At 63.3% G+C, this 56,158-nt stretch carries 54 protein-coding genes and 1 tRNA gene (2 of these 55 running past the window's edge); 35 read left to right on the top strand and 20 right to left on the bottom strand.

The annotated features are described in order from the left end of the window. A protein-coding gene (gene choV, locus ACGYLO_RS14260; protein WP_271689815.1) for a choline ABC transporter ATP-binding protein crosses the window boundary here: on the top strand, positions 1-898 show its 3' portion. It extends 119 nt beyond the left edge of the window; 898 of the gene's 1,017 nt are visible here — the last part of the coding sequence; its start codon lies beyond the left edge, outside the window; its stop codon occupies positions 896-898. A 68-nt stretch (positions 899-966) separates the two neighbouring features. Here the strand turns inward: choV and cueR are convergent, their stop codons facing one another. Beyond that, positions 967-1,359 carry a Cu(I)-responsive transcriptional regulator gene (cueR, locus tag ACGYLO_RS14265; protein ID WP_067260948.1) on the bottom strand — a complete coding sequence of 131 codons (393 nt, stop codon included), beginning with the start codon at positions 1,357-1,359 and terminating at the stop codon, positions 967-969. 9 nt (positions 1,360-1,368) lie between these two features. Next, positions 1,369-3,888, bottom strand: coding sequence for a heavy metal translocating P-type ATPase (locus ACGYLO_RS14270; RefSeq protein ID WP_271689816.1), 2,520 nt, complete (start codon positions 3,886-3,888; stop codon positions 1,369-1,371). A gap of 271 nt (positions 3,889-4,159) precedes the next feature. Between ACGYLO_RS14270 and ACGYLO_RS14275 the strand changes: the two genes are divergently transcribed. After that, positions 4,160-9,379, top strand: a complete 5,220-nt coding sequence (locus ACGYLO_RS14275; RefSeq protein WP_271689818.1) for a DUF11 domain-containing protein — start codon at positions 4,160-4,162, stop codon at positions 9,377-9,379. 234 nt (positions 9,380-9,613) lie between these two features. Further along, complete coding sequence (gene purU, locus ACGYLO_RS14280; protein WP_271689820.1) at positions 9,614-10,498, top strand: formyltetrahydrofolate deformylase; 885 nt, start codon at positions 9,614-9,616, stop codon at positions 10,496-10,498. Between the two features lie 128 nt (positions 10,499-10,626). Here the strand turns inward: purU and ACGYLO_RS14285 are convergent. Next, positions 10,627-10,702, bottom strand: a tRNA-Thr gene (locus ACGYLO_RS14285). A gap of 127 nt (positions 10,703-10,829) precedes the next feature. On the opposite strand from ACGYLO_RS14285, the gene ACGYLO_RS14290 reads away from it, so the two are divergent. Next, a complete protein-coding gene (locus ACGYLO_RS14290) occupies positions 10,830-11,705 on the top strand; it encodes a hypothetical protein (protein ID WP_271689821.1) in 876 nt (291 codons plus the stop codon). Here the strand turns inward: ACGYLO_RS14290 and ACGYLO_RS14295 are convergent. After that, positions 11,702-13,102, bottom strand: a complete 1,401-nt coding sequence (locus ACGYLO_RS14295) for a pyridoxal-dependent decarboxylase (RefSeq protein WP_271689822.1) — start codon at positions 13,100-13,102, stop codon at positions 11,702-11,704. The genes ACGYLO_RS14290 and ACGYLO_RS14295 overlap by 4 nt on opposite strands. Positions 13,103-13,297: 195 nt before the next feature. On the opposite strand from ACGYLO_RS14295, the gene hpaR reads away from it, so the two are divergent. Continuing rightward, the gene (hpaR, locus tag ACGYLO_RS14300; protein WP_271689953.1) at positions 13,298-13,759 is read left to right on the top strand and encodes a homoprotocatechuate degradation operon regulator HpaR; all 462 of its coding nucleotides are present in this window, start codon (positions 13,298-13,300) and stop codon (positions 13,757-13,759) included. A 24-nt stretch (positions 13,760-13,783) separates the two neighbouring features. Here the strand turns inward: hpaR and ACGYLO_RS14305 are convergent, their stop codons facing one another. Next, entirely contained in the window at positions 13,784-14,752 is a 969-nt protein-coding gene (locus ACGYLO_RS14305; RefSeq protein ID WP_271689823.1) for a 2-dehydro-3-deoxygalactonokinase, read from the bottom strand. Between the two features lie 90 nt (positions 14,753-14,842). Here ACGYLO_RS14305 and ACGYLO_RS14310 point away from each other — a divergent pair, with 90 nt between their 5' ends. From ACGYLO_RS14310 to ACGYLO_RS14375, 14 genes are all read left to right on the top strand, one after another. After that, positions 14,843-17,134 carry a bifunctional salicylyl-CoA 5-hydroxylase/oxidoreductase gene (locus ACGYLO_RS14310; RefSeq protein WP_271689824.1) on the top strand — a complete coding sequence of 764 codons (2,292 nt, stop codon included), beginning with the start codon at positions 14,843-14,845 and terminating at the stop codon, positions 17,132-17,134. Further along, positions 17,131-17,862: an SDR family NAD(P)-dependent oxidoreductase gene (locus ACGYLO_RS14315; RefSeq protein ID WP_271689825.1), complete on the top strand. Its 732-nt coding sequence runs from the start codon at positions 17,131-17,133 to the stop codon at positions 17,860-17,862. The genes ACGYLO_RS14310 and ACGYLO_RS14315 overlap by 4 nt, the downstream gene beginning before the upstream one ends. Continuing rightward, positions 17,859-18,320 (top strand): MarR family winged helix-turn-helix transcriptional regulator, encoded by a 462-nt coding sequence (locus ACGYLO_RS14320; RefSeq protein WP_271689827.1) that lies wholly within the window; start codon positions 17,859-17,861, stop codon positions 18,318-18,320. Before ACGYLO_RS14315 ends, ACGYLO_RS14320 begins: the two co-directional genes overlap by 4 nt. After that, positions 18,310-19,110: an enoyl-CoA hydratase family protein gene (locus tag ACGYLO_RS14325; protein WP_271689828.1), complete on the top strand. Its 801-nt coding sequence runs from the start codon at positions 18,310-18,312 to the stop codon at positions 19,108-19,110. Before ACGYLO_RS14320 ends, ACGYLO_RS14325 begins: the two co-directional genes overlap by 11 nt. A gap of 44 nt (positions 19,111-19,154) precedes the next feature. Beyond that, positions 19,155-20,306 carry an acyl-CoA dehydrogenase family protein gene (locus ACGYLO_RS14330; protein WP_271689829.1) on the top strand — a complete coding sequence of 384 codons (1,152 nt, stop codon included), beginning with the start codon at positions 19,155-19,157 and terminating at the stop codon, positions 20,304-20,306. Beyond that, positions 20,303-21,925, top strand: a complete 1,623-nt coding sequence (locus ACGYLO_RS14335) for an AMP-binding protein (protein ID WP_271689831.1) — start codon at positions 20,303-20,305, stop codon at positions 21,923-21,925. Before ACGYLO_RS14330 ends, ACGYLO_RS14335 begins: the two co-directional genes overlap by 4 nt. Continuing rightward, entirely contained in the window at positions 21,922-22,749 is an 828-nt protein-coding gene (locus ACGYLO_RS14340; RefSeq protein ID WP_271689832.1) for a tryptophan 2,3-dioxygenase, read from the top strand. The genes ACGYLO_RS14335 and ACGYLO_RS14340 overlap by 4 nt, the downstream gene beginning before the upstream one ends. After that, on the top strand, positions 22,750-23,937 hold the full coding sequence (kynU, locus tag ACGYLO_RS14345; protein WP_271689833.1) for a kynureninase: 1,188 nt from the start codon (positions 22,750-22,752) through the stop codon (positions 23,935-23,937). An 87-nt stretch (positions 23,938-24,024) separates the two neighbouring features. Beyond that, positions 24,025-25,170 (top strand): ABC transporter substrate-binding protein, encoded by a 1,146-nt coding sequence (locus ACGYLO_RS14350; RefSeq protein WP_271689834.1) that lies wholly within the window; start codon positions 24,025-24,027, stop codon positions 25,168-25,170. Between the two features lie 97 nt (positions 25,171-25,267). Next, positions 25,268-26,185: a branched-chain amino acid ABC transporter permease gene (locus ACGYLO_RS14355; protein WP_136720382.1), complete on the top strand. Its 918-nt coding sequence runs from the start codon at positions 25,268-25,270 to the stop codon at positions 26,183-26,185. A gap of 3 nt (positions 26,186-26,188) precedes the next feature. Further along, positions 26,189-27,172, top strand: a complete 984-nt coding sequence (locus ACGYLO_RS14360) for a branched-chain amino acid ABC transporter permease (protein WP_271689835.1) — start codon at positions 26,189-26,191, stop codon at positions 27,170-27,172. A 4-nt stretch (positions 27,173-27,176) separates the two neighbouring features. Beyond that, positions 27,177-27,932, top strand: a complete 756-nt coding sequence (locus tag ACGYLO_RS14365) for an ABC transporter ATP-binding protein (RefSeq protein ID WP_271689954.1) — start codon at positions 27,177-27,179, stop codon at positions 27,930-27,932. After that, entirely contained in the window at positions 27,929-28,618 is a 690-nt protein-coding gene (locus tag ACGYLO_RS14370; RefSeq protein ID WP_271689836.1) for an ABC transporter ATP-binding protein, read from the top strand. Before ACGYLO_RS14365 ends, ACGYLO_RS14370 begins: the two co-directional genes overlap by 4 nt. A gap of 23 nt (positions 28,619-28,641) precedes the next feature. After that, positions 28,642-29,040: a RidA family protein gene (locus ACGYLO_RS14375; protein WP_271689837.1), complete on the top strand. Its 399-nt coding sequence runs from the start codon at positions 28,642-28,644 to the stop codon at positions 29,038-29,040. Between the two features lie 18 nt (positions 29,041-29,058). On the opposite strand, the gene ACGYLO_RS14380 is transcribed toward ACGYLO_RS14375, so the two are convergent. From ACGYLO_RS14380 to ACGYLO_RS14390, 3 genes are read right to left on the bottom strand one after another with little or no spacing between them, the layout of a single operon-like run. Continuing rightward, positions 29,059-29,865: a metal ABC transporter permease gene (locus ACGYLO_RS14380; protein WP_394376865.1), complete on the bottom strand. Its 807-nt coding sequence runs from the start codon at positions 29,863-29,865 to the stop codon at positions 29,059-29,061. Next, entirely contained in the window at positions 29,858-30,616 is a 759-nt protein-coding gene (locus ACGYLO_RS14385) for a metal ABC transporter ATP-binding protein (protein ID WP_271689838.1), read from the bottom strand. The genes ACGYLO_RS14380 and ACGYLO_RS14385 overlap by 8 nt, the downstream gene beginning before the upstream one ends. Continuing rightward, positions 30,613-31,092, bottom strand: a complete 480-nt coding sequence (locus ACGYLO_RS14390) for a Fur family transcriptional regulator (RefSeq protein WP_067267520.1) — start codon at positions 31,090-31,092, stop codon at positions 30,613-30,615. Before ACGYLO_RS14390 ends, ACGYLO_RS14385 begins: the two co-directional genes overlap by 4 nt. Before the next feature lie 83 nt (positions 31,093-31,175). On the opposite strand from ACGYLO_RS14390, the gene ACGYLO_RS14395 reads away from it, so the two are divergent. After that, a complete protein-coding gene (locus ACGYLO_RS14395) occupies positions 31,176-32,444 on the top strand; it encodes a zinc ABC transporter substrate-binding protein (RefSeq protein WP_271689839.1) in 1,269 nt (422 codons plus the stop codon). Positions 32,445-32,554: 110 nt separating this feature from the next. On the opposite strand, the gene ACGYLO_RS14400 is transcribed toward ACGYLO_RS14395, so the two are convergent. The 4 genes from ACGYLO_RS14400 to ACGYLO_RS14415 all read right to left on the bottom strand — a co-directional run bounded on the left by ACGYLO_RS14400 (position 32,555) and on the right by ACGYLO_RS14415 (position 36,399). After that, complete coding sequence (locus ACGYLO_RS14400) at positions 32,555-34,576, bottom strand: PhoX family phosphatase (protein ID WP_271689840.1); 2,022 nt, start codon at positions 34,574-34,576, stop codon at positions 32,555-32,557. Positions 34,577-34,641: 65 nt separating this feature from the next. Continuing rightward, positions 34,642-35,700, bottom strand: coding sequence for a YeeE/YedE family protein (locus ACGYLO_RS14405; protein WP_271689841.1), 1,059 nt, complete (start codon positions 35,698-35,700; stop codon positions 34,642-34,644). Beyond that, a complete protein-coding gene (locus ACGYLO_RS14410; protein ID WP_271689842.1) occupies positions 35,693-36,031 on the bottom strand; it encodes a helix-turn-helix transcriptional regulator in 339 nt (112 codons plus the stop codon). Before ACGYLO_RS14410 ends, ACGYLO_RS14405 begins: the two co-directional genes overlap by 8 nt. Continuing rightward, on the bottom strand, positions 36,028-36,399 hold the full coding sequence (locus ACGYLO_RS14415) for a hypothetical protein (RefSeq protein ID WP_271689844.1): 372 nt from the start codon (positions 36,397-36,399) through the stop codon (positions 36,028-36,030). The genes ACGYLO_RS14410 and ACGYLO_RS14415 overlap by 4 nt, the downstream gene beginning before the upstream one ends. Before the next feature lie 97 nt (positions 36,400-36,496). Here ACGYLO_RS14415 and ACGYLO_RS14420 point away from each other — a divergent pair, with 97 nt between their 5' ends. The 14 genes from ACGYLO_RS14420 (at position 36,497) to ACGYLO_RS14485 (ending at position 47,968) form a co-directional block, all read left to right on the top strand. Continuing rightward, positions 36,497-37,234: a cytochrome c biogenesis CcdA family protein gene (locus tag ACGYLO_RS14420; RefSeq protein WP_271689845.1), complete on the top strand. Its 738-nt coding sequence runs from the start codon at positions 36,497-36,499 to the stop codon at positions 37,232-37,234. A gap of 28 nt (positions 37,235-37,262) precedes the next feature. Continuing rightward, positions 37,263-37,847: a thioredoxin family protein gene (locus ACGYLO_RS14425; RefSeq protein ID WP_271689846.1), complete on the top strand. Its 585-nt coding sequence runs from the start codon at positions 37,263-37,265 to the stop codon at positions 37,845-37,847. Positions 37,848-37,982: 135 nt separating this feature from the next. Next, complete coding sequence (gene soxX / locus ACGYLO_RS14430; protein WP_394374194.1) at positions 37,983-38,459, top strand: sulfur oxidation c-type cytochrome SoxX; 477 nt, start codon at positions 37,983-37,985, stop codon at positions 38,457-38,459. A gap of 120 nt (positions 38,460-38,579) precedes the next feature. Next, positions 38,580-38,999, top strand: coding sequence for a thiosulfate oxidation carrier protein SoxY (gene soxY / locus ACGYLO_RS14435; RefSeq protein WP_168613463.1), 420 nt, complete (start codon positions 38,580-38,582; stop codon positions 38,997-38,999). 31 nt (positions 39,000-39,030) lie between these two features. Continuing rightward, the gene (gene soxZ / locus ACGYLO_RS14440) at positions 39,031-39,360 is read left to right on the top strand and encodes a thiosulfate oxidation carrier complex protein SoxZ (protein WP_168613464.1); all 330 of its coding nucleotides are present in this window, start codon (positions 39,031-39,033) and stop codon (positions 39,358-39,360) included. A gap of 44 nt (positions 39,361-39,404) precedes the next feature. Beyond that, positions 39,405-40,256, top strand: a complete 852-nt coding sequence (gene soxA, locus ACGYLO_RS14445) for a sulfur oxidation c-type cytochrome SoxA (RefSeq protein ID WP_271689847.1) — start codon at positions 39,405-39,407, stop codon at positions 40,254-40,256. A gap of 87 nt (positions 40,257-40,343) precedes the next feature. Beyond that, positions 40,344-42,044 (top strand): thiosulfohydrolase SoxB, encoded by a 1,701-nt coding sequence (soxB, locus tag ACGYLO_RS14450; RefSeq protein ID WP_271689848.1) that lies wholly within the window; start codon positions 40,344-40,346, stop codon positions 42,042-42,044. A 73-nt stretch (positions 42,045-42,117) separates the two neighbouring features. Beyond that, positions 42,118-43,380, top strand: coding sequence for a sulfite dehydrogenase (soxC, locus tag ACGYLO_RS14455; RefSeq protein WP_271689849.1), 1,263 nt, complete (start codon positions 42,118-42,120; stop codon positions 43,378-43,380). Next, positions 43,364-44,422: a c-type cytochrome gene (locus tag ACGYLO_RS14460; protein WP_271689850.1), complete on the top strand. Its 1,059-nt coding sequence runs from the start codon at positions 43,364-43,366 to the stop codon at positions 44,420-44,422. The genes soxC and ACGYLO_RS14460 overlap by 17 nt, the downstream gene beginning before the upstream one ends. Positions 44,423-44,543: 121 nt before the next feature. Further along, on the top strand, positions 44,544-45,200 hold the full coding sequence (locus ACGYLO_RS14465; RefSeq protein WP_067267539.1) for an ATP-dependent Clp protease proteolytic subunit: 657 nt from the start codon (positions 44,544-44,546) through the stop codon (positions 45,198-45,200). 124 nt (positions 45,201-45,324) lie between these two features. Next, positions 45,325-46,593 carry an ATP-dependent Clp protease ATP-binding subunit ClpX gene (clpX, locus tag ACGYLO_RS14470; protein ID WP_271689851.1) on the top strand — a complete coding sequence of 423 codons (1,269 nt, stop codon included), beginning with the start codon at positions 45,325-45,327 and terminating at the stop codon, positions 46,591-46,593. 65 nt (positions 46,594-46,658) lie between these two features. After that, positions 46,659-47,027 carry a Rid family hydrolase gene (locus tag ACGYLO_RS14475; protein WP_271689852.1) on the top strand — a complete coding sequence of 123 codons (369 nt, stop codon included), beginning with the start codon at positions 46,659-46,661 and terminating at the stop codon, positions 47,025-47,027. Between the two features lie 139 nt (positions 47,028-47,166). Further along, complete coding sequence (locus ACGYLO_RS14480) at positions 47,167-47,550, top strand: NADH:ubiquinone oxidoreductase subunit NDUFA12 (RefSeq protein ID WP_067267544.1); 384 nt, start codon at positions 47,167-47,169, stop codon at positions 47,548-47,550. 55 nt (positions 47,551-47,605) lie between these two features. Then, positions 47,606-47,968 (top strand): DUF2155 domain-containing protein, encoded by a 363-nt coding sequence (locus ACGYLO_RS14485; RefSeq protein ID WP_271689853.1) that lies wholly within the window; start codon positions 47,606-47,608, stop codon positions 47,966-47,968. On the opposite strand, the gene aat is transcribed toward ACGYLO_RS14485, so the two are convergent. The 8 genes from aat to ACGYLO_RS14525 form a co-directional block, all read right to left on the bottom strand. Continuing rightward, on the bottom strand, positions 47,932-48,567 hold the full coding sequence (gene aat, locus ACGYLO_RS14490; protein ID WP_271689854.1) for a leucyl/phenylalanyl-tRNA--protein transferase: 636 nt from the start codon (positions 48,565-48,567) through the stop codon (positions 47,932-47,934). The genes ACGYLO_RS14485 and aat overlap by 37 nt on opposite strands. Positions 48,568-48,573: 6 nt before the next feature. Continuing rightward, positions 48,574-49,926 (bottom strand): acetyl-CoA carboxylase biotin carboxylase subunit, encoded by a 1,353-nt coding sequence (gene accC / locus ACGYLO_RS14495; RefSeq protein ID WP_271689855.1) that lies wholly within the window; start codon positions 49,924-49,926, stop codon positions 48,574-48,576. Positions 49,927-49,935: 9 nt separating this feature from the next. Beyond that, the gene (gene accB, locus ACGYLO_RS14500) at positions 49,936-50,445 is read right to left on the bottom strand and encodes an acetyl-CoA carboxylase biotin carboxyl carrier protein (protein WP_271689856.1); all 510 of its coding nucleotides are present in this window, start codon (positions 50,443-50,445) and stop codon (positions 49,936-49,938) included. 197 nt (positions 50,446-50,642) lie between these two features. Next, positions 50,643-51,395, bottom strand: coding sequence for an ABC transporter ATP-binding protein (locus ACGYLO_RS14505; RefSeq protein WP_067261816.1), 753 nt, complete (start codon positions 51,393-51,395; stop codon positions 50,643-50,645). Positions 51,396-51,428: 33 nt separating this feature from the next. Beyond that, positions 51,429-52,193, bottom strand: coding sequence for an ABC transporter ATP-binding protein (locus ACGYLO_RS14510; protein ID WP_067261818.1), 765 nt, complete (start codon positions 52,191-52,193; stop codon positions 51,429-51,431). A 10-nt stretch (positions 52,194-52,203) separates the two neighbouring features. Further along, entirely contained in the window at positions 52,204-53,409 is a 1,206-nt protein-coding gene (locus ACGYLO_RS14515; RefSeq protein WP_209218747.1) for a branched-chain amino acid ABC transporter permease, read from the bottom strand. 3 nt (positions 53,410-53,412) lie between these two features. Then, on the bottom strand, positions 53,413-54,441 hold the full coding sequence (locus ACGYLO_RS14520; RefSeq protein ID WP_271689857.1) for a branched-chain amino acid ABC transporter permease: 1,029 nt from the start codon (positions 54,439-54,441) through the stop codon (positions 53,413-53,415). A gap of 101 nt (positions 54,442-54,542) precedes the next feature. After that, the gene (locus ACGYLO_RS14525) at positions 54,543-55,889 is read right to left on the bottom strand and encodes a substrate-binding protein (RefSeq protein WP_067261823.1); all 1,347 of its coding nucleotides are present in this window, start codon (positions 55,887-55,889) and stop codon (positions 54,543-54,545) included. A 234-nt stretch (positions 55,890-56,123) separates the two neighbouring features. Between ACGYLO_RS14525 and ACGYLO_RS14530 the strand changes: the two genes are divergently transcribed. Beyond that, positions 56,124-56,158, top strand: the 5' portion of a protein-coding gene (locus ACGYLO_RS14530; RefSeq protein WP_271689858.1) for a helix-turn-helix domain-containing protein. It continues 1,267 nt past the right edge of the window; only the first 35 of its 1,302 coding nucleotides appear in the window; it begins with the start codon at positions 56,124-56,126; its stop codon lies beyond the right edge, outside the window.

Below are 56,158 nucleotides of genomic sequence, written 5' to 3' on the forward strand. Positions count from 1 at the left end.
GGTGCTGGGCGTGCATGATTGCTCGCTCACCGTTGAGAATGGCGAAATCCTTGTGCTGATGGGCCTGTCGGGCTCGGGCAAATCAACGCTGTTGCGGGCGGTGAACGGGCTGAACCCGATGGTGCGCGGCACCGTGCGGGTTCATGCCGAGGGCTGGTCCTGCGATGTGCATGAGAGCAACGCGGCAGAGCTGCGCCGGGTGCGCCGTGAAGGCGTGTCGATGGTGTTCCAACAGTTCGGCCTGCTGCCCTGGCGCACGGTGCGCGACAATGTGGCGCTTGGTTTGGAACTGTCCAATGTGCCCAAGGGCGAGCGGTTGGAGCGGGCCGAGCGGCAGTTGAAGCTGGTGGGGCTCAGCGACTGGGCCGACCGCAAGGTGGGGGAGCTTTCGGGCGGGATGCAGCAGCGTGTGGGCCTTGCCCGTGCCTTTGCCACCGAAGCGCCGATCCTGCTGATGGATGAGCCTTTTTCGGCGCTCGATCCGCTGATCCGTACGCGTTTGCAGGATGAGCTGTTGGACTTGCAACGCGATCTCAACCGCACGATCATTTTCGTGAGCCATGACCTTGATGAGGCGTTCAAACTGGGCGGACGTATCGCCATCATGGAAGGGGGGCGTATCGTGCAGATCGGCACCCCGCGCGAGATTTTCTCGAACCCCGCGTCGGATTATGTGGCGGAATTCGTGGCCGATATGAACCCGCTGGAGGTGTTGACCGCCCGTGATGTGATGGAGCCAGCCGATGGGGCCGCCCATCCCGAGACCAGCGCCGAGACGCCGGTGCGGGAGCTGATGGACGGTCTGCGCGGCCCGGAGGCGGGTTTCGCGGTGATGGAAGAGGGCCGGCAGATTGGCACGGTGACGGCGCATAGCATCGTGGAACGGCTAAAACGCTAGGGCGGGGGCCACCCGCCCCGGCAGCGCTGTCTCACGGAGGGCAGCGCTGCCCTCCGCGGTTAATAGGGTCAGTTCGCCGCTGTCCCAAGTGTTTTCAAGATCGGACAATCCGGCCGGTCATCGCCAGCGCAGTCGCGGACCAGCGTGCTGAGCGTGTCGCGCATCTCTTGCAGGCCGCTGATCTTGGCCTCGATCTGGGCCAGATGGTCCTTGGCGATGGCGCGCACATCAGCGCTGGCGCGGTTCTTGTCCTCCCATAGCGCCAGCAGGTTGCGGCAATCTTCGATGCTGAACCCCAGCGTGCGGGCGCGGCCCAGAAAGGCGAGCTTGTGCATCTCGCTTTCGCGGAAGGCACGGTAGCCATTGGCGTCGCGCAGCGGTTTGACCAACCCGATATCCTCGTAATAGCGGATGGTTTTGGGCGGCAACCCGGTGCGTTGTGAGACTTCTCCGATGTTCATGGGACGATCCTATTCTGCGGCTACGTCTGCGGCCACGGGGGCGGCGGCCCGGGGGCCGTGGGATGGGGTGGCGCTCTCAGTCAGAGGGGCGGCGATCCAGCGCAGGCGCAGGGCATTGCTGAGAACGAAAACGCTCGACAAGGCCATTGCCCCGGCAGCCAGCGCGGGCGACAAGAGCCAACCGGTCAGCGGGTAGAAGGCGCCAGCGGCCACGGGGATCAGCAGGACGTTATAGCCGAAGGCCCAGAAGAGGTTTTGCCGGATATTCGCCATGCTGCGCTGGCTTACGTCGATGGCATTGACCACGGCGCGCAGATCGCCCGACATCAGCACCACATCCGCCGCTTCGATCGCCACATCAGTGCCGGTGCCGATGGCCAGCCCGACATCAGCCTGCGCAAGCGCGGGCGCGTCGTTGATCCCGTCGCCCACGTAGGCGATGCGGTTGTCGCCTTTTCTCAGGTCGTCGATGGCGGCCACTTTGCCATCGGGCAGCACCTCGGCGACGACGCGGTCGATGCCCAGTTGCGCCGCGATGGCCTCTGCCGTGCCGCGGTTGTCGCCGGTAATCATCGCCACTTCGAGGTTGAGGTCGTGCAGCCGCGCGATGGCCTCGGGCGTGCCGGGTTTGATCGGGTCCGCCACGGCGATGACCGCCGCTAGTTTGCCGTCGATCGCGGCGAAAAGCGGGGTTTTGCCGTCCTTGGCCAGATCCGCGCTGATCCGCTGGGCATTGCCCAGATCAATCCCCTCGCGGGTCATGAGCCGGTCCGCGCCAAGCGTGACACGGCGGCCTGCCACCAATGCGCTGACGCCGTAGCCGGTATGGGATTGGAAGTCGCTCACCTCGCGCGGCACGGGGCCAGCCGCTTCGGCCCGGCGCAGAATGGCTTGGGCGATGGGATGTTCCGAGCGCGCCTCGACCGCGCCGATCAGGGGCAGCACCTCATCTTCGGTCAGGTCGTCCATCAGCACCAGATCGGTAAGTTCGGGGGTGCCCTTGGTCAGTGTGCCGGTCTTGTCCAAGGCAACGGTCTTGACGCCCTGTAGGCTTTGCAGCGCATCGCCTTGCCGGAACAGCACGCCCAATTGCGCCGCCCGCCCGGTGCCGACCATGATCGACGTGGGCGTGGCTAGCCCCATGGCACAGGGGCAGGCGATGATCAGCACCGCCACCGCCGCCACCAATGCGTGGCTGAGCGAAGGGCCGAAGGCCAGCCACAGGCCAAAGGTCACCAGCGCCACGGCGATCACCGCGGGGACGAACCATAGGGTGATGCGGTTGACCAAGTCCTGAATGGGCAGTTTCGCGCCTTGGGCCTCTTCGACCATGCGGATGATCTGCGCCAGAACCGTGTCGCCGCCCACCTTGGTGGCGCGATAGGTCAGGCTGCCGGTGCCATTAATCGTGCCGCCGACGAGAGCCGCACCGCCGATCTTTTCCACCGGCACAGGCTCACCGGTGATCATGCTTTCATCGACATAGGATTGCCCTTCGACGACGATGCCGTCGGTGGCGATCTTCTCGCCCGGGCGGAGGTAGATGATGTCGCCCGTTTCGATCTTTTCCAAGGGCAGTTCGATGACGGCGCCGTCGCGCTCCACCCGTGCGCTGGTGGCGCGCAGGCCCATGAGCTTGGCAATCGCGGCCCCGGTGCGCCCCTTGGCGCGGGCCTCAAGATAGCGGCCCAGCAGGATCAGCGTGACGATCACGGCGGCGGCTTCGAAATAGACCACGCGGCTGCCTTCGGGCAGCAGCCCCGGCGCAAAGAGCGCGGTGACCGAGTAGAGCCACGCCGCCCCCGATCCGAGTGCCACGAGAGAGTTCATATCCGGCGCGCCCTTCGCCAGCGCAGGCAGGCCATTGCTATAGAAATGCCGCCCCGGCCATGCCAGCACGAGGGTGGTGAGGAGGAACTGGATGAGCCAGCTTGTCTCCGTCCCGATGGTCGCCGCGATCCAATGGTGAAAAGCGGGCACCAGATGGCCGCCCATCTCAAGCACGAAAACGGGTAAGGTGAGCGCGGCGGCCAGCAGGGTCATCCGTTTGAGGTGGATGGCCTCCGCTTCCTTACGCGTCGCGGCCTCGGGGGTGCCCGCCTCGGGCGTGTCGACGCTGGCGGGATAGCCCGCCTTTGCCGCCGCATCGCGCAGGGCGGGCAAAAGATCGGCGTCTTCCAATGTTTCGACTCGCGCCTCTTCGCTGGCGAGGTTGACCGTGGCCGAGAGCACCCCCGGCACCGCAAGCAGCGCGCGTTCCACACGGCCCAGGCAGGAGGCGCAGGTCATGTTTGACAGCCGCAACCGATGGGTGGTCTTGCGCGCCGGGTAGCCCGCCTGCGCCAAGGCGGTATCGAGCTCGCCCGCGTCAAGCGCGGGGTGTGCCGTCACGCGCACGGTTTCTGCCGCAAGATTCACCCGGGCCTCGTCGACCCCCTCCAGCGCGTTTAGCGCTTTTTCGACACGCCCCACACAGGACGCGCAGCTCATGTTCTGCACGCCAAACGTGAGTGTTTCCGCTTTGCCCATTTCACGCCCTCTATTCGTCTTGGGCTGAATATGGGGCTTCCAGTTGCTGGAGGGTCAATAGGTCATTTTCGGAAAATTGATTTGGTAGCACGGCGGCACAGGCGCGGCAGCTTTGGGCCCTGCTAAGGCACAGAGGCATATGCACAAGAGCGACCACCACCTATCCCTTCACCGCCCGTATAACCGGAAGCATATCTTAATACCTTTCTGCGTAAGTCCTCAGAACCCGCTTCGTCGCTAAGCTGTGTCTTAAAAGGTTGTGAGCAAAGATATGCATTTTTACACTTATTTTCTCGGCACGTTCACGGCGCAGCACTTGCGCCGCCTTTGGGCCTTGGCAGGGCAGGGGCCTTGGCTTCGGATGATCGCGGCATCGTTTTGGACATTGTTCTTGTTGGCTTTGCTGACCAGAGCCGCCTTGGCGCAGCAGCTCATTCTCAATCCCGTCGCCGCGCCCACCGTGGTCGGGGCGGGTGTGGGCGAGCGGGCCTTGTGGCGCAACGCGGGCACGGTTGGCGGGGTGTCGGTCGATATCGTCGGTGAAATGGCCTTTGCCGGGCGGGATCATATTTTCGCCTCGGGCAATGGGCAAATCCAGATTACCTCGACCGGGCAAGACCCGCATTTCATGGATTTCTACCTCTATGAAGCAGGCACCCATAACATCACGACCAATACCGGCGGGGTGCCGGTGGTGGCGGATGTTTTCTTTCAGATTAATGATATCGACGGTCCGTTGAACGAGCAGGTCTATGTGAACGTCTGCGACGGCACGGTTGAATATGTCCGCATTGACCGCAGCGCGACGACCTATCGGGGCTATATCGAAGGGCCGGATGCAAACCTCGGGACAGAGGTGTTCTATCTTGCCGGGGACCGCAACTATAGCAATCAGCCGGTATCGGGGCTTGAGATCTTCTACCCGCAGACTTCGACCTTCCGCTTTGGTCGGACCGCCAACAGTGGCTTCCTCGTCCGGCTCGCCAACCCGACCTATGACGACGCGCAGACCTATGACCTGCAATGCGGTGACTTCAAAGCGCCCGTTTTGCAGGACGATCTGAAAGAACAGGTGCTGAGCGAGCCTGTGGTGGTCAACATCCTGTTCAACGACAGTGTGGCGACTGAGAATAACAATGCACCGGCCAATAATTCGGGCCAGCCCAGCGAATATGCGAAACAGGCTGTCGATCTGATTCCCCCTGCCGGCGCGCAGAACATCGTGACCGATTCCGAAGGCCACCGGGTGGGTTTCGACATTCTGGGGGAGGGCACATGGAGCTATGACGACCTGACCGGGGAGCTGACCTTTACCCCCTTCGTCGCCTTCTTTGCCGCGCCGACGCCGATCAGCTACCGCTATCAATCGCCCATCATCCTGCCGAATGAGCCGCGGGCCTATTCCGCGCCCGCGCAGGTCTCGATCGATGTGGGCTCTGTCGGTCTGCTGAAACTGGCGCAATTGGTCGATACCAACCTTAACGGCTACGCCGATCCGGGTGAGACTATCGCCTATGTCTTTACCGCTGAGAACTTCGGCAATGTCGATCTGTCCAATGTGCAGCTTGCCGAGACGCAGTTCAGCGGCAAGGGCGTGCCCCCGGTGATCACCTTTCAGGCCGCCACGTCGCTGTCGCCCGAAGGCACGCTGCTGGTCGGGGAGAAGGCCGTCTATACGGCGACCTACACGCTGGTGCCTGAGGATTTGGACACCACGATCAGCAACCAAGCGCAGGTCACGGCCCAGACACCGGGGGGGACAGCAGTCTCGGACCTGTCGGATTCCGAGAACCCCGGTGACGGGGATGGCGTGGCGTCGAACGGGCCGGGCGAAGGGCGTGATGATCCCACGACGATCTACGCAGGCTCCGGCCCCGACCGGGGGGATGCGCCGGTCACCTATGGCGATCCGCAGCATGCGGACACCGCGCAATATTGGATCGGCGCGCTGAATGGTGACGGCGATGGCTCGGCGCAACATTCCGTCGATGGCACCGGCGATGACCTCGACGGTAAGGATGACGAAAGCGAAGAGAGCTTTCCCCAGCTCTATGGCGATCTGACCCGCACGGTGACCGTGGTGGTCAACGAACCCACCCCCGGCACCGGCTATCTGCAGGCTTTCGTCGATTTCGGCGGCGATGGCCTCTTCCTTGGCGATCAGGTTGCGACAGATATCCAAGACGGCGGGGCGCAAGACCTCGACGGGGTGGTGAATGGTGAGATTTCATTCCCCGTCAGCGTGCCGGTCACCGCCGTTCTGACCCCGACCTTCGTCCGACTGCGCTGGTCTTCGACCGCGGGGCTCGATGCGATCACCCCCGCCCCGGATGGGGAGGTCGAAGACTATGGCATCACCATCAAGACACCGCCCGACGCCGACCGGGGCGATGCCCCGGCGAGCTATGGCGATCCGCAGCATATCATCGAAGGCCCGGGCGCACCTGAGGTCTATCTGGGCAGCACACCGCCGGATATCGATCTGCTGACGCAGAACTCCATCGGGGCCACGGGGGATGATGCCGACGGGTCGGATGATGAAGACGGGGTGATCCTGCCGCAATTCTACCGTGGTGGTCTGGCCGAGATCACGGTGACAGTCAGCGATCTGATTGCCGCGCCGGGGTCGTCATATCTGCAGGCCTTTATCGACTTCGATGGCGATGGCACCTTTGACCAAGCCGGGGAGCAGGTGGCGGTGAACCTGCAAGACGGCGGCCCGCAGGATAAGGACGGCCTCAGCAATGGCACGATCCTTTTCGAAGTGGCTGTGCCCGCGGGGGCCACGACACTGCCTACCTATGCCCGCTTTCGCTGGTCGACCGACAGCACTGGCCTTGTCACAGCTTTTGAGGGGGAGGTGGAGGACTATACGCTCACCATTTCAAGCGATCCGCCGCCGCTGGTCTGCGATGCTTCGCTCTATGCCATCGTCGACAGCCCCTCAGCGCTGAGGCGTATGACCTTCCGCGATGGTGGGGGGAGCTATGCCACGACGGTTGAGACCTCGGGCAGCACCGGACAGAACCGCGACGGCGCCTGGGGCTATAACGCGCTGGACGGCTATATCTACGGCGTGGATCAAAGTAGCCGCAGGCTTTTCCGGATCGATGGCGCGGGCGACATTACGGACTTCGGTAATATCCCCGGGGCGGGGGATGCGTTGAACGCGGGGGATATTCTGCCGAATGGGCGGCTGATCTACGAAGTGGATCTGAATACATGGCAGATCGTCGATCTGAGCAATCCCGCCACGCCGATCGCCTTGGGCGAGATCAGCCTCTCCATCGGCGTCAATCCCGAAGACCTCGCCTTCAACCCCGTGGATGGCATCATGTATGGGATCGACAGAAACTCGGGCTTCCTGTTCCGCGCTGCGGTCAACAACGGCACCCCGGGGAGCGTGACACCCCAAGCGATCGGCCCTGCCGTCTATGCGGGCATGTTCGACGCGCTGTGGTTCGACCGTGACGGCAGGCTCTATGGCTATTCCAACACCACCAACAACCTCTTTGTCATCTCAACGGCGACAGGTGTGCCGCAACTGGTATCCGGCATTCCGGTCGATGAAGGCGGGCGCAGCGATGGCATCTCCTGCCGGGGGCCTGCACCGATCCCACTGGGGGGCATCTCGGGCAACATCTATGAAGACGCGGATGCCTCGGACGTGAAAGACAATGGGGAGACCAATTTCGGCGCGGGCGTGGGCATCTCGGTCTATGCCGACAATGGCACCCCGGCCAATACCGCCGATGACATCTTTCTAGCAACCACGGATACCTTGGCTGATGGCACCTATGCGGTGGGGGAGTTGATGGTGAACACGACCTACCGTGTCGCATTGGACGAGGCGGACCCCGATCTGCCTTCGGGGCTCACCATCGGCACGTCCAACCCGCTGCTTGGCGTTCCTGTCTCCGGCAATAGCGTGACAAGTGACCAAGACTTTGGATTCGATCCGGCTGGCAGTGACCTCGAACTCAGCAAAATCGCCGCCGCTACCGGGACCACGACACCGATCACCAATGTATCGGAGGGGGATACCATCGATTGGATCATCACCATCACCAATGTCAGCGGTGGCTCGCCCTCGGGGGTCAAAGTGATCGACCAGATCCCAAGCGGTTTCGCCTATGTCTCGGACGACGCGCCCGCGACGGGGGATACCTATGACCCCGACACGGGCTTGTGGTTCGTGGATGAACTGCTGAGCGGAGAGAGCGAGACCTTGACCATCACCACCACGGTACTCGGCAGCGGTGATTTCACCAATCAGGCCGAGATCATCTATAGCTCTCTGCCCGATCCCGACAGCGATCCCAGCACGGGGCCGCTGACCGATGACCTGTTCGACCAACTGCCCGACGATGACGAAGCCTCCTATTCCGTGACCCTCGTCACCGGAGAGCGGATTTTGACGGGCCGTGTCTTCATCGATAATGGGGCAGATGACGGTACCGCCCATGACGCCCTGCGCAACGGCAGCGAAGGGGGGGCATCTTCGGCGGTGTTGGAGATCCTCGACAGTGGCGGTGCGGTACTGGCCACCCCCGGTCTCGCGACCGATGGCACTTGGAGCTATGGGCTTTCTGGCAGCTACAGCGGGCCGATCACGATCCGCGCGATCCCGGCGAATGACTACCGGGCGATTTCGGAAGCGACGACCGGACTGCCCGATTTGGTCAACACCAACCCGCATGACGGTGAATTCACCTTCACGCCCGAGGCTTTCGGCAATCGCATGGGGCTGGACATCGGTCTGCTGCAACTGCCCAGTCTGACCAACGACCGGACCACGACCGTCGCACAGGGGCAGGTTGCGACCCTGCCGCATATCTATACCGCCACCTCAGACGGGCAGGTGACCTTCTCCTACGCCGGTGCCACTTCGACCCCCACCGGCGCGTTCAGCGCGGCGCTGTTCCAAGATATCGGCTGTGACGATAGCGTCGACGGGCCGATCACCGGCCCCATCGCCGTCACCACGGGGCAGACCATCTGTATCGTCTCACGGGTGTCAGCCGGTTCGGGCGCTGGGCAGGGGAGTACTTACGTCTATCAGGTGCTGGCGACCACGGCATTCGCCCGGACCACGGTGACCAGTTCGGCCAGCAATACCGATGAGGTCTCGGTCGGGGGGCGTTCGACCCAGATTGAACTGCGCAAAACGGTCGAGAATGAGACCCAAGGCACTGGGGAGGGCACCACCAACCTCGGCAGTGTGAATGATATCCTTCTTTACCGCATCTATCTGCAAAACAACGCGACCACGCAGGCGTCGAACGTCAAGATCTACGACAGAACCCCGCCTTATACGCAGCTGTCGGAGCCTATCGTCGATCCGCAACAGGTCTCGCCCAACCTCAGCTGTGATCTGGTGGTGCCGGCAAGCAATGTGGCCAGCTATGCCGGGACGATCGAGTGGAATTGCACGGGCCAGATGTTGCCGGGGGAGACGGGGGCCGTGCAATTCAGGGTCGGCATTCAATAGGTCGATAGTGCTTGTCGGAGTGGCGGTGCATTTTGATGCGCCGCCGCCCGTTTTTTGGCGGATGATCAACATTGATGCGCATAGGAAAACGGCACCTAGGCAGGGCTGTCGATCTTGGCATGGTGGACCCCCGTCATACGCGCGCTATCGCTTGCCTTCCCCCGCGGAGCCTGCAAACGGTAGAGTAAGCACCACGGGCCCCGTCGCCCCGACCAACCCCCCTAAGGACCGCCCATGACCAAGTTCTGCCTGACCGTGACCTGCCCCTCGCAACGCGGGATCGTTGCCGCCATCGCCAATTACATTGCCGAAACCGGCTGCAACATCACCGACAGCGCGCAGTTCGACGACACCGAAAACGGCCAGTTCTTCATGCGCATCAGCGCCGAGGCCGAAACCGGTGCCACGCTCGAAAGCCTGCGCGAAGGGTTCACAGCGGTCGCGGAACCCTTTGGCATGACCTATGAATTTCACGACCAAGACACCACGATGAAGGTCGTGGTCATGGTCTCGCGCTTTGGCCACTGCCTGAACGATCTGCTCTACCGTGTGCGCATCGGTGCGCTCCCGATTGAGATCGTCGCCGTGATCTCAAACCATATGGACTATCAAAAGGTCGTGGCGAACCATGACATTCCATTTCACTGCATTAAGGTGACGAAGGAGAACAAACCGCAGGCCGAAGCGCGGATCATGGAAGTGGTCGAGGAAACCGGCGCGGAGCTGATCGTGCTGGCGCGCTACATGCAGATTCTGTCGGACGCCATGTGCCAAAAGATGTCGGGGCGGATCATCAACATTCACCATTCCTTTCTGCCGTCCTTCAAGGGGGCGAACCCCTACAAACAGGCCTATGAACGGGGCGTGAAATTGATCGGTGCCACGTCGCATTACGTCACCGCCGATCTGGACGAGGGGCCGATCATCGAACAGGACATCGTGCGCATCACCCATGCGCAAAGCGCCTCGGATTATGTCTCGCTCGGTCGCGATGTGGAGGCGAGCGTCTTGGCGCGCGCGATTCACGCCCATGCCCACCACCGGGTCTTTCTGAATGGCAATAAAACCGTGGTCTTTCCCGCATCGCCCGGCAGTTACAGCTCCAAGCGAATGGGTTAGGGGCCACGGCCCCGCGTCTGCCGAATGCGGCGGGGGCGCGGGGCCATCGGGCGGCTTGGTCGCGCCTGTAGGCAGGCGTAAACTAGCGTCCAACAGCAGTGGATCAGCGCATGATTTAAAGAGAGAAGTGGTGCCCCCACACGGACTCGAACCGCGGACCTACTGATTACAAATCAGTTGCTCTACCAGCTGAGCTATAGGGGCACTGAGGGCTCATTTAGAGAAAGGAGCCGGGGGGTGCAAGAGGGGAAATGCGAGATTCTTTCGGATTTTACACGCGCGCCGGGACGGGCTATTCAACGCCGAGATTTTCAAGGGTAAGCAGAGTATCATGCAGCTCGTTTTGCACACAGGTGTTCATTTCACGGAAGACGAGCGGCTGCTGAAATGCCTGCTGCGCAATCAGGACGATTTCGCCAAGACGGGCGTCAAAGTGCCCGGGCCCAGCACCTATCGCAACCTGTTCCGTGACACGCTCAACGCGATGCATAAGGCGGAGCCGTCGGAGATGGCGCGGGACGTTTTGCTGGATGCGATCCTCGATGATGGGACAGCCAGCCGGGTGATCCTATCGGATGCGAATTTCTTCCGCTCGCCTGCCACGGCCCTGCAAGAAGGCGTGCTTTATCCCGCCGCCGCCGTGCGCATGCTGCGGATGGCGCAGCTTTTCCCCGAAGATGAGATTCGCATCTTTATGGCGATCCGCAATCCCGCCTCCCTCGTGCCGGTGCTTTATGAGAAAGCGGCGGATAAAACCTCGGCCGCGTTCTGGGGGGAGCGGGGGCCGGAGGACCTGCGTTGGTCCGAGACGATTGGCCAGCTGCGCGAGGCCGCGCCGGGGATTCCCATCACCCTGTGGTGCAATGAAGACGCGCCGCTTATCTGGGCGCAGATCATTCGGGAGATGGCGGGGCTGGCGCCCGAGACCAAGATCAAGGGCGGTTTCGATCTTTTGCAGACGATCATGTCGGAGGAGGGGATGAAACGCTTTCGCGGCTATCTCGACACTCATCCCGATATGTCCGAGGCGCAGAAGCGCCGCGTGATCACCGCGTTCCTCGACAAATACGCGCTGGAGGAAGAGATCGAAGAAGAGCTCGACATGCCCGGCTGGACCGAGGAATTGGTCGAGCGGATGACGGCGATCTATGACGCGGATGTCGAGGTCATCCGCGCCATGCCGGGCGTCACCCTGATCGCGCCCTAAGTCCCGGCCAATTCGGTGATCACGTCATAGGCCATGGCCACATCTTCGGCCGTGGCGGTGAAGGCACCTGCCTGAAAGCGGATCACGAATGCTCCGTCGATCCGGGTCTGGGTCAGGTAAATGCGCCCGTCGTCGTTGATCCGGTTCAGCAGGTCTTGGTTATGGGCATCGAGCTCTGCGGCACCGAGATGGCGGAAGGTGAAGAGCGAGAGCATCGGCTGGGTCACGATCTCGAACCCCTCCGTCGCGTCCAGCCGGGCGGCCAAATCCTGCGCCCATGTCACATGGTTGCGGATCATCTCGCGCAGCCCCTCCAGCCCATGGGCGCGGATCAGGAACCACAGTTTGAGCGCGCGGAAACGGCGGCCCAGCGGCACGGACCATTCGGAATAGTTCACCACGCCATCCGCGCCATGGGTCTTCAGGTACTCTGGCTGAATTGCCAAGGTGCGCACCAGATCGTCGGGATTGCGCAAAAAGTGGGTCGTGCAGTCAAACTGCGCCCCCAGCCATTTATGCGGGTTCATCACCACCGAGTCCGCCCGTTCGACCCCGGCCCAGAGACTGCGGAATTCAGGGCAGATCATCGCCGACCCGGCCCAAGCGGCGTCGACATGGGTGTAGAGACCTTCGGCCTCGGCCACATCCATCACGGCGGCAATGTCATCGCTGGCCCCCGCACTGGTGCCGCCAGTGCAGGCGATGATGCCTGCAGGCAGATGCCCCGCCGCGCGGTCGGCGGCGATGGCGGCGCGGAGCGCCTCGGCATCCATCGCGCGGCTCGCCCCTTGGGTCGGAATGCGGACAAGGTTCTCTTCGCCCAACCCCGCGATCCAGATGGCCCGGTCGACCGAGGTATGCACCTCTGCCGAGCAATAGACCCGCAGGCGCGGTTGGCCCGACAGCCCCGCCTTGTTGCCCTGCCAATCAAGCGCGCGTTCGCGCATTGTCAGCACGGCACAAAGCGTGGCGGAACTGGCGCTGCCTTGGATCACCCCGGTGAAGCCATCCGGCAGGCCGATCGCCTGACGCATCCAATCGCAAACGCGGGTCTCCAACTCCGTCGCTGCCGGAGAGGTCTGCCAAAGCATGCATTGCGCCGCGATGGCCGAGACGAAATATTCCGCCAGCACCGAGACCGGCGCGGCATTGGCGGGAAAATAGGCAAAGAAGCGGGGGTGCTGCCAATGGGTCATGCCGGGCATGAGAGTCTGTTCGAAATCGTCGAAGATCGCCTGCATCGCCTCGGCCCCTTCGGGCGGGGCATCGGGCAGGGCGGAAAGCACCGCGCCGGGGGCCACCTGCGCGCGCACCGGGCGGTTGCGCAGACCCGCGTGGTAATCGGCGGCCCAATCGGCGGCGCGGCGGCCCCAAGCTCGGAACTCCTCCCAATTCATGCGCCGCTCCCTTGCTGTGGAATTCTGGTTGTCATCCGCATTTCCTGCCCCATGTTGTTGTATTGTCTCACTGTTGTTCCGCTGGGCTTGACCTCTTCAAGAATGTTGTCGCAGCGGCTATGGTGGTCGTCACGCCCTTTTGGGCGGTCTTTGACTTGGTAAGTAGCGATCAGGAAACCGTCAAGAATGGCCCCAATGCCCCCCCTGCGCCGCACTGCCCGCTCCCTTCCGATTGCGCTTTTGCGCGCGCGGGAAAGGGTGATGGGGCCGATCCGCGAGATCTTGAACGAAAGCGGCATCTCGGAACAGAAGTTTCGCGTGCTGCGCGTGGTCGAGGAATCCGGCCCGATGGAGCAGACCGCACTGGCGCAGCAGGCCTGTCTGCTGCTGCCGAGCCTGACCCGCATGCTGCGCGCGATGGAGGAGGAAGGGCTGCTCAGCCGTGCCAGCGATCCCGATGACGGGCGCAAATCCATCGTCACCATCACCGATCAGGGCCGTCAGGTGATCCAAGACCACGCGGGTGATGCGGCGGCGTTGTTCTCTGACTTCGAGGCGCGTTTCGGCAAACAGCGAATGGAAGACCTGCTCGATATGCTCGAAGATCTCGTCAATCTGGACATGCAGAAAAAGACCGACGGGGAAAAGAAAGACTGACGGGAAAGGTGTTGGCGGGCAGGGCTATCCCCCGTTAACCGCCCGCCGTACCGCGCAGATCCCCGCCCGCGCCATGCGGCTGCCATCCGCCTCGGTCGCCGGTGCGCCCTGTTGCGACAGCGCCCGCAGATAAAGCGGTACAGCCCCGCCCGTGCCGATCACCGCCAGCGTTTGCCCCAGCCAATAGGCCCGCGCCGCCGCCAGTTCCGCCCCGATCAAAGTACCCGCCAGCCGCGCCTCTGCGGTGGGTGGCGGGATGTCTTGCAAGGCCAGTTCGGCCCGGATGGAGGCAAGCCGCCCCGCCATACGCTCGGGCCGCGACAGCCCATCGCTAAGCGCATCGTCAAAGGCCGTGTCGTCCAGCGCCGTGCCCTCGGCAGGGGTGCCATCGCCCAAAAGGCCCAGCAACTCCCCGGTCAGGAAGGTTTGAAAACTCACCACCTCGCCCGCGCTGATCTGCGCCCAGACTGACGTGGCCCCGGGCAGGCAGATCACCCCGTCCCAGTCTTTGTTGAGGCTCAGAAACCCCGCGATGCGCGTTTCGGCCCCTTGCAGCAGACCGCTGGGGCTCTGCTGGCGCAGGGGTGGGATGACCTGAAGGTCGAAGTTGTCGGTGGCGACAGCCGTTGTGCGTTCAGCCGTGGCGGCGCAGGGCACCATGCGCGGCGCGGCATCGGTCCTGCCTGCGGGCAAGCCAGCGACGAAGACCGGCAGGCGGGGCAGTTGCCACGGGGCGGTCAGCTTAGCGAGCGCGGCGTCGAAGGCCGCGAGGTCGCCGGGTTCGGCAGTCTCGCCATCGCTCGTGGCGCTCTCAAGCACCGATGCGCCCTGCATGGCCCAGACCTGCACCCGCCCCTCGTGAACCTCTACCGCCAGCCAATCTGCATTGCTCAAACCCGTCATCGCGCTGCCCTCGTCGTGGAATGTCTCAACGGCATAGGCCCAATGGCCTGCGGGTTCAACGCGTCCGCTGGACGCAAAAAGACGAACCACCAATTTGCTTCAAGCCTAAAATATTTATTCTTGAATGAAAAAGCGACTCGCCCTAGGCTCCCTTCCAAAGCGAACCAGAGGGGAATTTCGATGCGTGCAATCTGTCTTGGCGGCGGTCCTGCGGGGCTGTACTTCGCGATCTCTCTCAAGCTGCGCCAGCCCGAGGCCGATGTCACCGTGCTTGAGCGCAACCGCCCCGATGACACCTTCGGCTGGGGCGTCGTGCTCTCGGACGAGACGCTGGACAATCTCGAGGCCAATGATCCCGTCTCGGCCAAGGAAATCCGCAGCCACTTCGCCTATTGGGACGACATCGCGCTGCACCACAAGGGCAACACGATCCTCAGCTCCGGCCATGGCTTCTGCGGGATCGGGCGCAAGCGCCTGTTGCTGATCTTGCAGGAGCGGGCCCGCGAATTGGGTGTGAACCTGCAGTTCGAGACCGAGGTGAAAGCCGCATCGGAATACATGGACGACTACGATCTCGTGGTCGCCTCGGACGGGCTGAACTCCAAGACCCGGATGGAGTTCGAGGACACTTTCAAGCCCGACATCGACGTGCGCCGCTGCCCCTTCGTCTGGCTCGGCACGCATCAGAAGTTCGACAACGCCTTCACCTTCATATTCGAGAATACCGACAAGGGCTGGATCTGGGTCCACGCCTACCAATTCGACAAGGACACCGCGACTTTCATCGTCGAATGCAGCCAAGAGACCTTCGACGCCTACGGTTTCGGCGAGAAGACGCAGGAAGAGACCATCGCGATCTGCGAGGAGATCTTCAAAGACCATCTTGACGGGCACAAGCTGATGACCAACGCCAGCCACATCCGCGGCTCGGCCTGGATCAAGTTCCCGCGCGTGCTTTGCGAGAAGTGGAGCCACGAGAACGTCGTGCTGCTGGGCGATGCCTCGGCCACGGCGCATTTCTCGATCGGCTCGGGCACGAAACTGGCGCTGGAATCGGCGATCTCGCTCGCGAAACACGTCACCGACGACGCCGATCTGCCGACGGCCTTCGAGAAATACGAGGAGGCCCGCCGCCTCGAGGTACTGCGCCTGCAATCGGCGGCGCGTAACTCGGTCGAATGGTTCGAGGACGTGGAGCGCTACCTTGATCTTGACCCGGTGCAGTTGAACTACTCCATGCTGACCCGCAGCCAGCGGATCAGCCATGAAAACCTGCGCGAACGGGATGCGAAATGGCTCGAGGGGGCCGAGAAATGGTTCCTCGAACAGGCCGGTGCCGACACCAATGGCCCCGTGCGCGCGCCGATGTTCGCGCCCTTCCAACTGCGCGACATGAAGCTCGAGAACCGCATCGTCGTCTCGCCCATGGCGCAATACAAGGCCGTCGACGGCTGCCCGACCGATTGGCATTTCGTGCATTACGCCGAACGCGCCAAGGGCGGCGCCGGGCTGGTCTATACCGAGATGACTTGTGTGAGCCCCGAGGGCCGGATTACCCTGGGCTGCCCCGGTCTCTATGCGCCCGAACACGAGGCGGCGTGGAAGCGGCTCACGGATTTTGTGCATGCCGAGACCGAGGCCAAGATCTGCTGCCAGATCGGCCATTCGGGCCGCAAGGGCTCGACCCAGCTGGGCTGGGAGGAAATGGACGCGCCGCTGAAAGCGGGCAATTGGGACATCATCTCGGCCTCCCCGATCCCGTGGTCCGAGAACAACGCCGTGCCACGCGCCGCGACGCGCGAGGACATGGGCCAAATCCGCGATGAATTCGTCGAAGCCACCCGCATGGCCCACCGCGCCAACTTTGACATGGTCGAACTGCACGCGGCGCACGGCTATCTGATCTCGTCGTTCATCTCGCCGCTGTCGAACCAGCGCGAGGATGAGTACGGCGGCAGCTTGGAGAACCGCATGCGCTACCCGCTTGAAGTCTTCCGCGCCATGCGCGACGCATGGCCCGAGGGAAAGCCCATGGCGGTGCGCATCTCGGCCAATGACTGGGTCGAGGAGGACGGCGTGACCCCCGAGGAAGCGGTCGAGATCGCGCGCATGTTCAGCGAGGCCGGGGCCGACATCATCGACGTCTCCGCAGGCCAGACCTCGAAACAAGCCCAGCCCGTCTATGGCCGCATGTTCCAGACCCCCTTCAGCGACCGCATCCGCAACGACGGCGGGATCAAGACCATGGCCGTGGGCAATATCTACGAGGCCGACCACGTGAACTCGATCCTCATGGCGGGCCGCGCCGATCTTGTCTGCCTCGCCCGCCCGCATCTGGCCGATCCCTATTGGACCCTGCACGCCGCCGCCGCCATCGGCGACCGCCACGCCGACTGGCCGCTGCCCTACGGCCCCGGCCGCGATCAGGCTTGGCGTCTGGCGGACCGTGCGGCGGAGATGGAGAAAGTATGAGCCATATCGTCATCACCGGCGGCGGCACCGGCGTGGGGGCCGAGATCGCCCATGCGGTGGCCGCCACCGGCGCCAAGGTCACCATCATGGGGCGCCGCGAAGCGCCCCTGCGCGAACAGGGGCTGCCGTTTCAGACTTGCGACGTGACCGATCCGGAGGCGGTGCAGGCCGCCTTCGCCGCCGCGCGCGCCGAGAATGGCCCCATCACCGGCGTCGTCGCCAATGCGGGCGCGGCCCATTCCGCGCCTTTTCACAAGATCACCGCGCAGGACATGACCGACATGATGGCGGTCAATGTCACCGGCGTCTTCAACGTCTGGCAGGCGGCACTGGCGGAGATGAAGGAGGCCGGGCAGGGGCGGCTGATCGCCGTGGCCTCGACCGCGGGCCTCAAGGGTTACCCATATGTCGCGGGCTATGTCGCGGCGAAACACGGTGTCGTCGGCCTCACCCGCGCGCTGGCGCTGGAACTGGCGCGCACGGGCATCACCGTGAACGCGATTTGCCCCGGTTTCATCGACACGCCGCTTCTGGAACGCTCGGTCGAGAATATCACCAAGACCACCGGCAAGAACGCCGAGGAGGCCCGCGCCCTGCTAAAACGCGCCAGCCCCCAGAACCGCTTTGTCGAGACCTCCGAAGTCGCCGGTGCCGTGCTCTACCTGCTGTCCGATGCCGCGGCTTCGGTCAACGGCCACGCGCTGGCGCTATCGGGGGGCGAGGTGTGAGCAACGCGGCCAAGGATCGCGTCCGGCTCTGGCTGCGGCTGCTGAAAGTGGTGCGCGGGCTGGAACAGGAACTGCGCGACAGGCTGCGGCGCGAGCATAACACTACGCTGCCGCGTTTCGACGTGATGTCGGCACTCTCGCGCCATCCCGAGGGGCTGAAGATGAGCCAGCTTTCCGGCGTGCTGCGGGTGTCCAACGGCAATGTCACCGGCATCGCCGACCGCCTCAGCGAAGAGGGGCTGGTGGAGCGCATCCCCGTGCCGGGCGACCGGCGTGCGATGATGCTGCGGCTGACGCCTGAGGGGGCGGCGCAATTCGCCCGCCAAGCGCAGGCGCATGAAGACTGGATCAACGAAAAACTGCGCGGAATCTCCTCCGAGGAAGCCCGCGCCATGGCGGCCCGCCTACAAGCCTTCGCCGCCCAAACGGAAGAAGAGGAAAAAGCCAATGCGCAGTGAGGTGACGCATTTTCAATGCGAGATCAAAGACCGGATCGCCACCGTGCGGCTCGACCGGCCCGACCGCAAGAACCCGCTGACCTTCGACAGCTACGCCGAGCTGCGCGACTGGTTCCGCGATCTGGTCTATGCCGATGACGTCGACGTGGTGATCTTCGGCTCCAACGGGGGCAACTTCAGCTCCGGCGGGGATGTACATGATATCATTGGCCCTTTGACCAAGATGAATATGAAAGAGTTGCTGCAATTCACCCGCATGACCGGCGATCTGGTCAAGGCCATCGTGAATTGCGGTAAGCCGGTGATCGCCGCCGTCGACGGTGTCTGCGTCGGCGCAGGCGCGATCATTGCCATGGCATCGGACCTGCGGCTGGCGACGGCGGAGGCCAAGGCGGCTTTCCTCTTCACCCGCGTGGGCCTTTCCGGCTGCGACATGGGCGCCTGCGCAATCCTGCCGCGCATCATCGGCCAGACGCGGGCCGCGGAATTGCTCTACACCGGCCGCGCCATGTCGGCGGAAGAGGGCGAACGCTGGGGCTTCTACAACCGTCTGGTGACGGGCGAGACGCTGGAGGAAGAGGCCATGGCACTGGCCAAGAAAATCCAGGCCGGCCCCAATTTCGCGCATATGATGACCAAGACGATGCTGGCCCAAGAATGGGCCATGTCGATCGAACAGGCGATCGAGGCCGAGGCGCAGGCGCAGGCGATCTGCATGCAGACCGGCGATTTCGAGCGCGCCTACAACGCCTTCGTCGCCAAGGAACGCCCGGTCTTCGAAGGGGACTGAGCCGAATACGAAAGCCAAAAGATAACACGCGGGGAGGCGTAACCATGGCTGACAAAAGTTTTCTCGACTGGCCCTTTTTCGAGCCGCGCCACAAGGAACTGGCGCTGAAGCTCGACGACTGGGCCAAGCGCGAGCTGAAGAACGTGGATCACGGCGACACCGATGGCGCCTGCCGTGATCTGGTGACGATGATGGGCCAGGACGGCTGGCTGCGCCGCAGCGGTGCGGAAGGCGACGAGGTGCTCGACGTGCGCACGCTCTGCCTGATCCGCGAAACACTGGCGCGCCACGACGGGCTGGCGGATTTCTCCTTTGCGATGCAGGGACTTGGCACCGGGGCAATCTCGCTCTTCGGGACAGATGAGCAGAAGGCCGAATGGCTGCCCAAGACCCGCTCGGGGCAGGCGATCTCGGCCTTTGCCCTGACCGAGCCGCAGTCCGGCTCGGACGTGGCCAATTCCACCATGACCGCGAAGCCCGACGGCAATGGCTATGTGCTCAACGGGCGCAAGACATGGATCTCCAATGGCGGCATCGCGGATGTCTACACCGTTTTTGCCCGCACCCGGGAGGCGCCGGGCGCCAAGGGGCTTTCGGCCTTCATCGTGCCCGCCGACACGCCGGGGCTGAAGGTCGAGGAACGGCTCGAGGTCATGGCCCCGCATCCGCTGGCCACGCTGCATTTCGACGGGGTGAAACTGCCCGGCTCGGCGCTTCTGGGCGAGGCGGGCCGCGGCTTTGCCATCGCCATGTCGGTCCTCGACGTCTTTCGCTCCACCGTGGCCGCTGCGGCCCTCGGCTTTGCCCGCCGCGCGCTGGACGAGGCGCTCACCCGCGTGACCAGCCGTCAGGTGCAGGGCGCGCCCTTGAGCGAGTTGCAGATGGTGCAGGGCCATATCGCGGACATGGCGCTCGACGTCGATGCAGCGGCGCTGCTTGTCTACCGCGCCGCATGGACCAAGGACAGCGGCGCACCGCGCGTCACCCGCGAGGCCGCGATGGCCAAGCTCTTTGCCACCGACCAGGCGCAGAAGGTCATCGACAAGGCGGTGCAATTGCACGGCGGCGATGGTGTGCGCAATGGGGAGGCAGTCGAGCGACTTTACCGTGAAATCAGGGCCTTGCGCATTTACGAGGGCGCGTCGGACGTGCAACGTGTGGTCATCGCCCGCCAAACATTGGGAGCCATGTCATGAAGCTGCACCCGACCGGACACGAAGATACATTCGCCCGCGACAACCTGCCGCCCTTCGACCAATGGCCGGACCTTCTGCTCGAAGGCTTCGACTATCCAGAGCGCTTGAATGTCGGTGTAGAACTTACTGATAAGATAGTGGAAAAGGGTTTCGGAGATCACACTGCGCTGATCGGCAACGGTCGCCGGCGGACCTACAAGGAGTTAGCAGACTGGACCAACCGTCTGGCCGCGGCGCTGGTCGAGGATCTGGGCGTGAAGCCCGGCAACCGGGTGCTGATCCGCTCGGCCAACAACCCGGCGATGGTGGCCTGCTGGCTGGCGGCGACCAAGGCAGGCGCGGTGGTGGTCAACACCATGCCGATGCTGCGCGCGGGTGAACTTTCGGCCATCGTCGATAAGGCCGAAATCACCCACGCGCTCTGCGACACGCGGCTGATGGATGAGATGACGGCCTGCGCCAAGACCTCGAAATTCCTCAAGACCGTCGCGGGCTTCGACGGCACCAGCAACCACGATGCCGAGTTGGACCGTTTGGCGCTGGAAAAGCCGGTGCAGTTCGAGGCGGTGGACACCGCGCAGGACGATGTGGCGCTGCTCGGGTTCACATCAGGAACCACCGGTAACCCCAAGGCAACCATGCATTTTCATCGTGATCTTCTGATTATCGCGGATGGCTATGCGCGCGAGGTGCTCAGCGTCACCCCCGAGGATGTCTTCGTGGGCTCGCCGCCTCTGGCCTTCACCTTCGGGCTCGGCGGTCTTGCCGTCTTCCCCCTGCGTTTCGGTGCCGCGGCGACGCTTTTGGAAACCGCCAGCCCGCCCAACATGATCGAGATCATCGAGAAGTACAAAGCCACCGTCTGTTTCACCGCGCCCACCGCCTACCGCGCCATGATGCAGGCGATGGAGGAGGGCGCGGACCTTAGCAGCCTGCGCGCCGCCGTATCCGCGGGGGAAACGCTGCCCGCGCCAGTCTACCACGAGTGGCAGGAGAAGACCGGCAAGCCCATGCTCGACGGGATCGGGGCGACGGAGATGCTGCATATTTTCATCTCCAACCGTTTCGACGACCACCGCGCCGCCTGCACGGGCAAGCCGGTGACGGGCTACGAGGCGCGGGTGATCGACGCGGAGGGCAACGAGGTGCCCCGCGGCGAGGTGGGCCGTCTGGCGGTGCGCGGGCCCATCGGCTGCCGCTATCTGGGCGACAAAAGGCAGGCCGATTACGTGAAGGACGGCTGGAACATCACCGGCGACAGTTTCATTATGGACGAAGACGGCTATTTGCATTTCGCCGCCCGCAACGACGACATGATCATCAGCTCGGGCTACAATATTGCGGGGCCGGAGGTCGAAGCCGCACTTCTGAGCCATCCTTGGGTCAGCGAATGCGGCGTGGTCGCCGCCCCCGACGAGGCGCGCGGCTCCATCGTGCAGGCGCATGTGGTTCTGGTCGAGGGTACGCCAGAAGATACCAATACTGTCAAAACCTTGCAGGACCATGTTAAAGCGACGATCGCGCCTTACAAATACCCGCGCGATATTCGTTTCATCAAGGAACTGCCCAAGACCGCAACCGGCAAGATCCAGCGCTTCGCGTTGAGAGAGGACAAATGAGCACTTTCGACGAAGCCTCCAAAGGCGCCAAGATGGATTTCGCCAAGGACAAGTGCTATGGCGACTACCTCGGGCTGGACCAGATCCTGACCACCGAGAACCCGCTCGACATGGCGCATGACGGGCTGCTGTTCATCATCCAGCACCAGACGTCGGAGCTTTGGATGAAACTTGCAATCCACGAGCTGACGGCCTGTCGGAAGGCGCTGCAGGCGGGAGATTTACGTCCGAGTTTCAAGATGTTGACCCGCGTGGCACGGATCTTTGAACAGCTTAACTCCGCCTGGGATGTGCTGCGCACCATGACGCCAAGCGAATACACGCAGTTCCGACCCTACCTCGGCGCGTCGTCGGGCTTCCAGTCCTACCAGTATCGCCTGATCGAATATCTTCTGGGCAACCGCATCGCGGCGCTGACCAAGCTGCACGAACACACGCCCGAGCCGCACGCGGCGCTTGTAGCGGAGATGCAGCAGCCGAGCCTTTATCAGGTGGCGGTCGATCTGCTTTGTGACCGGATGGGGGTGCTCTCGCTCGCGGGCCAGCCCGAGCCGCGTGCATGGGAGGCTAAGCGAGAGGTGCAAGACCTCTGGCATAAGGTTTATGAAGACCCGTCAACCCATTGGGAACTCTACGAATTGGCCGAGAAACTTGTCGATCTTGAGGATTACTTCCGCCGCTGGCGGTTCAACCACGTCACCACCGTGGAACGCATCATTGGATTCAAACGCGGCACGGGCGGCACCTCGGGTGTGACCTACCTGCGCAAAATGCTCGAGGTGGAGCTCTTCCCCGAGCTTTGGCATGTGAGAGGAGCGCTGTAAGTGTCTGTTTTGAAAAAAGATCAGTTTGTCCTGCCCAAGGGCGTCATCTACCTCGACGGCAACTCGCTGGGGCCGCTGCCGAAGGCCGCCGCGGCGCGGGTGCAGGAAATGATCACGGACGAATGGGGCGAGATGCTGATCCGCGGCTGGAACAAGGCCGCTTGGATGGAGCAACCCGCCCGCGTCGGCAATATGGTGGCGGGGATCGTCGGCGCGCCCGAGGGCTCGGTCGTCATGGGCGACACGCTCTCGATCAAGGTGTTTCAGGCGCTGGCCTCGGCGCTGAAGCTGCGGCCCGGGCGCAAGGTGATCCTGTCGGACAACGGCAACTTCCCGTCGGACCTCTATATGGCCGAGGGGCTGGTGGGGCTGTTGGAGCAGGGCTATGAGCTGCGCACCGTGGCGCCCGAGGAGGTGACGGAGGCCATCGGCGAGGATATCGCCGCCGTGATGCTCACGGAGGTCGATTACCGCACCGGGCGCAAACACGACATGAAGGCGATCACCGAACTGGCCCATGCCAATGGCGCAGTGATGATTTGGGATCTGGCGCATTCCGCGGGCGCGCTGCCGGTGGACCTTGCAGGCTCCAACTGCGAATTCGCCGTGGGCTGCACCTACAAGTACCTCAACGGCGGGCCGGGTGCGCCGGGCTTCATCTACGTCCGCCCCGATCTGGCCGACGAGGTGCAACCGGCGCTGGCGGGCTGGCTTGGGCATCGCCAGCCCTTTGCCTTTGAGCAAAACTACCAGCCCGGGCAGGGGATCGAGCGGATGCGCGTCGGCACGCCGCCGGTCATTCAACTCACGGCGCTGGAAGTGGCGATGGAGCTTTGGGCCGATGTCGACATGCAGGCACTGCGCGAGGCCTCGGTGGCGTTGCAGGAGCAGTTCATCGAGGAGATCGAGCGCGACGTGCCGCAGCTGACGCTGGCGAGCCCGCGCAATAGCGCCGAACGGGGCAGTCAGGTCTCCTTCCGGTTCGAGGAAGGCTATGCCGCGATGCAGGCGGTGATCGACCGCGGCGTGATTGGCGACTTCCGCGCGCCCGACATCATGCGCTTTGGCTTCACGCCACTTTATCTGGACGCCGAGGATGTCTCCAAGGCCGTCGCGATCATCCGTGACGTGATGGAGAACCGCCTCTGGGACAACGAAAAATACAAGACCCGCGCGCGGGTGACCTGACAGTATCAGGCGCAGGCGTTAAGCTGGCAAAACGATCCAACAAAACGGGCCCGGCAAAGAGGCCCAAACCAACCAAGGGAGACTGAAATGAAGATGAAATCACTGGTGATGGCGGCCTCGGTCGCGGCATTGGCGGCAGGCGGCGCATGGGCCGAAGAGGGCAAGGTGAAGGTCGGCATGATCACCACGCTTTCCGGCGGCGGCGCGGGCCTTGGCATTGACGTGCGCGACGGGTTCCTGCTGGCCACCAAGATGGCCGGGAACGAGAACCTTGAGGTCGTGGTCGAAGACGACCAGCGCAAGCCCGAGATCGCGGTGCAACTGGCCGACAAGATGATCCAGTCCGAGAAGGTCGATGTCATGACCGGCATCATCTGGTCCAACCTCGCCATGGCTGTGGTGCCAGCGGCGACGGCGCAGGGCAAATTCTACCTCTCGCCCAACGCCGGTCCCTCGGCGCTGGCAGGCAAGGGCTGCAACCCGCTTTACTTCAACGTGGCATGGCAGAACGACAACCTGCACGAGGCTGCGGGCGCCTATGCGAACGACGCGGGTCACAAAAACAGCTTCATCCTCGCGCCGAACTACCCCGCGGGCAAGGACGCGCTGACCGGCTACAAGCGCACCTACGAGGGCGAGGTCGCGGGCGAGGTCTATACCGATCTGGGCCAGACCGACTACGCCGCCGAGATCGCGCAGATCCGCGCGAGCGGCGCCGACAGCGTGTTCTTCTTCCTGCCCGGCGGCATGGGGATTTCCTTCCTCAAGCAATACGCCAATTCGGGCGTGGAACTGCCCGTGGTGGGGCCAGCCTTCAGCTTTGATCAGGGCATCCTTCAGGCCGTGGGCGAAGCCGCTGTTGGGATCAAGAACACCAGCCAGTGGAACAAGGATCTCGACAACGCGGCCAACAAGACCTTTGTCGAAGCCTTTCAGGAGGAATACGACCGTCTGCCCTCGCTCTACGCAAGCCAGGGCTATGACACCGCGAACCTGCTGCTGAGCGCGATGGAAAAGGCCGATGTGTCGGATGCCGAGGCCTTTGGCGCGGCGCTGAAAGAGGCTGATTTCGACAGCGTGCGGGGCAAATTCTCGTTTGGTAACAACAACCACCCGATCCAAGACTACTACGTGCGCGAAGTGGTCAAGGAGGGCGATGTCTATACCAACAAGCTCATCGGCCCCTCGCTGACCGATCACGCTGACGCCTACGCGGCTGACTGCAAGATGTAATCCCCCGCGGCCCCGGCGCTGACTTCAGGCCTGCCGGGGCCGACAATTCAACGCATTCACGCCGGGCTTCGTCCGGCGCGCCGGGAGGCTTTGCCAAATGTCATTCATCCTGCTCGTCGAACAGGTGCTGAACGGGGTCCAATCCGGGGTCATGTTGTTTCTCATGGCCGCCGGGCTCACGCTCATCTTCGGGGTCATGGGGCTCATTAACCTCGCCCATGGCTCGCTCTACATGGTCGGCGCCTTTGCCGCCGCGGCGGTGGCGGCGGCCACCGGGTCCTTCCTTTTGGCGCTGGTGGCCGCGCTTGCCGCTGCCGCATTGGCGGGCTGCCTGATCGAGATGACGGTGATCCGTCGCCTTTATGACCGCGACCACCTCGATCAGGTTCTGGCGACCTTCGCGATGATCCTTATCTTCTCCGAGGGCACGCGGTTCTTCTTTGGCTCCTTCCCGCTGTTTCTCGATATTCCCGCCGCGCTGGCGGGGCCGGTGACGCTGCCGGGCGGCATCCAGTATCCGCTTTACCGCCTCGTCATCATCGGCGTGGGCCTTGCCATCGCCGCCGGGCTCTTTTTGCTGATTGCCCGCACGCGCATCGGCATCCAGATCCGCGCGGGCGAGGCCGACCGCGAGATGATCGCGGCGCTCGGCGTCGACATCGCCAAGCTCTACACGCTGGTCTTCGCGCTCGGGGCCGCCCTTGCGGGTCTCGCCGGGGCGCTGGTGGGCGCGATCCAGTCGGTGCAGGTGGGCATGGGTGAGCCGGTGCTGATCCTTGCCTTCGTGGTGATCGTCATTGGTGGCATCGGCTCGATCAAGGGCGCACTGATCGGCGCGCTGCTGGTGGGGCTGACGGATACGCTGGGCTCGGTCCTGCTGCCGCTCTTCTTTGCCAATTTCATGGAGGCGTCGGCGGCCACCTCTGTCGGCTCCTCGCTCGCTTCCATGTCGATCTACATTCTCATGGCGGGGGTTCTTCTGTTCAAACCCACCGGCCTGTTTGGGGAGGCCTGAGCCATGATGCGCGAAACACTTGTAAACGTCTTTCTCTTCCTGCTCCTGCCGGTCACGGCGCTGGCGGCCTTCGCGCTGGACGAGCCTTTCATCATCACGCTGGCCACCAAGGCCGCGATCCTCGCGCTGGCCGGTGTGGGGCTGAACATCGCGCTCGGGTTGGGCGGGCTGGTCAGCTTCGGCCACGCGGCATTCTTTGGGCTTGGTGGCTATGCCATGGGCATCCTTGCCGCCCATGCGCAGAGCTACACGCCGATCATGGAGAGCCCTTTCCTGATCGAGGGCACGAAGTCGATGCCCATCATCTGGCTGGTGGCGATCGTGGTCTCCGCGCTGGCGGCGCTGCTGATCGGGGCGCTGTCTTTGCGCACCTCGGGCGTCTATTTCATCATGGTCACGCTCGCCTTCGGGCAGATGCTTTTCTACTTCTCGATCTCCTGGCCGGCCTATGGCGGCGAGGACGGGCTGTCGATCTATGTGCGCAACGGCTTTCCGGGGCTGAACACGCTCAACCCGCTGACCTTTTTCGCCATCGCCTTTGCCGTGCTGGCGCTGGTGCTGCTCTTCGCGGGCCGTCTGGCACGCGCGCCCTTTGGGCTGGCGCTTTCGGCGGCGCGGCAAAACGCCGAGCGGGTCGAGAGCGTCGGCCTCGCGCCCTTCCGTCTGCGGCTGGTGGCCTTTGTCATCTCGGGCGCGGTCACGGGCCTTGCGGGGGCGCTTTTTGCCGATCTCAACCGTTTCGTCAGCCCGACGATGTTCTCTTGGCAGACCTCCGGCGAGATCATGATCTTCGTGATCCTCGGCGGGGTGGGCCGGCTGTTTGGCCCGGTGGCCGGGGCGGCGCTTTTCATCTTGTTGGAGCATGTCCTGGGCGGGCTGTCGGAGTTCTGGCACATCTACCTCGGCTTTCTCTTGCTGATGGTGGTGCTCTTTGCCCGGGGCGGCATGATCGGCCTCATCGCCGGACGGGAGGTGGCCCATGACTGAGCAGATGACTGATGTGCTTTTGGACGTGCGCAACCTGCACAAGAGCTTTGGCGCCTTGAAGGCCACGGATGATGTCTCCATCACCCTGCGTCCGGGCGAGATCCACGCGCTCATCGGCCCCAACGGGGCGGGCAAATCGACGCTGATCAAGCAGATCGCGGGCGGGCTGCGCTCGGACAGCGGATCGGTGCATTTCGCGGGGCAGGACGTGACGCCGCTCAGCACCGTGCAGCGTGCGCGGGCGGGGCTAGGACGGACCTTTCAGATCTCCTCGTTGGCGATGGAATACACGGTGCTGCAAAACGCGGTGCTGGGCGCGCTTGGCCAGTCGGGCCGGGTCATGCGCTTCTTCGCGCCGGTGATGCGGCAGGCGGCGTTGCGGGCCGAGGCGATGCGCGCGCTGGAACTGGTGGGGCTGGCCGATCACGCGGCCAAGCGCACCTCGGACCTGTCGCACGGCCAACGCCGCCAGCTTGAGGTTGCGGTGGCGCTGACGCTGCGGCCCAAGGTCTTCCTGATGGACGAGCCAATGGCCGGGCTTGGCGCAAGTGGGTCGCGCGAGATGACCGGCTTTCTCGACGGCCTCAGGGCCGAGGCGCCGATCCTGCTGGTGGAGCATGACATGGACGCGGTCTTTGCACTCGCCGACCGCATCTCGGTGCTGGTTTACGGGCGCATCATCGCCAGCGGCACGGCGGCCGAGATCAAGGCCGATCCACAGGTCCGCGTGGCCTATCTGGGCGAGGAGGACGCGGCATGAGCTTGCTGGAACTGAAAGACATCACCGCCTCCTACGGGCCGACGCAGGCGCTTTTCGGCGTCGATCTGGCGCTGGAGGCGGGCGAGGTCTGCGCGCTGATGGGGCGCAACGGGATGGGCAAATCCTCGACCATCAAGGTGATCTGCCGGATGCTGAAACATGACGGCGGCACCCTGCACTTCGATGGGCGTGACATCGCGGGGCTTCCGTCATTTCGCGCCGCACAGGCTGGCGTGGGGCTGGTGCCCGAGGGACGGCGCTGTTTCGCGCCGCTGACGGTGCATGAAAACCTCATCGCCGCTGCACGTCCCGGCCCGTGGGATGAGGCGCGGGTGGTCGAACTCTTCCCCCGTCTGGGGGAGCGGCGCGATCAGGCGGCAGGCTCGCTCTCGGGCGGGGAGCAGCAGATGCTGGCGATTGGCCGCGCGCTGATGACCAACCCGCAACTCCTGCTGTTGGATGAGGCGACCGAGGGGCTGGCCCCGGTGGTGCGCCAAGAGATCTGGGCCGCCGTGGCCGAGCTGAAGCGCGACAGCGGTCTGGCGCTTCTGGTGGTGGACAAATCCCTCGCCGAGCTGCGGCGCGTGGCCGATCACGCCGTCATCCTCGAACGGGGCCGCTCGGTCTGGGTCGGTCCGATGCCCGCGCTCGATACTCAAATCGCCGACCAATTCCTCGGCGTGTGACTGTTAACAAAAAGGAACACGACATGTCGCATCAAATCATTCAGCCCGAAGGCTGGGCCCCCGCGAAAGGCTATGCAAACGGCGTGCTGAGCGCGGATGGCCATCTGTTCGTCGGCGGTCAGATCGGCTGGACCGCCGAGCAGAAGTTCGAATGCCACGATTTCATCGGCCAGATGAAACAGGCGCTGCAAAACATCCGCGAGGTGGTCGAAGCCGCAGGCGGCACGCCTGAGGATATCACCCGGCTGACGTGGTATGTCACGGATAAGAAAGAATATCTCGCCGCGCAAAAGGACGTGGGCCGGGCCTATCGCGAGGTCATGGGCAAGCATTTCCCAGCCATGGCGATGGTTGTCGTCGCCGGTCTGGTCGAGGATGAAGCCAAGCTTGAGATCGAAGCCGACGCGGTGATCGCGCGCTAAGCCAAGCCGCCGTCGGGGTCACCCCCGGCGGCGCAGCGCCGGAAGGGCCGCCGAAAAGGCGGAGGAAAGCGCAAAGAGACCCGCCGCGATGCTGACGATGCTGGGCCCCGTGGGCGTGTCGAACTCCAGCGAGGCCAGCAGCCCCCCGAGGGCCGCCACCGCGCCCAGACCCATGGCCCAAAAAGCCATGGTTTCCGGCGTGCGGGCAAAGGGGCGGGCGGTGGCGGCCGGGATGATCAGCATCGCCGCGATCAGCAACGCGCCGACCACTTTGATCGCCACCGCCACCATAATCGCCAGCGCCAGCGTCAGGATCAACTGCTCGCGCCGCGGATTGCCGCCTGCGGCCTGTGCCAGATCGGGGTTCAGCGTCGCCGCCAACAGCGCCGACCAGCGCCACGCCAGCAACAGCGCCACCGCGACGGCTCCGCCCCAGATCACGCCAAGGTCAAAGCGCGTGACGGCAAGTATCTCACCAAAAAGGTAAGAAGACAGATCGACCCGCTGCCCCGGCAGCAGGGATACGGCCACGAGGCCAAGCGCCAGCGCGGAATGGGCCATCACGCCCAAAAGCGCGTCGGCGCTGACATTGCGGCCCGACAGCGTGCTGATCACCAGCGCCATGACGAGGGCCACCAAAAGCACGCCCGCGGTGATCGACAGATCGGTCGCCAGCGCCAGTGCCACGCCCAAGAGGGCAGCATGGCTGGTGGCATCGCCGAAATAGGCCATGCGCCGCCAGATCACGAAACAGCCCAAAGGAGCGGCGGCCAGCGCCACGCCCAATCCGGCGAGGGCGGCGCGCAGAATGAAATCGTCAAGCATTCTCAGTCTCTTGGTGGTGGCCGTCACAGGCGGCGCCGTGATGGTGGTGGTGATGGTCGTGATCGTGCCGGTAGAGCGCGAGCGCCCCTTGGGTGCCGCTGCCAAAGAGGGCGCGGTATTCGGGCGCTTCGGATACGGTCTCGGGCGTGCCTTCGCAGCAGACATGGCCGTTGAGGCAGAGCACACGGTCGCTCGCCGCCATGACGACGTGCAGATCATGGCTGACCATCAGCACGGCGCAGCCGAGGTCTTGGCGCACGGCTTCGATCTGGCGGTAAAACGCGGCGGAGCCGGGTTGGTCCAGCCCCTGCGTCGCCTCGTCGAGGATCAGCAGATCGGGCCTTTCCAGCAGGGCGCGAGCCAGCAGCACGCGTTGGAATTGCCCGCCCGAGAGGTCGACCATCTGCCGCTCTGCCAGTTCCGGCACGCCAGCGGTGGCCAGCGCGCCGCGGATCGCTTCGGGCTTTTGGCGGCGGGGCAGGTTGATGAAACGGCGCACGGTGAGCGGCAGGGTCGCGTCGATCTGCAATTTTTGCGGCACATAGCCGATGCGCAGCCCCGGTTTGCGGGTGATCTTGCCCGCAGCCGGTTTCAGCGCGCCGATCAGCGCGCGCAGCAGGCTGGATTTGCCCGACCCGTTGGGGCCGACGATGGTGACGATCTCACCAGCGTCGATATTGAAGTTCACGTCGCGCAGGGCGATCTGACCGTCGTGGCGCAGGGTCAGGCCGCGCGTATTGATCAGGCTCATGCACCGGGCTCCTGACAGGCGGGGCAGAGGCCCTCGGCCTCGACCACGCTGCGCTCGATGCGGAACCCGGCAGCGCGGGCGGCATCGCCAAGGCGGCTTTTGTTCGGGGTTGTATCGGCCTCCGCCACCGAGCGGCAGCTGCGACAGATCAGAAAGGCGGGCGCGTGATCCTCGCCCGGGTGCACGCAGCCAACATAGGCGTTGAGCGCTTCGATTTTATGGGCGAGCCCGGCTTTCACCAGAAAATCCAAGGCGCGATAGGCCACGGGGGGCTGCGCGCCCAGCCCCTCGGCTGACAGGCGGGCGAGCAGGTCATAGGCGCCCAAGGCGCGGTGTTCCGACAGCAGGATCTCCAGCGCGCGGCGGCGCACCGGGGTCAGCCGCAGCCCGCGTTCGGCGCATTGCGCTTCGGCCACCTGCATGGTGCTCCGCACGCAGGCGGCGTGGTCATGATCACTGAATCCTATGGGGCGCATGGGGAACCTCAATTCGTTTCGGTATTGATATGTTATAACAGCGGTGATAGCAAGGTGATACTATAACATTTTGAAGGTCTGCCATGTATCGTTTCACGCTCCCCGCCGCCGTTCTCGCCGCTGCCGCGTCGCCGCTTTGGGCGGATGTCCCCGCCGTTGCGACAGATATCGCCCCGGTGCATGGGCTGGTGTCGCAGGTGATGGAAGGGGTCGGCACGCCCGACCTCATCGTGCCGCCGCGCAGCTCGCCCCATGGCTATGCCATGCGCCCCTCCGAGGCACGCGCGCTGAGCGGGGCCGATCTGGTCGTCTGGGTCGGCCCGTCGCTGACCCCATGGCTGGCCGATCCGCTGCAATCGCTGGCCAGCAGCGCCAGCCATCTGGCCTTGATGGAGCAGCCCGGCACGCGGGTTCTGGCCTTCCGCGAAGGGGCGACCTTTGAGCCGCATAGCCACGGTGACGAGGGGCATGAGGGTCACGAGGGCCATGATCACGCCGAGGAAGGGCATGACCACGACGCGCATGGGCATGATGACCACGGTCACGAGGGGCATGACCACGGCGCGCATGGGCATGATGACCACGGTCACGAGGGGCATGACCACGAAGAGCATGGTCACGACGAGCATGACGAAGAGCATGACCACGGCGACCACGATCACGATCACGAGGCGCATGACCACGAGGGGCACGACCACGGGGATCATGACGATCATGGCCATGGTGAGAAGGATCACGACGACCACGGCCATGACGACCACGGTCACGACGACCACGATCATGACGATCACGGCCACGAGGACCACGGCCATGAAGGTCACGATCACGCCCATGACGGCGACGATCCCCACGTCTGGCTCGACCCGCGCAACGGGCAGCTTTGGCTGGGCCAGATCGCCGAGGCGCTGGCGGAACTGGATCCTGAGAACGCCGCGCAATACCGTGAGAACGCCGAGGCCGCTCAGGCCGAGCTTGCGGTCTTGGAGGAAGACATCGCCGAGACCCTCGCCCCGGTCAAAGACCGCCCCTTCATCGTCTTCCATGACGCCTACCACTATTTCGAAGCGCGTTTCGACATCGAAGCCCGTGGTGCCATCAGCGAGAATGACGCCCGCGCCCCGGGGGCTGCACGTGTGGCAGAACTGCGCGACTTGGTGGCCGAGAGCGGCGCGAAATGCGTCTTTGCCGAGCCGCAGTTCAACCCCGGCCTGATTGCCGCCGTGACTGAGGGGCAGGAGACCGGGACCGGCACGCTCGACCCGATCGGCGCGGATCTGGAACTGGGTGTTTCTTTCTACCCCGATCTGCTGCGCGGCATGGCGCAGAGCATGTCTGACTGCCTGTCGGATTGATTTAGGCGCTGGCAAGGAAGCGGCTAATAGAAACAGCCCAATGAAAAGTGGTGCAGCCGGGGAAGCTGCACCACATCTTACATGCTGAAATGACTTTTATAGAATTCTGATCAGACGGCGATCTTGCCGCCGCCTTGCTTGGTAATGACGACCACCGCAGGGCGCGGGGGCATCTTAGGGTCGAAGTCGGGCCAACGGGTGGCCGGGTCTTCGAAGGTGCTTTCCCGCTCGAAACCGGGAATGTCCTTTGTCCCGTCCGTGCCTGGGTGCTGCACCGCGACGAAGAGGGTCTCGCCATCGTCGGTGAAGTAGGGGCCGCACATCTCACCGCCGATAGGGCAGCGGAAGAAGAGTTTCGAGGTGCCGCGCGCTTCGCCTTCGGTTTCCAGCGCATAAAGCCCGTCGGACTTGCCGGTCTTGCCCCAGCTGCTGCCCTGATCGGTGCTGATCCAGAGGCGCCCGTCGGCATCCATCGCGGCATTGTCGGGGCTGCCGAACCAGCCGTTCTCCGATGTCTCAGGGTTCCACTGGGCACCGACTTCGGCCACCTTTGGGTCACCACATTGCACAAGGATCGACCAAGTGCCGCTGGTGGCGGCGTGGTCGGCATTCGCTTCCTTGATCTCGATGATATGGCCAAAGCTGCTTTCCGGGCGCGGGTTGGCGGCGTTGGTGTCGCCCTGCTTGCGCTTGGTGTTGTTGGTCAGCAGGATATAGGCCGTGCCATCGCCGCGCGGCTGCGCGTCTTCGGGGCGGTCCATCGGGGTGGCGCCCAGCAGGTCGGCGGCAAGGCGGGTGTCGATCATCACGTCGCCTTGGTCGTTAAAGCCGTTCTCGGCGGTCAGCGGCCCGGTGCCATGCACCAGCGGCAGCCAGTTGATCGTGCCGTCCTCTTCGAACCGCGCGACATAGAGCGTGCCATCGTCCAGCAGATCGCCATTGGCCGCCGGATCATCGGAGACGGTCCCGGCAGAGACGTATTTGTATTGATAATCAAAGCGGTTGTCGTCGCCCATATAGACCACGAGCTTGCCATCTTTGCTGACCGTGGTCTCGGCGCCCTCATGGCGGAAACGGCCCAGAGCGGTGCGTTTGACGGGGGTTGAGGTCGGGTCCATCGGGTCAACCTCGACCACCCAGCCGAACTTATTGGGCATGTTCGGCTCGGCGTCCACGTTGAAACGGTCGTGTTTCTGCCCCCAAGCGTACCACATGCCCGGCACGCCGTAACGGTCCCAAGATTTCTCTTCCGCCGCACCGGTGATGTCGGGCTTGCCATCGGCATCCAGTTTGTCGGTCCAGAAATAGCCGTGGAAGTTTTCTTCGGCCATCAGCCATGTGCCCCAAGGGGTCAGCCCGCCCGCGCAGTTGTTGAGCGTGCCGATGACCTTGGTGCCGCTGGGGTCGTCGTTGGTTTGCAGCCGCGCGTGACCGGCGGCGGGGCCGCTCAGCGTCATCGCGGTGTCGAGCGGGGTGATGCGGCGGTTCATCTTGCCGTCGCGCACGACCTGCCATTTGCCCGCCGCGTCGCGGGCGATCTCGACGACCGAGCCGCCGTGGGCTGCCATTTCGATGTCGATCAACTCAGGCGTCATGCCTTTGAAGTTCACCTTGTCCTGACGGCCAAGACCGGGGAACATGACCTCTTCGTTGGTGTATTCGTGGTTCACGCAGAGCAGCCCGCGGCTGCCGTCGTCGTTCAGGGGCACGAAGCCCACGTAGTCGTTGTTATAGCCGAACTGTTTCGACTGCGCGGCGGCAGTCTGGTTCATCACGTCGAATTCCGGCGCATCGGCGGTGATCGGGTCGCCCCACCGCAGCAGGATCTGCGCGTCATAGCCGGGGGCAACGTGGTGGGTTTCGTCATTGCCCCATGCCAGCTCGTCAAAGACATAGCGGCTTTCGGCGGCGCGGGCCTTGGACGGGGCGATGGCGGCGGCACTGCCGAAAAGGGCGGTGGTGGCCGAAACCCCAAGCATCCCGCGCAGGATGTCGCGGCGGCCATAGCGGGCGTTGATCACATCGCCGATGGTGCGCGACAGGTTCGCATTGGTGGGGATGTCGTCGAATGCCTCAAAGGCTTCGGCCTTGTTGCCGATGGCGGGGTCGTTGAGAATCTCGCGGCGGGTCATCATGCTTCCTTAGGTGACTTGGCTGGCCTCCATCTGCATCATGACTGTCACGGTTTTATGACGCGTCAGACCGCGCTGCGGCGAAATCCTACGATGAGTTGGCGCAGGCCCAAAGCCGCGCCGGCAAAGATCGCGGCGAGGGTCACCGGCCCGCTGAAGGCCAGCACCGAGATGGCCGAGATGCCTTGCCCGATGGTGCAGCCCATGGCGATCACCGCACCTGCACCCATCAGCCCTGCGCCAAAAATCTGGCGGCGCAGTTCGCGCGGGTCCTCGCAGGCTTCCCAGCGGAAATGCCCCTGCCAGAGCGAGCCGAGAAAGGCCCCGACCCAGACCCCGGCGACGGAGCCGATGCCAAAGCTCAACGGGCGGACCGACCCCTGCATCGCATAGATCAACGTCTCTCCCACGGGGGCGGCATAGCTATGCGACATCAGTGTTTGCGCGCCAAAACCGGTCTGCGCCAGCCACGCCGTGCCCGCCCAGCCCGAGGTGATCGCCAGCCCGGCCACGGCGCCCCAGACCACTTTGCGCAGATCTCGGCGAAAGCTGCGGGCGCCGAGCATCAGCAGGCAGACCGCAAGGCCCAGCAGAATGCCGATCAGCGCCACCGATCCGCCGGTAAGCGCGGCCACCGCATGGGCGATCCCATCGGGCGGCCCGGCGTTCATCTGGCGCGGAAAGAGCAGGGCGCGCGCCGGGGCAAGCGGGCCAGAGAGCACGGTAAAGGCCGCAAGCCCCATGACCAAGACAATCACGAAGGCGCGCAGATCACCGCCGCCCAGCCGTGCCAAAGCGCCAAAGCCGCAGGTGCCCGCCAGCGCCATGCCATAGCCGAAGATCAGCCCGCCAAAGACCGCAGGCGCCCAAGAGAAGGCAATCGTCAGGTGAAAGGCGCGGTCGAGGTTGATCAGCCCCAAGCTAGCAAGCGTGAAACTACCCAGCATCGCCACGCCGATAGCCAGACCCCACATCCGCATCCGGTCGCCCGATCCGCCATAGAGCATGTCTTCGATCGCGCCGAGGGTGCAAAACCGCCCCAATCGTGCGGCGAGGCCCAGCAACACGCCGCCCAGCCCGCCCAGAAGGGCGGCGGTCAGCGGCTGGCCCCAAAGCTCAATCATCCTTGCAGAACAATTCGTAGACCAGTTCCAGCATCCTACGCGGGCGGTCGTCGGCCAGCCGGTAATAGATCGTCTTGCCATCGCGGCGCGGCGTGACCAGACCTTCGAGCCTGAGCCGCGACAGCTGCTGCGACACCGCCGCCTGCCGGGTCGAAAGCAGCGCCTCCAACTCGCTCACCGATTTCTCGCCAGAGACGAGGTGGCAAAGGATCATCAACCGCCCCTCATGGCTGATCGCCTTAAGGAAATTCGACGCGGTCACGGCATTTGCCAGCATCCGGTCCATGTCCTCTTGGGACATGTCGGGGGTCATCACGGGCAGGCTTGTCATTCGGTCGGGTCCTCGAAATCGGTCTTGTCGTGCAAGAGCGTATCAAGCATGGGCCAGAAGAACTCCGCACCGGGGTAGCCTTCGAGGCGGCCCAATTCGACATCGTCTTCGACCAGCAAGAAGGTCGGGGTGAAGATCACCGCACGCTGCGGGGTGACGCTTTCCTCCACGGCCGAGATATCGACGCGGCGCAGCGGGGCGAAAGCCCCTTCGGCGGTCTTGGGATAGGCGGGGGCGATCTCTTCGTCCCAACGTTGGCAATAGATGCAGCCGGGCTGTTCGACCATGACCAGTTCCACCGCCTCGTTGGGCCGGGCGGGCAGGGCGGTCAGCGCCGCAAGGCTCAGGGCGGTCAGTGTGCGGATCATCGGCTTGCCTGATTGACGTTTGGACGACACTCAACCTAATTTGAATATGTGAATTGTTCAAGCGCGGCGGACCGGCGCGGCGCGGGCGGGGGGTAACATGTTCGACATCACCTATGCAGGCGCGCTTTTCGCAGGGCTGCTCAGCTTCTTTACGCCCTGCATTCTGCCGATGGTGCCATTCTACCTTAGCTATATGGCGGGGCTCAGCGTGACCGAATTGCGCGGCGATGGTGCAATCGCGCCGGGGGCGCAGCGGCGCTTGGTGTTGTCTTCGCTGCTCTTCGCGCTTGGGGTCACGACGATCTTTGTTCTGCTCGGCATGGGTGCCACGGCCATCGGGCAGGTGTTCACCCAGTACCTTGAGCCGCTGAGCTGGGTGGCGGCAGCGATCCTGACGGTCTTTGGCCTGCACTTCCTCGGCGTGATCAAAGTGCCGCTGCTCTACCGCGAGGCGCGGTTGGAGGGGGGCGGCACGCCCACCTCGGTCTGGGGCGCCTATGTCATGGGGTTGGCCTTCGGCTTTGGCTGGACACCCTGCGTCGGCCCCGCGCTGGCGGCGATCTTGATGATTGCCTCGGGCATGGGCGATATCGCGCGGGGCGGGCTGTTGCTGGCCGCCTATGGCGCGGGGATGACCGCGCCCTTCGTAGTGGCCGCACTTTTCGCCAAACCGTTTCTTAACTGGGCCGCGCGGCATATGGCGCTGGTGCAAAAGGTGGAAAAGGCGATGGGGGTGATGCTGATCCTCTTTGCCGTGCTGATCGTGACCGGCGGGGTGCAACTGATCGCGGATGCGATGATCCGTTGGTTCCCCAGCTTCACGACGCTAGGATAGACGCAACAATCAGGAGGAGGACGCCAAGATGATCGGATCGAGGATAGGAGCCGCAGTGGCGGCGGCGATGCTGGCCTGGCCTTTGGCCGCGGCGGAACTGGGCGACGACGGGCTGCACAAGACGCCCTGGATGCGCGACACCTTCAAAGACCTGCGCGAGGATCTGGAGGAGGCCAGGGGCGAGGACAAACGTCTGATGCTGATTTTCGAGCAACGCGGCTGCATCTATTGCACCAAGATGCACGAAGAGGTTTTTCCCACCCTCGAGATCGCCAATTACATCGAAGAGAATTACTTTGTCGTGCAGCTGAACCTGCATGGCGATATCGAGGTGACCGATTTCGACGGGGAGACGCTCTCGGAAAAGCAGATGGCGCGGAAATGGGGGATTCTCTTTACTCCGACGCTGATGTTCCTGCCTCATGAGGTGCCCGAAGATGCGACCGCGCCGCAGGCGGCGGTGGCGGTGATGCCGGGGGCGTTCGGCAAGGGCACGACGCTTGATATGCTCACATGGGTAAACGAGGAACGCTATGCGCTGGACGGCGATGAGGATTTCCAACGCTACCACGCGCGGATGATCCAAGAGCGCAACAATGGCAGCACGGATTGACCCGGGAAAGCGGCGCCGCGCGTGTAAAGCTATTCAAAAGTTTGAATTTGTTGTTGCGCCGCGCCGCATCCCTGTCTTAGGGTCAGGTAAACCGGATCACACATCACCGTGATCGGCACTGGGAGGAAGTTTTCGATGATGAGATGGATCGCCGCCGCAATTGTGTCGGGCGCGCCCGTTCTGGCCGCCGCTGAAACCGTGGCACCTGCCGACGTGACCTATGATGACTATGGTTCGGTTGAACAATCCCTGACCGGGACACCCGGCGATGCCGCCAAGGGTGCGGCCATCGTCGGCAGCAAGAAGGCGGGCAACTGCGTGGCCTGCCACCAGATCAGCGCGCTCAGCGAGGTTCCCTTTCAGGGCGAAATAGGTCCGATGCTCGACGGGGCTGGCGACCGCTGGAACGAGGCCGAGTTGCGCGGCATCGTGGCCAATAGCAAGATGACCTTCGAAGGCTCGATGATGCCGTCCTATTACAAGACCAGCGGCTATGTCCGCCCCGGCGATGGCTTCACCGGCAAGGCGGGGACCGAGCCTCTGCCGCCGCTGCTGGATGCGCAGCAAATCGAAGATGTCGTGGCCTTTCTGGCAACGCTCAAAGAAGAGTGACGCGGCCCACCCGCCGCGCTGAGCAAGCGGTGGCGGGGGACCGGTGCAAGAGATCGCGATCAGCGCATCGCGGAATGGAATGACGGCGCGCTGCGCCGCCGACGAACAAGGAGATGAGAGATGAACTTCTCAAGACGTGAAACTCTGGGCCTCGGCCTTGGCGCCATGGCGCTGACCATCCTGCCGGTGGGGGCTTCGGCCGCCACGGTGGACGAATTGATCGCGGAATTCACCGGCGGAGCCGACATGGCCGACACCGGCGTGACCCTGACCGCGCCTGAAATTGCCGAGAATGGCAACACCGTGCCAATCTCGGTCGAAGCCCCGGGCGCTTCGGCCATCATGGTGCTGGCCGCAGGCAACCCGACGCCGCCCGTGGGCACCTTCAACTTCGGCCCGCTGGCGGGCAGCCGCAGCGCCTCCACCCGCATCCGGCTGGCGCAGACCCAAGACGTCATCGCCATCGCCAAGCTGGAAGACGGCACGTTCGCCCGCACCAGCGCCGAGATCAAAGTTACAATCGGTGGCTGCGGCGGCTAAGCCCGCGCGCCCCAAATCAGGAGTTTAGAAAATGGCAGAAGGTGTAACACCCCGCGTCAAAGTGCCGAAAAAGGCCGAGGCCGGCGAGGTCATCACGATCAAGACGCTGATCAGCCACCCGATGGAATCGGGCCAGCGCAAGGACAGCGACGGCAACGTCATCCCGCGTTCAATCATCAACCGCTTCACCGCCGAGTTCAACGGCGAGAACGTGATCGACGTGAAGATGGAACCGGCGATGTCGACCAACCCCTATTTCGAATTCGACGCCACTGTTCCGGAAGCGGGCGAGTTCAAGTTCACGTGGTACGACGACGACGGTTCGGTCTACGAAGAAGTCAAATCCATCGCCATCGGCTGACCCATCGGGTCAGCCAAGCGGCGCATGGAACAGGGAGGAAAGACATGAAATTCAAGGCAATGACCGCGGTCGCGGCGCTTTTGGTGGCCGCCCCCACGCTGGGGGCCGCCGATGAGGAGGTCGAGCTTGTCGTCAACGGCGAGATCGAGATGGTGACCAAGACCAATGCGCCCGCGCATCTCGACGGCGCCTTGCCCGAGATCATGTCTGGCTGGCGTTTCCGCTCGGACGAGACGCAGCAGCTTCAAATGGACGACTTCGACAACTCCGGCATGATCTTTGTCGATCAGGCGCAGGCGGCGTGGGACACGGCAGAGGGCAGCGAGGGCAAGTCCTGTGCCTCCTGCCACAACGATGTCGAGACCTCTATGAAGGGGGTCCGCGCGGTCTATCCGAAGTGGAACGAGGATGCGGGCGAGGTGCGCACGCTGGCGCAGCAGATCAACGATTGCCGCGAGAACCAGATGGGCGCCGAGCCCTACAAATACACCGGCAGCCAGATGACGGCGATGGAGGCGCTGATCTCGGTCCAGTCGCGCGGCATGCCGGTCAACGTGGCGATCGATGGCCCGGCCCAGAGCACATGGGAGCAGGGCAAAGAGATGTACTACACCCGCTACGGCCAGCTTGAGCTGAGCTGCGCCAATTGCCACGAGGACAACTACGGCAACATGATCCGGGCCGACCACCTGAGCCAGGGCCAGATCAACGGCTTCCCGGTCTACCGTCTGAAAAACACCAAGCTCAACAGCGCCCATGCGCGTTTCAAGGGCTGTGTACGCGACACGCGGGCCGAGACTTTCAGCCCCGGCAGCCCCGAGTTCGTGGCGCTGGAGCTTTACGTCGCCAGCCGCGGCAACGGCCTGTCGGTCGAAGCCCCCTCGGTGCGTAACTGATTTAATTTCCGGGCGTTTCGCCTGACATGATCCCGCCCCCCGCATGGGGGCGGGGCCTTTCCCTGTTTTCAAGTGCTGGAGCGTAACATGCTGTCTCGCCGTGATTTTCTGCAAATGTCCATGGCCGCGGCCTCCATCTATGGCGGCTCGGGCTTCGGCAACTGGGCGCGGCTGGCGGCACAGGACCGCTTTGATCAGGACGCGCTTCTGGAGTTCGAGAAGTTCGGCAATGTCACCCTGATGCATGTGACCGACATCCATGCCCAGCTAAAGCCGATCTATTTCCGCGAGCCCGCCGTCAACATCGGCGTGGGCGAAAACCGCGGCAAGGTGCCCCATATCACCGGCGAGGATTTCCGCGTCCGCTACGGCATCGGCGGCGGCACGCCGCTGGATTATGCCCTGACCTACGACGATTTCGTGGCCCAAGCACAGGCCTACGGCAAGGTCGGCGGGCTGGACCGCGTGGCCACCGTGCTGAACGCCATCCGCGCCGACCGGCCCGACGCGCTGCTCTTGGATGGCGGCGACACATGGCACGGCTCGTTGACCTGTCTTAAGACCGAAGGGCAGGACATGGTTAACGTGATGAACGCGCTGAAGCCCGATGCGATGACCTTCCACTGGGAGTTCACGCTGGGCTCCGAGCGGGTACAGGAGATCGTCGAGGGGCTGCCCTTTGCCGCCCTCGGCCAGAACATTTTTGACCGTGAATGGGACGAGCCGGCGGAACTGTTCAAGCCTTACGAATTCTTCGAACGCGGGGGCGTGAAGATCGCCGTCATCGGGCAGGCCTTTCCCTATATGCCCATCGCCAACCCCGGCTGGATGTTCCCCGAATACTCCTTCGGCATCCGCGACGAGAATATGCAGCAGATGGTCGACGAGGTCCGCGCGCAGGGGGCCGAACTGGTCGTCTGCCTCAGCCACAACGGTTTCGACGTCGACAAGAAGATGGCCGGGATCGTCAAAGGGATCGACGTGATCCTCTCGGGCCACACCCATGACGCGCTGCCCGAACCGGTGCTCGTGGGCCAGACACATATCATCGCCTCGGGCTCGAACGGGAAATTTGTTTCCCGCGTCGATCTGGACGTGCGTGACGGCAAGATGATGGGGATCCGGCACAAACTGATCCCGATCTTTTCGGACCTGATCACGCCGGATGCCGAGGTGGCCAAGCTGATCGACGCGCAGCGCGCGCCCTTCCTTGAGGAACTGACTCATGTGGTCGGTCAGAGTGATGCGCTGCTCTACCGTCGGGGCAATTTCAACGGGACGTGGGATGACCTCATCTGCGACGCGCTGCTGAGCGAGCGCGACGCCGAGATCGCGCTCAGCCCCGGGGTCCGCTGGGGGCCGTCGATCCTGCCGGGGCAGGACATCACCCGCGAGGATATCTTCAACGTCACCTCGATGACCTATCCCAATGCCTACCGCACGGAAATGACGGGCGAATTCCTGAAGGTCGTGCTAGAAGACGTGGGCGACAACCTGTTCAACCCGGACCCCTATTACCAGCAGGGCGGCGACATGGTGCGCGTCGGTGGCATGGGCTTCAAGATGGACATCGCCAAGCCGCAGGGCGAGCGGATTAGCGAGATGACCCTCTTGAGCACCGGCGAGCCCATCGACGCGCAGCGCAGCTATGTCGTGGCCGGTTGGGCCTCGGTCAACGAGGGCACCGAAGGCCCGCCGATCTGGGACGTGGTGGAGAGCCATATCTCGAAACTGAACACCGTGGGCGAAGGCGCCCGGACCCCGGTGAAAATCGTTCTGCCAAAGTAAGAAAAATGAGAATAGGGGTTCTCACATAGATACAAATTCAATAAAATGAATTTGAATATGTGAGGGCCACGACATGACAGAAGAGAACCACAAGGGGCCATCGCGCCGTGCCTTTCTGACGGGGGCAGGGGCGGCGGCCGCGGGGACGCTGGCGGGGCAGGCCAGCGCCGCCCAGACCGATCCGGGCATTGCGATCCATCCATGGATGCAGGAGTTGGGCGACGGCGTTGACGTCGCGCCTTACGGCAAGCCGTCGCCTTTCGAAGCGGATGTGAAACGCCGCACCGTGGAATGGCTGACCGCCGACCCGGTGAGCTCGATCAACTTCACCCCGATCCATGCGCTGGATGGCACGATCACCCCCAACGGCGTCTGCTTTGAGCGGCACCACTCGGGGGTGGCCAAGGTCGATCCGGCGGAACACCGCTTGATGATCAATGGTTTGGTGGGCCGCGAACTGGTCTTTACCATGGAAGACCTGATGCGTTTCCCGCGCGAGAACCACGTCTATTTCCTCGAATGCGCGGCCAACTCCGGGATGGAGTGGCGCGGCTCGCAGCTTAATGGCTGCCAGTTCACCCATGGCATGATCCACAACGTCCAATACACCGGCGTGCCGCTGCGGCTGGTGCTGGAGGAGGCGGGCGTGAAGCCCGAGGGCAAGTGGCTGCTCGCCGAGGGCGCGGATGCGGCGGCGATGAGCCGGTCGATCCCGATGGAAAAGGCGCTCGACGATTGCCTCGTGGCCCTCAAGATGAACGGCGAAGCGCTGCGCCCCGAACAGGGCTACCCGGTGCGCCTCGTCGTGCCCGGCTGGGAGGGCAACATGTGGGTCAAATGGCTGCGCCGGCTCGAGGTCGGCGACCAGCCTTGGCACCACCGCGAGGAGACCAGCAAATATACCGACCTCATGGCCGATGGTGTGGCGCGGCGCTTCACTTGGGAGATGGACGCGAAATCGGTCATCACCAGCCCCAGCCCGCAGGCGCCGATCACCCATGGCCCGGGGCCGACCGTTCTGACCGGCCTCGCGTGGTCGGGCCGCGGCACGATCCCGCGCGTGGATGTGACACTGGATGGCGGCATCACATGGCATCAGGCGCGGATGGACGGGCCGAGCACGCCCAAGGCGCTGCACCGCTTCTACTTTGACTTCGAATGGGACGGCAAACCCCTGCTGCTGCAAAGCCGCGCGCATGACAGCACCGGCTACGTCCAGCCCACCAAACACGCGTTGCGCGCGGTCCGGGGCGAGAATTCGATCTACCACAACAACGGCATCCAGACCTGGGCGGTCGATGCAGACGGAAAGGCGGAAAATGTCGAGATTTCTTAAAGCTGCCCTCCTGACCACCGCGCTGGCAAGCCCGCTGGCCGCCGAGCCTCTGGGCCTCGGCCGCTCCGCCACCCCCGAAGAGGTCGCGCTGTGGGATATCGACGTGCGCCCTGACGGCACAGGTCTGCCCGAGGGCCGTGGCGACGTGATGACCGGGGATGAGATTTACACCGCGAAATGCGCCTCCTGCCACGGCGTCTTTGGCGAGGGCACAGGCCGTTGGCCGGTGCTTGCAGGCGGGCAGGGCAGCCTGACCGACATGCGCCCCGTCAAAACGATCGGCAGCTATTGGCCATACCTTTCAACGGTTTACGACTATGTGAACCGGGCGATGCCCTTCGGCGATGCGCAGTCGCTGAGCGATGATGAGGTCTATGCGATCACCGCTTATCTGCTCTATCTCAATGACGAGGTGGATGAGGATTTCGTGCTCTCCTCAGAGAACTTCGCCGATCTGCGCCTGCCAAATGAGGAGGCCTTCAAACCCGATGACCGGGCGGAGGTCGAGTTTGCGTCCTTCAAGCAAAACCCCTGCATGAGCGATTGCAAATCCTCGGTCGAGATCACCATGCGCGCAGCCGTGCTGGACGTGACGCCCGAGGAGACCGCCGCCAAGGCCGCAGCCGAAGAGGCTAAGGCCGAAGAGGCCAAAGCCGCGGCGGAGCCTGCCCCCGAAGAGCCCCCCGCGCCGGTCGAGGTGGCCGAAGCCCCCGCCGCCGATCCCGCGCTGATCAAGGCCGGGGAGAAGGCGTTTCGCAAATGCAAATCCTGCCACCAGATCGGCGCCAAGGCCAAGAACCGTGTCGGGCCGATGCTGAACGGCATCGTGGATGGCCCGGCGGGAGCGGTTGACGGCTTCCGCTACTCCAAAGCCATGCAGGCCGCAGCGGCGGAGGGGTTGGTCTGGTCTCACGATGAGTTGAGCGCCTTTCTGGCGGACCCTAAGGGCTTCATGAAAGGCACTAAAATGTCGTTCCGGGGTGTGCGCAAGCCCGAGGATATCGACGCGTTGATCGCCTACCTGCGCGACGCGTCGGAGTGATCGGCGCGATTAGCGCAGACTGTCGTGCCTGCCCCCCTTGAACCCCCATACCGGGGGGACTAATCTCTGGGTAACAGTTTTGCGGGTATGGTCCCGCGAACAGGAACTGAGGCAGGCACGCATGAACGATCCGATCAACACCTATATGAACACGCTTGTCCCGATGGTGGTTGAGCAAACCAGCCGGGGCGAGCGGTCCTACGACATCTTCTCGCGTCTGCTGAAAGAGCGGATTATCTTCGTCAACGGCCCGATCCACAGCGGGATGAGCCATCTGGTCGTCGCCCAGCTGTTGCACCTTGAGGCCGAGAACCCCTCCAAGGAAATCAGCATGTACATCAACTCGCCCGGTGGCGAGGTGACGGCGGGCCTGTCGATCTACGACACGATGCAATATATCAAGCCCAAGGTCTCGACCTTGATCTGTGGCATGGCGGCCTCCATGGGGTCGGTCATCGCGATCGGCGGCGAAAAGGGCATGCGTTTCGCGCTGCCCAATGCCGAGGTGATGATCCACCAGCCCTCCGGCGGCTCGCAGGGCATGGCCGAAGATATCCTGATCTCGGCGCGTCACATCGAACGCACCCGTGAGCGGATGTATCAGCTTTATGTCAAACACTCCGGCCAGCCGCTAGAAACCGTTCAAAAAGCCCTCGACCGTGATCTGTGGATGACGCCAGAGGAAGCCAAGGAATGGGGCCATCTCGATGAGATCGTCGAAAGCCGCGGCAAAGCCGATGAGGCTGCCGCCGGTGGCAAGGACAAGAAAGACAAGTAATCGAAGGGGCCCGGCGCTGCATATTTTGCGATTGTAGCGCCGGGGTCACTGGCCTAAGCTTGAGGCCAAATCTCGCGGCCCCAAGACCGGGGCGGACATACACGACAGACCTGAAAGGTTTGAGATGGCGAATAATTCCGGCAACGACAGCAAAAATACGCTCTACTGTAGCTTCTGCGGCAAGAGCCAGCACGAGGTGCGCAAGCTGATTGCGGGGCCGACCGTGTTCATCTGCGACGAATGCGTCGAGCTGTGCATGGATATCATCCGAGAAGAGACCAAAGCCTCGGGCCTCAAGGCGACCGATGGCGTGCCCACGCCCCGCGACATCTGCGGCGTGTTGGACGACTATGTGATCGGTCAGGCGATGGCCAAGCGCGTGCTCTCGGTGGCGGTCCACAACCACTACAAGCGGTTGAACCACGCCCAGAAGGGCGGCGATATAGAACTGGCGAAATCCAACATCCTGCTGATCGGCCCCACTGGCTGCGGCAAGACGTTGCTGGCGCAGACGCTGGCGCGCATCCTCGATGTGCCCTTCACCATGGCCGACGCGACCACGCTGACCGAGGCCGGCTATGTGGGCGAGGATGTGGAGAACATCATTCTCAAGCTGTTGCAGGCGTCGGAATACAACGTCGAGCGCGCGCAGCGCGGCATCGTCTATATCGACGAGGTCGACAAGATTACCCGCAAGTCTGAAAACCCCTCGATCACCCGTGACGTGTCGGGCGAGGGCGTGCAGCAGGCGCTGTTGAAACTGATGGAAGGGACCGTGGCCTCCGTGCCGCCGCAGGGCGGGCGCAAGCATCCGCAGCAGGAGTTCCTGCAGGTGGACACCACGAACATCCTCTTCATCTGCGGCGGTGCTTTTGCCGGTCTCGACAAGATCATCGCGCAGCGCGGCAAAGGCTCTGCCATGGGCTTCGGCGCCGATGTGCGTGACAATGACGCCCGCGGCATTGGTGAGATTTTCACTGACCTCGAACCCGAAGACCTGCTGAAGTTCGGTCTGATCCCGGAATTCGTGGGCCGTCTGCCGGTTCTGGCAACACTCGAAGATCTGGATGAGGACGCTCTGGTCACCATCCTGACCGAGCCGAAGAACGCTCTGGTCAAACAGTACCAGCGTCTGTTCGAATTAGAGGACACGCAGCTGACCTTCACCGATGACGCGCTGCAAGCCATCGCCAAACGCGCGATCGAGCGGAAGACTGGCGCTCGCGGTCTGCGCTCCATCCTCGAAGACATCCTGCTCGACACGATGTTCGAACTGCCGGGGCTGGAGACGGTGAGCGAAGTGGTCGTCAACGAGGAGGCCGTCACATCCGAGGCCAAGCCGCTGATGATCCACGCCGACAGCGAAAGCAAGGAACCAGCCAGCGCGGGCTAAGCGCGTTGGGCCAAGTCATAGGGGCGGGCCATCAGGTCCGCCCTTTTGCGTTTCAGGGAGGCAATATGCGGCGCATTTCATCGGGTGGCATCTATGAGAACAAGATCGGCTACAGCCGCGCGGTGGTGGCAGGCGGCATGGTCCATGTCTCGGGCACCGTGGGCGAGGGGGCTGACGTCACAGCGCAATGCGCCGCGGCATTGGCGACGATCAAGGCCGCTTTGGCCGAGGCAGGCAGCGATTTTGCCCATGTGGTGCGCGTCACCTACATGCTGCCCGACGCGGCGGAGTTCGAAGCCTGCTGGCCGCTCCTGCGGGAGGCTTTTGGCGCGCATCCACCTGCCGCGACGATGATCGAATGTGGGTTGATCGACCCAAAGTACCGGATTGAAATCGAATGCACCGCGCTTTTGCGCGACGCCGCCGAGGGCTGATTTTCGGAGGCGAATTGGGGGGATATGTGCGGTTCCCCGCGGGCAGTGAAACCCGCAGCATCCCGAACCTCCTGCGCGGCGAGGCTGGACGCCAAAGCCTCCATGGTGCATATAACGGACAACAGGAACGGAGACCTCAATGGGCATTCTCAATTCACTTCTGCGCAGTGTCACATGGTGGAACGGCCAGACGCTGAACACCCAGCTTTTCACTTGGCGCAAGGGCAGCAAGGTGGGCGAAGACGCGCAGGGCAACGTCTATTACCGCAACGCCGACGACAGCAAACGCTGGGTCATTTTCAACGGTGAGGCCGAGGCGAGCCGCGTGAGCCCCGATTGGCATGGCTGGCTGCACCGCACATGGGATGAGCCGCCGACCGACAAGCCGCTGGCGCATAAGCCGTGGGAAAAGGCCCATGTTGAGAATCGCACCGGCACCGCCATGGCCTATGCGCCTGCCGGGTCGCTGCGCCGCGCCGAACCTGTCGAACGTAAGGATTACGAGGCGTGGCAGCCTGAATGATCGGTTGGCCGCGCCTTTCGCGCGGCCCCAAAGCTCACGCAATCCGGGTGGACCCATGAAAAAGCTTCTCTTGGCCGCGCTTGTGCTGGCCGCGCCGCTTCACGCTCAAGAGGGGGGGCAGGTCGCCAGTGCCTCGGGCGGCGTGTTGCGTGCCTTGGACAAGATTTCGGGTGACACGACCGATCTGGAGATTGCCAAGGGTGACCGCCTGACCTTGGGCAATTTGCAGATCTCCATGGTCGATTGCCGCTATCCGGCGGGGGATCCGGCGGCCAATGCCTATGCCGCGCTTGAGATCACCGAAAAGGGCAGCGACAGCGCCTTGTTTTCCGGTTGGATGATCGCCTCGGCCCCCGCGCTGCACGCGCTGGAGCATTTTCGCTATGACATCTGGGTCATGCGCTGCAGCACGTCCTGAAGACTGTCCAACTTAGGCGCGTTGAACCGCGCATTGCCGCGTTTCGCCACATCGAGCTGCGCGTGATATTCTGCCCGCGAAATCTCCACCGCCCCGAGAGAGGCGAGGTGATCGGTTAAAAACTGCGTATCGAACAGGGTGAACCCCGCGCGGCGCAGCCGATCCACCAGCGCCGCCAGCGCCATTTTTGACGCATTGGTCCGGCGCGAAAACATGCTCTCGCCAAAGAACGCACGCCCCAATGTCACGCCATAGACGCCGCCCACCAGCGCATCACCGTCCCAAACCTCAAGCGAATGAGCGTAGCCCGCGCGGTGCAACGCAGTGTAGAGCGCGGTGATCTCGGCATTGATCCATGTGTCTTCGCGGTCGGCGCAACCGGCGACGACAGCTCGGAAATCACGGTTGATCGTGTGGTGAAAGGGGCTGCGCCGGATGGCGCGGGCCAGAGAGCGCGAGATGTGGAAACCATTGAGCGGCATCACCCCACGGCGCCGCGGATCGACCCAGAAAATTTCCGGGTCGTCGCGGTGTTCCGCCATGGGGAAAATCCCGATGGAATAGCCGTGGAGCAGGATCTCTGGCGTCAGATCCGACATGTCATGTCAGCCGTCGCCGAGGTTGGTTTCCAGCCAATGCTCAAGCCAGTGGATGTTGTAGCCGCCCGATTGGATGTCCTCCTCGGCCAGCAGCGCGTGGAACAGCGGCACGGTGGTGTCGACCCCGTCCACGATCAACTCACCCAGGGCGCGCCCCAGACGGGCCAGCGCCTCGGGCCGGTCGCGGCCGTGCACGATGAGCTTGCCAATCAGGCTGTCGTAGAAGGGCGGGATCGAATAGCCGTCATACAACGCCGAATCCATCCGCACGCCAAGCCCGCCGGGGGCGTGATACTGCGTGATCTTGCCCGGGCAGGGCGCGAAGTTCGGCAATTTCTCGGCGTTGATGCGCACCTCGATGGCATGGCCGTTGATCTGCAAATCCTCCTGCGTGAAGGACATCGGCAGGCCTTCGGCCACGCGAATCTGTTCGCGCACCAGATCGACGCCAAAGATCGCCTCGGTCACCGGGTGTTCCACTTGCAGGCGGGTGTTCATCTCGATGAAGTAGAACTCGCCGTTCTCGTAGAGGAACTCGATCGTGCCGGCGCCGATGTAGTTGATATTGGCCACGGCGTCGGCGCAGGTCTTGCCGATGCGTGCGCGTTCCTCGGCGGTGATCGAGGGGCCGGGGGCCTCCTCGAAAACCTTTTGGTGGCGGCGCTGCAGCGAACAGTCCCGCTCGCCCAGATGCACGGCATTGCCCTTGCCGTCGCCAAAGACCTGAATCTCGATGTGGCGTGGCGTGGTGAGGTATTTCTCGATATAGACTTCGTCGTTGCCAAAGTTCGACTTGCCCTCGGCCCGCGCGGTCTGGAAGGCTTTTTCCATGTCGGCTGCGGTCTGGGCCACTTTCATGCCCTTGCCGCCACCACCGGCAGTGGCCTTGATGATGACCGGATAGCCGATCTCCTCACCGATGCGCTTGGCGTCTTCCAGCGAGGTGACCCCGCCGTCGGAGCCGGGCACGCAGGGCACGCCGAGCTTTTTCATCGTGTCTTTGGCGGTGATCTTGTCGCCCATGACGCGGATATGCTCGGCGGTGGGGCCGATGAAGGTGAGCCCGTGATCTTCGATCACCTGCACGAAATTCGCGTTCTCGGACAGGAATCCGTAGCCGGGGTGGATCGCCTCGGCGCCGGTGATCTCGCAGGCCGCGATGATGGCGGGGATCGACAGGTAGGATTGGGTCGAGGAGGGCGGGCCGATGCAGACGGATTCGTCGGCCATGCGCACGTGCATCGCGTCACTGTCGGCGGTGGAATGCACCGCGACGGTCTGGATGCCCATCTCGCGGGCCGCGCGGATGACGCGCAGCGCGATCTCTCCCCGGTTGGCAACTAGGATTTTGCTGAACATGTCCGGCCCTTATTCCAGGATGACCAGCGGCGCGCCGAATTCCACGGCATCGCCGTCGCCGACGAGGATGCGCTTGACGGTGCCGGCGCGGGGGGCGGGGATATGGTTCATGGTCTTCATCGCCTCGACGATCAGAAGCGTGTCACCTTCGGAGACGGAGGCCCCGACGGAGATGAAGGCCGGCGCGCCCGGCTCGGCTTGAAGATACACGGTGCCCACCATCGGCGAGGTCACGGCACCGGGGTGATCGGCGGGATCGGCGTCTGCGGCAGGGGCTGGCGCGGAAGCTGCGGGGGCCGCGGCAGGGGCCGATGCGGCGGCAGGCGCGGGGGCGGCTTGGTACTGCTGCTGGGGGGCGGCCATGACCTGCTGCGGGGGCTTGCGGCTGACGCGCACGTTCAGGCTGTCATCCTCGGCATAGTCGCGTTTCACCTGAAGCTCCGTCAGGTCGTTTTCATTCAGCAGCTCGGCGAGGGCCTTGATGAAGGCCACGTCAGCGTCATGGGTGTTGTTTGTCATTGGATCCTCGAAGATTTCGGCAGGCCTGCGGCCCGTCGCTGCGCGATTGATTGGCACGCTTATAGGGCATGGGCAAAGCCATGAAAAGCCAACTGTTGTCTAGGGGGTAGGATCGGTTTTTTGTCGCGCAAAGCGGTCCGGGGCGCGAGAAAGAGGCGGGGCCTCAGCCGCGCGCGCCGGACCTGAGTGACCTTAGGTCAGATCGCGAGGTATTCTGCGCGCAGTTCCGCGTTGTCCAGCACCTCGGCGGCGGTGCCGTCAAAGACCACGCCGCCGGTGTCGAGGATCACCGCCCGGTCGGCCAGTTTCAGCGCCCGCACCGCGTTTTGTTCGACCAGAATCGTAGTGATGCCCTGCGCCTTGATCAGCCCCAGCGTCTTTTCGATCTCATCCACGATCACCGGCGCGAGCCCTTCGTAGGGTTCATCGAGCAGCAACACCTTGATATCACGGGCCAAAGCGCGGGCGATAGCGAGCATCTGCTGCTCCCCGCCCGAGAGGGTCACCCCCTCTTGATGGCGCCGTTCGCGCAGGCGGGGGAAGAGGTCATAGAGCCGGTCGAGCGACCAGCCGATGGGCGGGGCGATCTGGGCGAGTTTGAGGTTCTCTTCGACCGTGAGGCCGGAAATGATGCGCCGATCCTCGGGCACCAGCGCCAGCCCCGCGGCAGAGGCTTGGTGGCTGGCCATATTATGCAGCGGCTGATGGTCGAGCCAGACCTCGCCGCGTTTCAGCTCCGGGTCGCTCACCCGCGCGATGGCCCGCAGGGTCGAGGTTTTGCCCGCCCCGTTGCGGCCCAGCAGGGCGAGAATCTCCCCCTCATGGACGTTAAAGCTCACCCCCTGCACGATGTAGCTTTCGCCGTAATAGGCGTGAATGTCCCAGACCGAGAGGAAAGCGGGGGCGGTTTGGGCGTGGTTGGCGTTCTTGTCGAGCGTACTGGTGGTCATATGCTGTCCTAGATCTGCGGCAAAGGGAGGGGGTCAGGCGGCGTCTTGGCTTTCGCCGAGGTAGGCTTCGCGCACCTTGGGGTGGCCCTTGATCCGGTCGGGCGTGTCTTCGACCAGCGGCGTGCCTTGGGCCAGCACGGTAATCCGCTCGGCCAGTGAAAAGACGACATGCATGTCGTGTTCGATGATGGCGATGGTGATGTCGCGCTCGTCCTTGATCTGTTTGAGCAGGTCGATGGTGTTGTTGGTGTCGGCCCGCGCCATCCCGGCGGTCGGTTCGTCCAAAAGCAGCAGGCGGGGGTCTTGGGCGAGGCACATGGCGATCTCCAACCGCCGTTTGTCCCCGCGCGACATGGAGGCCGCGGGCATGTGCCGTTTGTCAATCATACGCATGTCGCGCAGCATTTCCTCGGCCTTGTCGATCATGTCGCGCTGGCCCACGACCCGCGACCAGCCGTTCAGTTGAAACGCCCCGTCGCGTTTGGCAAGGCAGGGGATCAGCATGTTTTCCATCACCGTCAGATCACCAAAGATCTCGGGCGTTTGGAACACGCGGGAAATGCCCATCTGGTTGATCTCATAGGGTTTGCGCCCCAGCACCGACTGCCCGTCGAACATGACCGATCCGGTATCGGGGATGAGCTTGCCCACCAGACAGTTCAGCAGCGTGGATTTGCCCGCCCCATTGGGGCCGATGATCGCGTGGACGGAGTTCTCCGCCACGCTGAGGTTCACGTCGCTCAGCGCCTGCAACCCGCCAAAGCGCTTGCCGACATTTTTGACTTCGAGAATGGCCATGATGTCTCTCCTATTCCGCGGCTTCGCTGCGCTGTTGGGCGGCGTCGGCCTCGACCGAGCCTGCGTTCTTGTCCCGGCGGCGGAAGACCCGGCCCAGACGTTGCCCGCCCTCGACCAGCCCACCGGGCAGGAAGATCACGACCAGCATGAACAGAAGGCCAAGCGTCAGGTGCCAGCCCTTGCCGACGAAGGGGTGGATGATCGCGACCATCGCGTCTTCGATCCCATCGGGCATGAAGGCGAACCAGCCGTGCAGCACGTTGTCGTTGATCTTGGCAAAGATGTTCTCGAAATACTTGATGAAGCCCGCGCCCAGCACCGGCCCGATCAAGGTGCCCGCGCCGCCAAGGATCGTCATCAGCACCACTTCGCCGGAGGCCGTCCACTGCATCCGCTCGGCCCCCGCCAGCGGGTCCATCGCCGCCAGCAGACCGCCCGCAAGCCCGGCATACATGCCCGAGATGACAAAGGCCGCCAGCGTGTAGGGGCGCGTATTCAGCCCGGTGTAATTCATCCGCTGCTGGTTAGATTTCACCGCCCGCAGCATCATGCCGAAGGGCGAGCGGAAGATGCGGATCGCCAGATAGAAGGCGAGGATCAGGAAGACCGCGCAGAAATAGTAGCCGACTGAGAAAGTGAAGGTCCAACCGCCGAAGAACAGCGTCGTCGAGGAGTTCATCGCGGCACCGAAGAGATTCGGGAACGAAGGCGCGTCCACGGATTGGAGGTACTGCGGATCGGAGGTGTAGATCTGCAACCCCGTCTCACCATTGGTGATCGGCGTCAGTACTGAATAGGCGAGGTTGAAGGACATCTGCGCGAAGGCCAGCGTTAGGATCGAAAAGTAGATGCCCGAGCGCCGCAGGCTGATGTAGCCGATCAATGCCGAGAACAGCCCCGCCATGATGACGGCCAGCACCAGCGCGGGCACGACGTTGTAGCTGAGCAGTTTGAACATCCAGACGGCAGAGTAGGAACCGACCCCCAGAAAGGCCGCATGGCCAAAAGAGAGATAGCCGGTCAGCCCGAAGAGGATGTTGAACCCAATAGCAAAGATGCCAAAGATCACAAAGCGTTGCATCAGGTCGGGGTAGCCCGCGTTGAACTGTGCAAGGCCCGAATCCGCCGGAAAGGGGTTGAGGATGAAGGGGGCGAAGAGCGTGAGAACGATCACGACCCCCAAAAGAAGCGTATCGCGTTTTTCCAGTCCGAACATGTCTTATTCCTCCATCACGCCGCGGCGCCCCATCAGACCGCGCGGGCGGACCAGCAGGATCACGATGGCAACGACGTAGATGATGATCTGGTCGATACCGTAGATGATGCTTTTGATTTCATTCATGGAAGCGAGGCTTTCGAGGATGCCCAGCAGGAACCCCGCCAGCACCGCGCCGGGCAGCGAGCCCATGCCGCCGACCACGACGACGACAAAGCTCAGCACCAGAAAGTCCATGCCCATATGATAATTGGGCGAGTTGATCGGCGCATACATCACGCCCGCAAGCCCTGCCACGGCGGCGGCGATGCCGAACATGATGGTAAAGCGGCGGTCGATGTCGATGCCCAGAAGGCCCACGGTCTCACGATCCGCCATGCCTGCGCGAACCACCATGCCGAAGGTGGTGAACTGCAAGAAAGCAAAGACCGCGGCGATGATGAGGGTCGAAAAGCCAAAGTAGACCAAGCGCCAATAGGGGTAGGCCAAAGACGTGTCCAAACCCAAGAGCGGCGCGAAGTCGAAGCTGCCGACAAAGGCCTCAGGCGCGGGTGTGGGGATTGGGTTGGCGCCGTAGAAATATTTGACGACTTCCTGCAAAACGATGGCGAGGCCGAAGGTCACGAGGATCTGATCCGCATGGGGGCGCTTGTAGAAATGTTTGATCAGCCCGCGTTCCATGATGAAGCCGATAAGCAGCATCACCGGGATCGCAAAGAGGATCGCCAGCGGCACCGACCAATCGATAATCGCCTGTCCCGTTTCCGGCCCGAACCACTGTTCGACATAGGGGGTTTTGACCTTCAGCGGATTGCCGAGGAAATCCTTCTTGGTCTCGTCGATGGTCTCGACGCTGAGCGTCAGAATGCGTTGCAGCGTGACCGAACAGAAGGCCCCGATCATGAAGAGCGCCCCATGGGCGAAATTGACCACGCCAAGGGTGCCGAAGATCAGCGTCAGCCCGAGCGCAATGAGCGCATAGGCCGAGCCTTTGTCGAGGCCGTTGAGTATTTGCAGAAGGATTGCGTCCATGGTCCCCACCTGTAAGGGAAGCGTTTACAAGCGGCTTGGCCGCTTGCAGCGATAAAAAGGGCGCGCAGGATCAGGCCCGCGCGCCATCTGATGTCAGCGGATCACGCGCCGGGGTTGCATTTGCCCAGATCACCGCCCGCGAACATCGGGTGATCGGGGGCATATTCGACCTGTGCACGGGGCGTCTGTTCGACGATCTCCAGCGTGTCGTATTCGCTGGTCGGGTTCTCTGCCCCCTTCATCACGAGCACGTCCTTGAAGCACTGGTGATCGTCCGCACGGTAGAGCGTCGGCCCGTTGCCCAGCCCGTCGAACTCATAGCCCTCAAGCGCCTCGACCACGGCGCAGGGGTTGAACGATCCTGCGCGTTCCACGGCATCGGCATAGAGCAGGGTCTGCACGTAGCAGGTATGCGCGGAGTTCGACGGCGGACGGCCGTATTTCTCGCCAAAGGATTTTGTAAAGGCCTTCGACCCCTCATCCTGCAGCTGCCAGTTCCAGTTCATCGAGCCGATCACGCCCTGCACGTTGGCCCCGGCACCGGCGGCCATCAGTTCGGAGTAGAGCGGCACGACGATCTCGAATTTCTTGCCGTTCACCTGTTTGTCGAGCAGGCCGAACTGCACCGCATTGGTGAGCGAGTTCACCATGTTGCCGCCGTAGTGGTTCAGCACCAGCACATCGGCGCCCGAGTTCAGCACCGGCGCGATATAGGAGGAGAAATCGGTCGAGGCGAGCGGCGTCAGCACGTTCTCCACGGTCTCCCAGCCCATCGCCTCGGTCGCGGCGGCGATGGATTCTTGCTGGGTCCAGCCCCAGTTGTAATCCGCCGTCAGGTGATAGGCGCGACGCTCAGAGCCATAGGCGTTTTTGAGCACCGGGGCGAGGGCGGCGGCGGACATATAGGCGTTGAAGAAATGCCGGAAGCCATTGGCCTTGCGGTCCTTGCCGGTGGTGTCATTGGCGTGGGTGAGACCCGCCATGAAGATCACGCCCGCCGATTGGCAAAGGTCTTGCACCGCCACGGCCACGCCCGAGGACGAGCCGCCGTTGATCATCACCGCGCCGTCTTTTTCGATCATCGACTTGGCGCTGGCGCGGGCCGCGTCGGATTTCGTCTGGGTGTCGCCGGTGACATATTCGACCTTTTTACCCAGAATACCGTTCCCTTTCAGCGCCTTGGAACTGAAGGTGTTCATCATGCCGCCGTCGCCCCCGCCATTAAGGTGTTCGACCGCAAGTTCCTGCGCGCGCAGCTCATCCAGACCTTCTTCGGCATAGGGGCCGGTCTGGGGCACGTTGAAGCCAAGCGTCACGGTGCTGCCCGTGGGGGCGTTGGTAAAGCCCGCGTGATTTTCCGCGCGCAGATAGGTCGGCAGCGCCAACCCTGCACCGGCAACCGCGCCGGTCTGGATCAGCCCGCGGCGTGTCAGTTTCGTAAACGACATGAAGTCCTCCCATTTTTGTAAGTCGCGGCAGCGGAACCTCCCCCCGATGCCACAACACGCAATAGTGCAAAGAAACTATGGCGCGGAAAATGAAAACCGATCAATAAGGCGCTTGATCGAAACGATTTTTTTGTAAATATATTCGCAATCCTGCCGGAGGGACTGTAAAGAATATGATATTGCGGCGCAGAAAGACCTTGAAACAACGGGCGAAACATCCGGCCGGGCCGTCCCATGCGTGAAGGGCTGACCGGCAGCCGCATCCGTGA

This window comes from Sulfitobacter sp. 1A13353 (assembly GCF_043557255.1).
Lineage (GTDB): Bacteria > Pseudomonadota > Alphaproteobacteria > Rhodobacterales > Rhodobacteraceae > Sulfitobacter > Sulfitobacter faviae.

Excerpts from the sequence above, each read along its gene's own strand:
- ACGYLO_RS14400 (WP_271689840.1), bottom strand. The coding sequence starts at position 34,576 with ATGACCCGCCGCGAGATTCTCAACGACCCCGCCATCGGCAACAAGGCC.
- ACGYLO_RS14275 (WP_271689818.1), top strand. The coding sequence starts at position 4,160 with ATGCATTTTTACACTTATTTTCTCGGCACGTTCACGGCGCAGCACTTG.
- soxB (WP_271689848.1), top strand. The coding sequence starts at position 40,344 with ATGCTGTCTCGCCGTGATTTTCTGCAAATGTCCATGGCCGCGGCCTCC.
- ACGYLO_RS14510 (WP_067261818.1), bottom strand. The coding sequence starts at position 52,193 with ATGGCCATTCTCGAAGTCAAAAATGTCGGCAAGCGCTTTGGCGGGTTG.
- ACGYLO_RS14355 (WP_136720382.1), top strand. The coding sequence starts at position 25,268 with ATGTCATTCATCCTGCTCGTCGAACAGGTGCTGAACGGGGTCCAATCC.
- ACGYLO_RS14315 (WP_271689825.1), top strand. The coding sequence starts at position 17,131 with ATGAGCCATATCGTCATCACCGGCGGCGGCACCGGCGTGGGGGCCGAG.
- ACGYLO_RS14475 (WP_271689852.1), top strand. The coding sequence starts at position 46,659 with ATGCGGCGCATTTCATCGGGTGGCATCTATGAGAACAAGATCGGCTAC.
- ACGYLO_RS14340 (WP_271689832.1), top strand. The coding sequence starts at position 21,922 with ATGAGCACTTTCGACGAAGCCTCCAAAGGCGCCAAGATGGATTTCGCC.
- ACGYLO_RS14505 (WP_067261816.1), bottom strand. The coding sequence starts at position 51,395 with ATGACCACCAGTACGCTCGACAAGAACGCCAACCACGCCCAAACCGCC.
- ACGYLO_RS14515 (WP_209218747.1), bottom strand. The coding sequence starts at position 53,409 with ATGTTCGGACTGGAAAAACGCGATACGCTTCTTTTGGGGGTCGTGATC.
- ACGYLO_RS14485 (WP_271689853.1), top strand. The coding sequence starts at position 47,606 with ATGAAAAAGCTTCTCTTGGCCGCGCTTGTGCTGGCCGCGCCGCTTCAC.
- ACGYLO_RS14395 (WP_271689839.1), top strand. The coding sequence starts at position 31,176 with ATGTATCGTTTCACGCTCCCCGCCGCCGTTCTCGCCGCTGCCGCGTCG.
- cueR (WP_067260948.1), bottom strand. The coding sequence starts at position 1,359 with ATGAACATCGGAGAAGTCTCACAACGCACCGGGTTGCCGCCCAAAACC.
- soxZ (WP_168613464.1), top strand. The coding sequence starts at position 39,031 with ATGGCAGAAGGTGTAACACCCCGCGTCAAAGTGCCGAAAAAGGCCGAG.
- soxC (WP_271689849.1), top strand. The coding sequence starts at position 42,118 with ATGACAGAAGAGAACCACAAGGGGCCATCGCGCCGTGCCTTTCTGACG.
- ACGYLO_RS14270 (WP_271689816.1), bottom strand. The coding sequence starts at position 3,888 with ATGGGCAAAGCGGAAACACTCACGTTTGGCGTGCAGAACATGAGCTGC.
- ACGYLO_RS14415 (WP_271689844.1), bottom strand. The coding sequence starts at position 36,399 with ATGATCCGCACACTGACCGCCCTGAGCCTTGCGGCGCTGACCGCCCTG.
- soxX (WP_394374194.1), top strand. The coding sequence starts at position 37,983 with ATGATGAGATGGATCGCCGCCGCAATTGTGTCGGGCGCGCCCGTTCTG.
- ACGYLO_RS14310 (WP_271689824.1), top strand. The coding sequence starts at position 14,843 with ATGCGTGCAATCTGTCTTGGCGGCGGTCCTGCGGGGCTGTACTTCGCG.
- ACGYLO_RS14370 (WP_271689836.1), top strand. The coding sequence starts at position 27,929 with ATGAGCTTGCTGGAACTGAAAGACATCACCGCCTCCTACGGGCCGACG.
- ACGYLO_RS14405 (WP_271689841.1), bottom strand. The coding sequence starts at position 35,700 with ATGATTGAGCTTTGGGGCCAGCCGCTGACCGCCGCCCTTCTGGGCGGG.
- ACGYLO_RS14295 (WP_271689822.1), bottom strand. The coding sequence starts at position 13,102 with ATGAATTGGGAGGAGTTCCGAGCTTGGGGCCGCCGCGCCGCCGATTGG.
- ACGYLO_RS14520 (WP_271689857.1), bottom strand. The coding sequence starts at position 54,441 with ATGGACGCAATCCTTCTGCAAATACTCAACGGCCTCGACAAAGGCTCG.
- soxY (WP_168613463.1), top strand. The coding sequence starts at position 38,580 with ATGAACTTCTCAAGACGTGAAACTCTGGGCCTCGGCCTTGGCGCCATG.
- ACGYLO_RS14425 (WP_271689846.1), top strand. The coding sequence starts at position 37,263 with ATGATCGGATCGAGGATAGGAGCCGCAGTGGCGGCGGCGATGCTGGCC.
- ACGYLO_RS14390 (WP_067267520.1), bottom strand. The coding sequence starts at position 31,092 with ATGCGCCCCATAGGATTCAGTGATCATGACCACGCCGCCTGCGTGCGG.
- purU (WP_271689820.1), top strand. The coding sequence starts at position 9,614 with ATGACCAAGTTCTGCCTGACCGTGACCTGCCCCTCGCAACGCGGGATC.
- hpaR (WP_271689953.1), top strand. The coding sequence starts at position 13,298 with ATGCCCCCCCTGCGCCGCACTGCCCGCTCCCTTCCGATTGCGCTTTTG.
- ACGYLO_RS14360 (WP_271689835.1), top strand. The coding sequence starts at position 26,189 with ATGATGCGCGAAACACTTGTAAACGTCTTTCTCTTCCTGCTCCTGCCG.
- accB (WP_271689856.1), bottom strand. The coding sequence starts at position 50,445 with ATGACAAACAACACCCATGACGCTGACGTGGCCTTCATCAAGGCCCTC.
- ACGYLO_RS14330 (WP_271689829.1), top strand. The coding sequence starts at position 19,155 with ATGGCTGACAAAAGTTTTCTCGACTGGCCCTTTTTCGAGCCGCGCCAC.
- ACGYLO_RS14410 (WP_271689842.1), bottom strand. The coding sequence starts at position 36,031 with ATGACAAGCCTGCCCGTGATGACCCCCGACATGTCCCAAGAGGACATG.
- ACGYLO_RS14375 (WP_271689837.1), top strand. The coding sequence starts at position 28,642 with ATGTCGCATCAAATCATTCAGCCCGAAGGCTGGGCCCCCGCGAAAGGC.
- ACGYLO_RS14325 (WP_271689828.1), top strand. The coding sequence starts at position 18,310 with ATGCGCAGTGAGGTGACGCATTTTCAATGCGAGATCAAAGACCGGATC.
- ACGYLO_RS14365 (WP_271689954.1), top strand. The coding sequence starts at position 27,177 with ATGACTGATGTGCTTTTGGACGTGCGCAACCTGCACAAGAGCTTTGGC.
- aat (WP_271689854.1), bottom strand. The coding sequence starts at position 48,567 with ATGTCGGATCTGACGCCAGAGATCCTGCTCCACGGCTATTCCATCGGG.
- soxA (WP_271689847.1), top strand. The coding sequence starts at position 39,405 with ATGAAATTCAAGGCAATGACCGCGGTCGCGGCGCTTTTGGTGGCCGCC.
- ACGYLO_RS14385 (WP_271689838.1), bottom strand. The coding sequence starts at position 30,616 with ATGAGCCTGATCAATACGCGCGGCCTGACCCTGCGCCACGACGGTCAG.
- ACGYLO_RS14480 (WP_067267544.1), top strand. The coding sequence starts at position 47,167 with ATGGGCATTCTCAATTCACTTCTGCGCAGTGTCACATGGTGGAACGGC.
- ACGYLO_RS14350 (WP_271689834.1), top strand. The coding sequence starts at position 24,025 with ATGAAGATGAAATCACTGGTGATGGCGGCCTCGGTCGCGGCATTGGCG.
- accC (WP_271689855.1), bottom strand. The coding sequence starts at position 49,926 with ATGTTCAGCAAAATCCTAGTTGCCAACCGGGGAGAGATCGCGCTGCGC.
- ACGYLO_RS14335 (WP_271689831.1), top strand. The coding sequence starts at position 20,303 with ATGAAGCTGCACCCGACCGGACACGAAGATACATTCGCCCGCGACAAC.
- ACGYLO_RS14420 (WP_271689845.1), top strand. The coding sequence starts at position 36,497 with ATGTTCGACATCACCTATGCAGGCGCGCTTTTCGCAGGGCTGCTCAGC.
- ACGYLO_RS14380 (WP_394376865.1), bottom strand. The coding sequence starts at position 29,865 with ATGCTTGACGATTTCATTCTGCGCGCCGCCCTCGCCGGATTGGGCGTG.
- clpX (WP_271689851.1), top strand. The coding sequence starts at position 45,325 with ATGGCGAATAATTCCGGCAACGACAGCAAAAATACGCTCTACTGTAGC.
- ACGYLO_RS14465 (WP_067267539.1), top strand. The coding sequence starts at position 44,544 with ATGAACGATCCGATCAACACCTATATGAACACGCTTGTCCCGATGGTG.
- ACGYLO_RS14460 (WP_271689850.1), top strand. The coding sequence starts at position 43,364 with ATGTCGAGATTTCTTAAAGCTGCCCTCCTGACCACCGCGCTGGCAAGC.
- ACGYLO_RS14290 (WP_271689821.1), top strand. The coding sequence starts at position 10,830 with ATGCAGCTCGTTTTGCACACAGGTGTTCATTTCACGGAAGACGAGCGG.
- ACGYLO_RS14525 (WP_067261823.1), bottom strand. The coding sequence starts at position 55,889 with ATGTCGTTTACGAAACTGACACGCCGCGGGCTGATCCAGACCGGCGCG.